The following is a 56,658-nucleotide window of genomic DNA, read 5'->3' on the forward strand; positions in this document are numbered from 1 at the left end:
GCATCGTCAGTGAAGAATCGCTGGTCAAAGCTGTTTTGAACCGCGTACCGAAAGGCACTGAAGAGAAAAATAAACAGGCATTGCAGGTTGGTATGAGGATTGCTGAAACAATTCTTTAATTTTGTACAAACAATAAAAACTACAGTTAAAAATGGAGCTGCAGATATTACTTTATGCCGCTTAGCAGTGTAAAACAATGATAATAATATTGGAGTAAATTTGTTTGATATTAATCTGTCTTAAGGTATAATATTATGAGTGTGCTTCCTGCCCTGTTTACGGTGTTAAAGTAAACTTTGATCAAAAGAACGTTAATGAATTATTCCGATAATCATCTGAATAAAATAAAAAAGCTTCACTGAAAAGTGAAGCTTTTTTATTTTGCAAATGTTCCAGGGTATAAAAACTGTTTTTTTATGTTTTATAAATAATTTGTTGAAAAAATGTTTGTTAGGGTGTATATTAGAGCAATGTTATTAAGAAAGGGGCCTTGCAATGATTATCAGACCAGCTACAATTATGCGGAATGATTATAATTTGATTTCTGAATATGCGCATCAAAGCGGCGAAATTGTATATTTAACGAAGTATGGTAAAGGTGATTTGGTTGTGATGAGCATCAAAACTTTTGAACAGCGTGAAGAAAAGTTTAAGTTCTATCATACTGTTATGCAGGCAGATTTAGACAGACAAAAAAGTGCCGAAGAGCTTTTTGACGGAGACGACGCTATCGCCAGATTGAAGGCGAAATTTATTGACTGATTATGCAATACGTACAGGATTGAAGATATTACCGCAGGCATGGCACGATCTTTTGGAAATTGGGTTTGTCTACAGCAGACAGGGTAAGAGACTTGAAGCAAGTGCTGTGACATGTAGTATTGTTAGTAAACTAAAGGAACTACAGGATTTTGCAATGCTGGGGAACAAAACACCCTTGAGCAGTTTGAATGAGAAAAAATATTTGATGCTGATGATAGATAAGTATGCCTGTATTTACCGCAAGGTTGAAAATACTGTATATATTTATCATATTACAGAATTACAGCGTGATTATCCTAAATTAATGAAATGACGGCAGGCAGCTTTTGCTTACAGCGAAAGCTGTTTTATTATTTTCCGGCAAGGGTATTTTACAGTAGTTTCACATATTTTCGAGTCTAGTGAGAACACTACCCTTGTGGTATAATATTTAAATATGAACAGGATAATTTGAGCGTTAAGGAAAGTGGTGAAGAAATGGCTGATAAATTTTTAGTTATTGATGGCAGCAGTTTGATACACAGGGCATTTTTTGCTTTGCCACCATTGATGACCAAGCAGGGAGTTCATACTGGCGCAGTATATGGCTTTTGTAATATGCTGGTGAAGCTTTTGGGTGATGTAAAACCTAAATGGCTGGCAGTTGCATTTGATAAATCACGTAAAACTTTCCGAACGGAAATGTTTGCAGATTATAAGGGGCAGCGTAAACCTACGCCCAGTGAACTGAGCGAACAATTTCCACTGGCCCGGCGTTTGCTGGAAGCTATGAACATCACTGTTCTTGAAACTGATGGTTACGAGGCTGATGATATTATCGGTACTTTTGCCGTACATGCGCCGCAGAACGCAGAAATTATTATCGTAACCGGCGACAAAGATGAATTGCAGCTTTTGGATGACAGGGTAAAGGTTTATTTTACCAAGCGAGGGATTTCTGATATCAAGGCGTATGATGTTGCAGCATTTGCCGCTGATTATGAAGGGTTGTCGCCAAAACAGCTGATTGATTTAAAAGGACTGATGGGTGACAGTTCAGATAATATTCCTGGTGTTCCCGGTGTAGGCCCTAAAACTGCTTTGAAGTTGATTTGTGAATATGGAACAGTAGAGAAGGTTTTAGAAAATATTGCGCAAATCAGCGGAAAAAGTTTAAAAGAGAAATTAGAAAATAATAAGGATGCTGCGCTGCTTTCAAAAAAGCTGGCAACCATTTTTACAGAAGTTCCAGTCGATCTTGATCTTGATAAATATGAACTGAAAGCTATGTCGGATGAGGCAAGGCCTTTAATGCAGGAATTGGAGTTCCGAAATTTGCATGAGAGATTCCAGACTATTTTGGGCGGCAGTGACGGTACCTTTGATCTTTTTGGAGAAAGTATCGGTCAGGAAAACGCCAATATAGAAATTGCGCTTTTAGAAACAGCAGAACAGGGCAAAGAATTCTTTGCGTTATTGCAGCAAAAGCAGGAAAAGGTTGCATTTACTGCTGTTTGCGGCGGCGAGTTACCTAAAATCCATTTTACTGCAGTGGAAATTTTTAATGATGGAAAAATTTATAAATTGCAGGAAGGCAGCGGGGCCTGGAATTTTTTTTATGAATGGCTGTCTGATTACAAACAATTGAAAGTTACATGCGACAGCAAAGAGATTTATAAGGCTTGTATGTGCCTGAATAAAAAAGCCGACGGTATAGTTGATGATATAGGTATAGCTGCTTATTTGATTGAACCAGGTCGCAGCTCCTATAGTTTGAAGGCAGTTGCAGAACGTTATCTGGCTGCAAATAACGGTGGGAATGCCGCTGATTTGCAGGCGTTACTTCCGCTTATTGAACAAAAACTGCGGGATTATGAATTGTATAAACTATATACGGAAATGGAACTGCCGCTGGCCTATTTGCTGGCAAAAATGGAATTAGCTGGAATTAAGCCGGATGTGAAGCTGCTAGAGAGTATTACAAAAGAAATGGCAGTACAGATAACTGCTTTAGAGATTTTGGCAGAAGAACAGGCCGGTGAAAAATTTAACCTGAAATCTCCTAAACAATTAGGTGTACTGCTGTTCGAAAAGTTGGGGCTTCCTATTATAAAAAAGACAAAGACCGGTTATTCGACAGATGTTTCTGTTTTGGAACAACTGGAAGGTTCGCATCCTCTGATTACGACGATCCTGGAACATCGCAAGCTGACAAAACTGCATTCAACATATCTGGAAGGGCTGCGCCCACTGATCAATCCTGCGACAGGGAGAATTCATACGCATTTTCAACAGACGGTAACGGCAACAGGAAGGTTATCAAGTACTGACCCGAATTTGCAGAATATTCCTGTACGAACTGAGATCGGTAAAAGAATCCGTGAAATATTTATACCGGGGACTGGTTATGACTGGTTGATGTCTTGCGATTATTCTCAGGTAGAACTGCGTGTACTTGCACATATGGCACAGGATAAGCTGCTTTTGGAATCTTTCCTGAATGGTCAGGATGTACACGCACGTACAGCGGCAGAGGTGTTTGGGGTGCCGTTGGAACAGGTCGATTCAATGATGCGTACCCGTGCGAAAGCAGTTAATTTTGGCATTGTTTATGGTATAAGTGATTTTGGACTGGCTAAACAGCTGGATATCAGCCGCGGTGAAGCAGCCGAGTATATAAAAAATTATTTTGCCCGCTATACAGGGGTAAAGAAATATATGGATGATACGGTCAATCATGCTCGGGAACAGGGTTATGTAGCTACAATGTTTGGACGTCGCCGTTATCTGCCTGATATCAGGCACAGTAATTTTAACTTACGCAGTTTTGCTGAGCGCACTGCCATCAATACGCCAATTCAGGGGACTGCGGCGGATATAATCAAAATAGCGATGCTTAAAGTTGAACAGGCGCTTTCTGATGCTAAAGTCAAGAGCCGCATTTTGCTGCAGGTACATGATGAATTAGTATTAGAAGTTATGGAAACGGAAAAAGAGCTGGTGGCACAGCTTGTAAAAAAAGCAATGGAAAGCGCTGCTTCTCTTAGTGTGCCGCTAACTGCCGATGTTGCCTGGGGGAAAAACTGGGCACAGACCAAATAGGAGGGATATCCATGCCGGAGTTGCCAGAAGTGGAGCAGGTCAGAAAGACTTTGCTGCCGCATATTAAGGGAAAAACTATTACTAAAGTTGAAGTATATTTGGATAGGCTGGTCAAACATCCATCGTCTGAGCAATTTATCAAAAATCTGACCGGTCGTACGATTGAAGACGTTTGCCGTCGCGGAAAGTATCTGGTGCTGAAAACAGGTGTCAATCAAAAACTTATCGTGCATTTACGTATGACCGGGTCTTTGGTGGCACAGGCTAGTGATTTAGAAGCACCGCCTTATGCCAAGATAAAATTTGAATTGACTGACGGTGTTACTATGTGGTTCTGTGATATAAGAACTTTTGGAACACTGTATTTAGTTACGGATGATGATTGTTACATTGCAGGTTATGAAACCTTGGGGCCTGAACCGCTGACAGTAGGGTTTAATCCTGAATATCTGGCTCCGATAGCTGCTAAAAGCCGCAAGCCCATCAAAACGTTGATTCTTGATCAAACGGTTATTGCCGGACTGGGAAATATTTATGCTGATGAGTGCTTGGCTTTAGCTGGAATTTTGCCTACACGTATAGCTAATACTTTGACGCGTGCGGAAATAGAAGCTGTGCATGAAGCGGCGAACAAAGTGATTGCACAGGGAATTGCCAATCGAGGAACCACTTTTCGTGATTATAAGGATGGCGAAGGTAATAAAGGTGACAATCAAAATCATCTGCTTGTTTATGGACGTGGCGGCGAACCGTGTAAAACCTGCGGTGAGCCTTTAGCCACGACAAAGGTTGGCGGCAGAGGCACTACTTACTGTGCCAAATGCCAGCACTGAGTGAAGTTATGAAAATTATTGGGTTAACAGGTGGTATTGCTTCTGGAAAAAGTACTGTCGCTTCGATTTTACAGAAACTGGGAGCTCATATTTTTGATGCGGATATTGCAAGCCGGCAGGCAGTTGCGCGTGGATCACAGGGGCTGCAACAGGTTATAGATGTTTTTGGCAGAGATTACCTGACAATTGACGGTGAGTTGGACCGGCAGAAGATTGCACAGCTGGTTTTTGAAAATAAAGCAGCGTTGGGGCAGTTGGAAAGCATAGTTCATACTTATGTGCGCTGTGAAGCAAAAAAATTTTTAGAACAGTGCAGGCGGCAGAATTTCTCAGCAGCGGTGCTTGACGTGCCGCTGTTGATCGAATGCGGCTGGTATAAAGAAGTTGATTTAGTGTGGCTGGTTGCAGTTGACGAACAGACTCAGATTGAGCGTGCTATGGCACGCAGCGGAATGTCGCAGCAGGAAGTAGAGGTTCGTATTGCGGCACAAATGACTTTGGCTGCAAAGTGTCAGTATGCGGATTTGATCATTGATAACAGTGGCAGCCTGAAACAAACTGAGCTGACAGTAAAAAAAGAATGGGAAAAAGTATTACAGATGGAGGATTGAGTTTGGCCAGACGTCGAAAAAAGAAAAACAACAGCCGCAAAATTTGGTTTGTACTGATTTTGCTGTGTGCAGTTTCGTTGTTGGGCTGGAAAATTTGGACGTCTGACGAAGTACAAATGCGGTTTGTTTATATGTGGCCTTATCAAGGCGAGATTTTGGAATACAGCGGGAAAAACAAGATTGATCCTTTTTTAGTGGCGGCAGTCATAAAAAATGAAAGTAATTTTGATCGTAAGGCTGTATCTAAGGTTGGAGCAATCGGACTAATGCAGATTATGCCGGATACCGGGGCATGGATCGCCGAACAGATGGGAATCAAAAATTTTGACCCACAGGATTTATATCGTACAGACGCTAATATCCGTTTAGGATGTTGGTATCTTGGAGAACTGGAATATGAATTTCAGCGGAACTGGGTCTTGATGATGATTGCTTATAATGCCGGTCGTGGCAATACAAAAGCGTGGATGCAGGAAAATAATTGGGGTTACGATTTTAATAGAATCGAGGATATTCCATACAGTGATACACGTGAATATGTGAGGAAAGTTTTGTATGATCGGGATGAGTATTACAAATTATATAAAAACAGGTTAAAAAAGTATTGACGGAGTTGTAATAGTGTGCTATTATATCACTGTTGCTGATTTAGGCAATTGTAATGCGGTAGTGGCGGAACGGCAGACGCGCTAGCCTCAGGAGCTAGTGGGGGCAACCCCGTGGAGGTTCAAATCCTCTCTACCGCACCATTTTTGTCTATAACGGTAATTTTTAACCACAATGCGGTTGTGGCGGAACGGCAGACGCACCATCTTGAGGGGGTGGCGGGGAGACCCGTGTGGGTTCAAATCCCACCAACCGCACCAAATGAGAAGATAAACGCTTCACGAATTTTCGTGAAGCGTTTTTTATTTGTCAGAGCTTCAGAATTTTTTTGTTTTATTTATTGCTTATAATCATATTCGTAGTATGATATGAATATGATTAAGAATGGAGTGAGATAAAATGATTTTTGGTGTATTGCCACAGAAAAAGAATCAGTATGCATTGCGTATTTTAGGAAATTGCGGTGAATTTACTTCTGAGGAGCTTTTGCGGCTGTCAGAATTAACAGCAAAGTTTGGCAATGGTAAGATTACAGCCACCAGTAGAGGAACTTTTGAATTGAATGGTGTCAGTGAGAGTGAGTTGGAGCCTGCGATTGAGGCAGTACAGGCAGCAAAACTTCGGTTAGGTGGAACAGGTGCGACAGTTCGGGCTATTGTGGCATGCAAAGGTACTGACTGCCGTAAAGGTATGTTTGATGTGCATGCTTTTGCCTGCAGACTAGATAAAGAATTTTATGGTATTGATGTACCTAAAAAATTTAAAATCGGTGTCTTTGGCTGTCTTAATAGCCTTGGTAAGGCTATGGCACAGGATATTGGGGTTATGCCCTCTTTTACAGAACCAGGAAAATTTGAAATATATATTGGTGGATTGTTAGGGAACAGACCTGTCCAGGGAAAGCATATCCCAGTACCTCTAAAGGAAGAGATGGTGGCAGATGCGATAAGATATGTTTTGGATATATATAAGACAAACGGTATTTATCCGCAGCGCCTGCGTACGGTATTAGATGACAAAAAAGAGCTGTGGCAGGAAATTAATTATTATTTTAAAAGCCTGGCAAAATAACAGTTGAATAAAAAGTATGGAAGCTGCTATTTTTAAAATCTTTAAAAATTATCTTTGACGATTAAGTAAGATTATATAACGTCATGTTTTTTCATAAAGTCCTATAATTAGATTCGTAAGCAGTAATGCAAAAAATATTTAAGGAAGTGGACTTTATGAAATTCAAAAATCTTGTATTAACATTAGGTGTATTAATGATGCTGGCCTTTACTTCTATGGCTGCTGCCGCGCCTAGTCAGGTAAACCGCAGTATGACAGCTATTAATGCAGCAAAAGCAGAAATACCTGCTGTATGCGAACTGGTTGGTTATAATGTGGACGGTGATACCAGTATCATAACTTTTAAAGACCCTAATACTTTGGAACGTTATGTTGTAGATGTTAATACAGCTACGGCCAAGGTGCAGGAAATCGAAGTAAAAGGTGCTACATTTGTTATGGGCAGTACTATGGTTACTAAAACTCCGGATGATATAGAAAAAATTGTTTTGAAAAATTATCCTAATGCCTATGAAATCGTTATTACTCAAGGGCAGGATGGAAATAATATTTACTATATTGCCGACTTTTTGACTGATAAATTTGATGGAGAATTAAAGTTAGATCCTGTTACCGGTGCTATTTGTGAACGTGAACTGGAATACTTCTAAGCGAAAAATAAAAGGAGTACATCAATTGATGTACTCCTTTTATTTTTTTAGAAAAGTTTTAAAATATCATTGTTGTTAAAAGCGCTGATCGGTTTTAAAGGACGCGGAGAACCGTCAGGCTGCTGCAGCTGTTTGTCCATCCAGATAATATCCAGCCACTGGTCAAATTTATAGCCGGCTTTAGGATGCGGACCAAGATTTCTGAAGCCAAAGGCAGCATGAAAATCGATACTGCGTTGGTTATTAGCAGTAATGCATGCATAAACATTATAAAAACCCTGTTTTTGAAGCAGGTCCAAAAGGCAGCTGTAAAGTTTTTTGCCAATACCGCTGTTTTGGGCTTCTGGAGCCAGATATATTGAAAGATCAGCGTCGTAAAGATAGGCGATGCGTTCCTGATAAGGAGAGCCGTAGGCAAAACCTAAGATTTTGCTGTTTCGTTCATAAACTAGATAAGGGTATTTACTGCTGATGTTTGAAATACGTTCAGTAAATTCTGACAGGGATGGCGGTTCATATTCAAAAGAAATAGTTGTATCCAGAATATAAGGCGTGTAAATATTTAAAATTCCGGTGCTGTCTTTTAATTCAACAAAACGGATCTTTTCCTGCATTTTCAAGCCTCCCTGGTCTATTGACGTTCGTTCAAAATGCGTTTAAAGATTGCAAACATGACTTCTGCTACGTCATCATTAAATTTGATTGCTATGGATTCACCGTCTTTTTTTGTAAAATAAATGATATTTACTGAAAGATTGGCATTATCCAAATCGTTGAGTTCTACAACCTTTGCCATTTTGTTGCTTAAATAAATGATGCGCTGGTTCGTAAAGAAAAGATAGCCGATATCGACAACAGCGGTTACTTCTTCAGTAAAATGGGGATGTTCGATTTTTTCGCCTTTAAAAGAAATTGTTTCGTCTATTTCCAAGCGGCGGGTCAATTCAAAATAGTTATCTTCTTTCTCTATTGTTTTATGTTCGCAGAAACCTGCCTGCTGAGCTGCGGCATGACATATTTCTCCTTCGTTCAGCGGAAAGTCGACTTTGATATCTCCTAAAGGAGCATTTTCGGCTGACCATAAATAACGGTATTTATCTAAAGCATTTTGAATATTGGGTTTGAATTCATAAGGTATATCGAGTTTTGTACAAATTTCCCTCAAAGCGGTTTCTTCATCAGGACTGAACCGCTGCTGCTCAGCTATTTCGTCAAATTTTTTATTCAAGTAGTCGTGAAATACCTGAACTCGTATATCATAGCCATCTTCGTAATCATAACCAAAAACATTATTGATTTCGCTGATTGTTAGAGGTTCTTCTCCACTGATTATTTTTCGACAGCGAGAGAAGTAAGCTACTTTTTTAGCTCCGTTATCAGCTAAACGCTGTAATTTTTCTGGAAGTTCTAAAACTTGAGCGAGATGTTTTGTTTCTTCGAAAACGGGGTCATCTTTGCTTACTGCGCTAATATATACATGGTCGGCTACCTTACGGTACATACTGCTGCGGTATTCGATATTGCTGCTGTCAAATTTTGCTCCCCAGTTTTTGATAAAATTGCTGACGATCTCTTCGGTTAATTCAGTAGCAGCAGTACTTTCTGCCAAAAAATTATTTATTTCAACTAAGGCGTTATGACCGGGCTTACTGCCAAAGAGCCTGCTCATCATTCCCTGGGTCTCTAATTCCTGCTTTTCAAATCCGTTCACTGGTGTGCTCCTTTTCTTAGCTAAATTAAATGATATTGTAAATAATATTATAGATATTATACAAGAAAAACTGTAAAAAGTCATTTGCCCAATTTGTTAAGAAAAAATTATAGGCAGTAGTTATTTTGTTGCTGCGGCGGTTGAAAAACAGTTTTATGAGTTTTTTTTATATAAATGCTATGATATAATCAAATTAATAATAGTTGGTTTGGAGATGAGTCTATGTCCTTGTTGGATGAGAGAGGCACAGGGGCTATCAGCTGGCAGCGTAATTTAGCCGTATTATGGTGTGGCGTGTTTTTTGCATGCGCCAGTTATACGATGGTAGTTCCGTTTTTACCTGTTTATTTACTACAAGAGCTGCATGTTGAAAGTAGTGAAGTAAATTTTTGGAGCGGTCTTGTCTATTCGGTAACTTTTTTAGGCGCTTCGATTATGGCCCCGTATTGGGGGGCAAGAGCTGACAGGGTTGGTCAGCGGCGTATGGCGATACGTGCAGGATTTGGTCTCGCATTTACCTACTGGCTGGCAGGAATTTCGCAATCGCCGGAACAGCTTTTAGGTGTGCGTATTTTGACTGGTTTAATCAGCGGATTTGTACCTGCATCTATGTCGCTGGTGTCTTCGACACTGCCTGAAAGCCGCATGGGCTGGGGAATGGGCCTGATGCAGACTGCGGTTGCCAGCGGCAGTATTTTAGGACCGATGATGGGCGGTTATTTTAGTTCTTGGTTTGGTATGAGACTATCTTTTTTTGTTGCCAGCTGTTGTTTAGGATTGGCGACAGTAATGGTTGTGCTTTTTGTTCGAGATGTGCCGCACAGCCAGGAAGAACAGAAAACAAAAATCAATTTGTGGCAGGATCTGCAGGAGTCTTTGCATAATAAAGGGCTGCTGTATGTAATGACGATGTTCTTTCTGATCCAGGTCTGTACGATGATCATTCAGCCTTTGGTAACTATGTATGTTTCGCATTTGATGGGTAGAATGGATGAATCGGTCGTTAAAGCTGCCGGTATTATTTTTTCGCTGGCAGGTATAGCCGGTATCATTGCAGCTCCGTTTTGGGGCAAACGTGGTCAACAGCTAGGTTACACTAAGGTGCTCTGTTTTGTTTTATTTTGTGCCGGCGCTATCAATCTGTGTCAGATTTTTGTGCAGGATATCTGGCAGTTTGCAGGGATCCAGTTCGTATACGGTTTATTCCTGGCAGGAGCTGTACCTAATGTTAACGCCCGCCTGGTAGAGGTCACAGATCCGTCAATGCGCGGTAAGGCTTTTGGTCTGGTTACTTCAGCACAGCAGTTCGGCGGTGTTATAGGTCCTCTGCTGGGAGGTTTTTTGGGCGGCTATATGCTTACACGTCATATTCTGGTCATTACGGGAATTATTTTACTGCTGGCAGGCAGTTATACGTATTTTACGAAAGTGAAAAAGACTGCGGAAGTTTAAGGAACGGTTTAAAAACTTACATTATGAAACTTTAGTGAATTACAAGGCCTGTGCTCTTGACTAAAATTTAATTTGAGTGAATAATTAAGATAGTAACGGATACTGATTATCACATGAAAGTGAGTGATTTATATGTTAAAAGAATTTGAAGGGCAAATGCCTAAAATCGACAAAAAAGCACATGCTTTTGAAAGTGCCGATCTGATTGGTAAAGTAGAAATGAAAGAATACAGCAGTGCATGGTTCAATGTTACTATTCGCGGCGATGTTAATCGTATAGAAGTAGGACGCTACAGCAATATCCAGGATAACTGCTGCCTGCATGTTGCCGATGATTATGCCTGCATTGTTGGTGATTTTGTTACTGTCGGTCATGGTGCTATCCTGCACGCCTGTACTGTGGAAGATCATTGCCTGATAGGGATGCATGCTACCGTACTTGATGGCAGCGTTATAGGACATGGCTCCATTGTAGCAGCTGGCGCAGTGGTGACAAAGGGAACTAAAGTACCGCCGTTTTCACTGGTTGCCGGCATTCCCGCCAAAGTGATCAAAACTCTTGACGAAAGTAATCTGGATAATATTCATGCACAGGCTGTTAAATATAAAGATTTGTGGAGCAAACGCCACAATATCATGCCGGATATTGACGGCGAAACTTATCATGGTGAAAAAATAGTATAGAATATAAGTAAAAGGAGCTGCTGCTGCAGCTCCTTTTTAATTTGCTGTACGGCAGGAATAAACATTTCAGGCGGCGAATATATACGCTAGCTGAATTCGTGAAAGGAGTTTTAAAAATGAAAGATACGATAAAAGAATATTTGGCAGGTCAGTATGACGCTTATGTAAAAGATTTGGAGACGCTGACTAATATCGATTCAGGGAATGGAGATTTGCAGGGAACGGAAGCTGCTAATAAGTTTGTCGCGGAAAAAATGCAGGAGCTCGGAGCTGTTACTGAATTCCGTTATAATGACAGGGCGTGCCATCTGATTTCTCGCCTGAAGGGAAGCGGAAAATTGAGTATTCTGCTTGTTGCACATGTTGACACGGTATTCAACCGCGGTGAAGCGGCTAAACGTCCTTTTAAGGTTGATGAGAATGGATTTGCCTGGGGGCCTGGCGTCGGTGATGACAAGGCTACTGTAGTGGAAGTTATTTACGGGTTAAAAGCTTTGCTGAAAGCAGGATTTTCTGATTTTAAAGAAATTATTTATTATACCAACGGCGAAGAAGAAGGCGGCTCCCCGACTGCCGAAGCGATTGTGGCAGAGCTTTCTCAGCAGGCAGATTTTGCCGTTATTATGGACGTAGCCCGTCCTAACTGGGGCATCGTTACACAGCGTAAGGGTAATGCAAAGTATAAGGTTCAGGTAACAGGGATTGGCGGACATCATGGCAATGCTTCACAGCATTGCGCCAATGCTATTCATCAGCTTGCTTATACAATTACAGAGCTGCATAAATTAGCAAGCCCTATGCCTGGAGATCCGGCAGATTTTACAGCAAAAGCGTTAGCTGATCGCGGCATTGTTGATTCTGGACAGTTTATTCCTCAGAATACTGTCAATGTCGGCGTTATTGGATCGACCAATGACAAGATCAGTGTCATTCCCGGCGATGCTTATTGTGAAGTCAATGTTCGTTGTTTTTCTGTAGCGGAGCAGGAACGGTTGGACAGAGAGATCAAGGCTTTAGCAGATAAAGCAGTTGTTGCCGGAACTAAAGTTGAAATTACGGGCGGTATTGTTACAGGACCGATGGAGAAAACGCCGCAGGTCCAGAAGATGGTTGATGTTTACAGCAGGATCGTCAGGGATGAATTTGGTGGTAATGTTACTGAATGGGTCGCCGGTGGATTGACTGACGGTAACAGAACTGCAAAATATATTCCTACTCTAGATGCATTGGGAGTAGAAAACTACGATGAGCATACTGATCATGAATCCGTTGATTTAAAAACAGCTGTTCCCAGAACTACAGCTTTCGCTCTGACTTTAGCAGAGCTAACAAAAATATTTTAATTTTTTTGTTGCAGGCAGTCGCAGACTGCCTGCAGTTATGTTAAACTAATAAAGATATGATAAATCTGTAAGGTAAGGGATGAAAGCATGGGAAAAAAAGACAATAAATATTCTAACGCAGCGACATCATTGAGTGAAGGTGGTATTTTTGGGTTAGGACGTCCTATTGATTTTACTGATGGGATAACAAGAATAGCACTTATCTGTACTATTTTAACGTCGGTAGCGGCAACTTTTTGGAAAACTATGGGCGGTGCCGATACAGAAACTGCCATGTATTTTGGGCTCAATACGGCTGCTGCGTTTTTCTTTTCCTGGCTGATTGCCCAGGAGCTTGATCCGGATCGCAAGCTGGGTGGTATTATTGGCGGAGGGCTGAGTATTGTCGCTGCTTTGACTCTGGGAGAAGGTAATGTTCTTGTTCTGCTGTGGCTGCTGTTTATCCTGCGGATGCTAAACCGTACTTCCGGTTCGCGGCACAAGATCGGGGATAATGTTTTCTTGATTTTTATTGCCTATTGGCTTGGGAAAGATGGATATTGGCTTTATCCAGTACTTACGGGCACGGCGTATATTATTGAAAGCCAGATCAGGGGCGGATATTACAGGAGCCTGTATTTAGGCGGTTTGGCGTTTGCTGTTACAGCAATGGCCGACACTTCTATGAAAGCGCACAGTCTTTCGATGATTTATGTCTATCTGATGGCGCTTTGTTTTATTTTGTTTTTACCTGAAATAAGAATGGCGGCAGTAACAGAAGCCAAAGGTGATATTGACGGAAAACGTATCAGTCCGCAGAGACTACAGGTGGCACAAGGCGCTTTTCTGATGATAGGGTTTTCAGTGCCGTGGGTACATGGCGACGCACAGGCTGCTGCGCTGACACCAGCCTGGATGGCCGGAATAGGTGTAGGCGTTTTTCTGCTTGTTGATGCTATTCAAAAAGCTATGTTTGAAAAAAATAAACAATAAATTCAGGAGGTTTTTTAAATGAGTGAAAACAGAAAAATCAGATTTACAACTAATAAAGGAGAATTTATCGTCGAAATGTTCGAAGATAAAGCGCCCAAAACGACTAAAAATTTTATTGAATTGACAGAAAAAGGCTTTTATAATGGCGTAGTATTTCATCGTGTTATCGACGGCTTTATGATTCAGGGCGGTGACCCTACCGGTACTGGTATGGGTGGACCAGGGTATAAAATTGATGACGAATTTGGTGAGGGGCTGCAGCATGATGACGAAGGTGTTCTTTCAATGGCTAATGCCGGGCCCAACACTGGCGGCAGTCAGTTTTTTATCACTTTAGCACCTACACCATGGCTTAACGGGCATCATGCTATTTTCGGCAAAGTTGTTGAAGGGATGGATATTGTACGGTTGATTGGTGTAGTACCTACGGATTTTCGCGATCGCCCTAAAGATCCTGTAATTATGGAAACTGTAGAGGTTATAAAATAATTTGCCTGCGTATGTTTACATATTACGCTGTCGTGATGAATCACTTTATACCGGCTGGACAAATGATTTGGAAAAGCGGCTTGAAGCGCATAACAGCGGTAAAGGAGCAAAATATACCCGTGGGCGCTGTCCTGTAACTTTGGTCTATAGTGAAACGCTGTCAACTAAGGAAGAAGCGCTGCATCGCGAATGTGAAATCAAAAAAATGACTAAAACTGCTAAATTAGCCTTAATTAAGCAAAATATGAAGGAATAGAAGCAAAAATATTAAAAAAATTACAAAAAATAGCAAAAGAGAGTTGCTTTATTGTAAATAATAGGCTATAATGGGCTGGTGAGTGAGATGTTCTAGCTCCTCATTAAAGTAATTTTTAGGAGGCCCAGAAAATGACTGGCAAAGTAAAATGGTTTAACGCAGAAAAAGGTTATGGTTTCATCGAACGCGAAGATGGTGGCGACGTATTCGTACATTTCTCCGCTATTCAATCCGAAGGTTTCAAAACTCTTGAAGAAGGTCAAGCAGTTGAATTTGACGTTGTTCAAGGCAACCGCGGTGAACAAGCTGCCAACGTTGTTCGTCTGTAATTGATATAGATTAAAATTTTTTTTAATATATAGCAGCATATGAACAGAAAAGTAAGGCGCTACCTTTAAGGTAGCGCCTTTTTTCCTTTTTATAAAATTTTGAGTTTAATGACAGGCGTAAAATTTTAATTACGCAGCAGTTGTGTTGTAGTGTTATGAACTTTATTGCTATAATGAGAGTTAACAAGAAACGTGAAATTATTTTTAGGAAAGGAAGTGTAAAGCATTGGAAAATATACTGCAGGGACTTAATGCGTCTCAGCTTGAAGCTGTTACTTCTACGGAAGGATTTATACGTGTTATAGCTGGAGCAGGGTCAGGTAAAACAAGGGCTCTGGCTCGGCGTTTTGCCTATCTGGTCAATGAAATCGGAATTTTGCCGGGGAATATTCTATGTGTAACTTTTACTAATAAATCGGCGAATGAAATGCGTCAGCGAATCCATAACCTGACTGGTGATAATGATACTGGTTATATCAGTACTTTCCATAGTTTCTGCGTATCTGTTTTACAGGAGGACAGCCATGCTCTGCAATATCCAAAAAGCTTTCTTGTTTTAGACAATTCTGATATCGATTCTATGCTGAAAATTATTTACGAGGAACGTGGATTGACGCTTAGAAATATGACTTTCAGTAAAGCACGGGATATGATTGAAATCAGAAAACTAATTAAAGAACCGAAATATTATCTGGATATGCTCAATATGTCATTAGATACATTGAGACAGAAATATCTTACTGCAACAGAGCCGTCTGATATAATTTTTTATGGTTATTTATATCAGGAGAAAAAATGCTTCGGACTAGATTATAATGATTTAATTAAATTTACCTTATATATTTTCGAACAAAATGAAGCTGTTAAAATAAAATGGCAGCAACGTTTGGAATATATCATGATTGATGAATTTCAGGATATTGATGAACTGCAGTACAAATTGATGTCAGTATTGTGTGGTTACCATAAAAATCTGTTTATCGTCGGGGATCCAGACCAGACGATTTATACCTGGCGCGGTGCTAATGTGCGCTATTTACTGGATTTTGATAAGATTTTTCCAAGTGTAAAAACTATAATGATGATGCAGAATTATCGCTCTACACCGCAGATAGTTTCGGTCGTTAATGATTTGATTGATAAAAATAAGTTTAGGATCAAGAAAAATCTTATGCCAACTATTGCAGACGGAAGGAAGGTTATATGCCATCATGCAGATACTTCTGAGCGTGAAGCGATGTGGATAGCAGAGCAGATCCAGGCATTGCATGGCGAGGGGACTTCTTACAGGGAAATCACTGTTTTATATCGTGCGCATTATATTACCAGAATCGTAGAGGAAGTTTTTTTACGTGAAAAAATACCTTACGCTATTTACAGCGGGGTGCAGTTTTTCAACAGAATGGAAATAAAGGACGCTTTGGCATATTTACGGTTGATTGCATATAAAGATGATCTGGCGTTTTTGAGAGTAGTTAATGTTCCTAAAAGAAATCTTGGGGAGCGGCGCATAAAATTTTTGCAGGAATATGCAGTCAAGCACCAATGCTCTCTGTATATTGCTTTAGAGACAAATTTGGATAATGAAATTTTTAAAGGGACAAAAGCCGCACAGTTTGTAGCATTGATCGAAAATTTTGCCGCTAATTATGCAGAAAGACAAATTTCGGAATTGCTGGCTGCAATTTTAAATGAGAGTGGTTATGAAAAAATGCTGCGGACAGAAGGAAGTCAGGAACGTCTGGATAATCTGGCGGAACTTAAACAGTCGGTTTATGAATATGAAACTTCCTGCGGGGAAGAAAGTACATTGGAACATTACTTGTCACATGTTGCTTTGTTTACTAACAACGATGCGGCTGATAATAGTGATAAAGTAAAATTAATGACGGTACATTCGGCCAAAGGTCTGGAATTTCCCTATGTATTTTTATGTGCGATGAATGAGGGTGTTTTCCCGTCTAAGAAAACAGATACTATACAAAAGATGGAGGAAGAGCGCAGACTCGCTTTTGTTGCAATGACCCGGGCACAGAAAGGGCTGTATCTTTCTGAAGCTGAAGGTAGAAATTTTGATGGCTCTCCGCGCTATCCGTCGCGTTTTCTGCTGGATATAGAGCCGGCATTGCTTGATTATACACAAAAGCCGCAGGAAGGTTTGATAATAGAAACAAAAGATTATCTTGTTATCAACGAGCGTTATCTTGCTGATGAAGAAAATCAGTTGTCACTGGCTGTTGGGCAGCGTGTAAAGCATAATATTTTCGGTTCTGGTACTGTTGTTGATGTAGATTTGATCAAGGCTGCGCATCTTGTGAAATTTGATAATATTGATACGCCGCGCAGTATTTCTTTCAGGGCGAAATTAGAAAAGGACTAGATACTTTAGGTAAGATAATCAAAAGAAGTCGTATTAAACGCATTTCAATTGAGAAATGCGTTTTTCTTTTTGTGTTTTTCGCAGCATTCATTTATAATTATTGTAAATGATGTTAATTAATTTTAGGAGCGGAGGTGCAGTATGCGCTCAATAATAAAGGTTTTAACTTGCGTTCTGCTGGCGCTGGTTGTGTTTGTGCCGGTTAGAACAAGCTGGGCGCATGAGTATACGCCTGCGGAAAAGAAAATGATTGATGCGGCGTATCGTGATGCACATTGGACTACAGTTGCAGCAGCAGCCTGTATAGGAGCATATTCCCCGGAAAATGCTCCGGAATTTGGTTATTTGCGCGATTATGGCTGGAAGATAGTACCGCATAAAGTAAAAAAAGGAAAATTGGAAGCCAATTTTATTGTGGCAAAAAATAAAACCCGACGCGGCAGGGATGTTTATATAGTTGCTTTTCGCGGCAGTGCCAGCAAGAGTGACTGGACTGTCAACCTGAACACCGATAAGGTGCCGTACGGCGGCCGCAGCCTTGAGGAATTTATTGAATATGCAGGACATTCTGAAAAGGATAAAACTGTACCAATGGTACATAAAGGCTTTAATGATTACGTCAATACTGTTTTAGAAACAATGGTCGATACTAATGATGACGGTATTGATGAGGTTTTGTTTAATGAGATTTTGGCTAATACAGATACACGTGTATTGCTTACCGGGCATAGCCTGGGGGGAGCTGTCGCTACATTGCTGGCAGAACGCCTTGTAAGTATGGGGATAGATAAAGATCGTGTGCCGGTTATAACTTTTGGCGCGCCTGCCATAGGCAACGCTGCTTTTGCCGAAGTCTACGGTGATAAGATAGATCTGCGCAGAATAACTAATAATGCTGATCCTGTGCCGGGCAGCCTGCAGACATTTTTTGGAGGCTACAAGCAGTTTGGAAAGCATCATAAATACAATCTTTCCCGTAAGCTGAGTGATTTTCAGCATGATATGGGAATGTATTTTGATTACAGCATGCGAGAATATTATGCAGCTTTGGACAAAGCAGAGGCTGCCGGTGTACGTGAAAAACTACCCATGCAAAAACTTGAAGGAACGGAACCGTTAGTAGCTGTTTGGATCGGCAGCAGTCTTGAGGTAGATAAAAGGGACTATGTGCCTGATATTAAAAGGTTTATTATGAACGAGTATCAAATGATGCTGCCGCGGTATGTGATCGTAGATACGGAAACAAAACTTTATGACGACAGTGTCTATGCAATGGAAAAATTTTATCAGAAAGCGCGGGAGCTGGGCGCAGATTATATTTTGATCGCTGAGATTGATGGACGGGTGCTCAATGACAGGGAAAAATGGTATATCAATATGAATCAAAGCGTATTCACAGTTGATGGCAGACTGATAACGATGAATAGTTTTGCACGTTTTGTTTCACCGGTTTCCGGGAATATTCAGGCAACAACTTTTGTTTTAGAGCAAAGCCGTGAGGAGCTAAAAAAGCATCTGACATTTGTCAGGTTAGATCAGCACGCTTCGCCTCGCCGGCTATGATCAAAATTTTATAAATAGGTGTGAGAAAAGTATGAAACAAGAAAAGCTGGAAAGTTTAGCCCAGGAATTAGTGGCTTGCAGAGAATGCCCTCTGCGGGAAGCAGCACAGGCTCCTGTAGGCTGGTTTGGTAATTATGACAGTCCGATTGTTTTTGTGGGCGAAGGACCTGGCGGCGTGGAGGATGACTACGGCTGCCCTTTGATTGGTCCGTCTGGACAGTTGTTGGATAAGGCTTTGTGGGCTGCCAAGATGACGCGTGACCGTATTTTAACGACCAATGTTATCAAATGTCGTCCTAAGGGTAACCGCACGCCGAATATTGCAGAAGCAGATTTCTGTGCACAGCGTTGGCTTGACAAGGAGTTGGCGATATTACAGCCTAAAGTTGTGGTTGCTTTGGGCAGTGTTGCTTTACATTATCTTGGCAATCAGGATATGCGCATCACCAGAGACCGTGGTAAATGGTTTAAAACAAAACATGGTTTTGATTGTATAGCGACTTTTCATCCTGCGTATTTACTGCGCATCAGTAATATTAAAGCGCTTAATGCAGCAAAATGGGACGTTTTTCATGATTTGGAGGCAGCAAGGGATAAAGCGTTGGCGGCAGTGCCTGATTATAATTTGATGTCTGAAGAGAAAACCGACCTTTTTAAATTGTTTCAACGACGTAAATAAATTTTCAGAAGCTGCGGAATAAAAAGGAAAAAATATATAAAAATTCCAAGTTAGGTATTGCTAACTTGGAATTTTTGTGTTATACTCAAAATCAAGTTAGACGGGGCTAACCAGACGGTGTGATTTCGACCCTTCTTTCTTTTATCACTTATGAATAATAACCGGAGCCTTGCCGGTAGCTACGTTTGGTTAGCTAAACTAACTTTTTCCAAAGGAGTTATCATGCAGTTTGAATTACATGGCTTTAAAAGTTTTGATGAATTGCTGGCTTTCCATTGCGCACCGGCGTTGACTGGAATCAAACCGGCCAATCTTGTCAGCTGCCCTACTGCATCTATGCCTGTAGTCGCGCCGCTTTTGGCTGATTATACGGAACAGTTTGCCGATAAGGGGATTGCTTTTGAAGTTTTATGTCATTGTGCGGCACGAACTTTGGTTTTGGTTTACCAGCCGCAGCAGCTTGAAGATTTGCTGCAGAAGCAAGCGATAAGCTGTTATTTACAAGAACTTGGTTATAAGTCTGGTTCGGTGCATTCATTGCTCCGACAGTTAGGGGCAAAGATATCCTGCAGCCAGGATTTTCCGCATGAAATTGGTATATTTTTAGGTTATCCGTTAGCGGATATCCAAGGCTTTATTAAAAATAAAGGCAAGAATTGCAAATGCAGCGGTTATTGGAAAGTATATGATGATGTCGAGCATGCCAAGCGTTTGTTTGACGCATATAATAAATGCCGGGACAGGTTGTTGAAGGCTGTAGCTGAAGGCGTACCTTTACATCTGGCAGCGGCTTCTTTTTAAGGAGGTTTTATTATGGAAAAGATTCCTGTTATTTATTGGTCTGGTACCGGTAATACGAAACTGATGGCTGAGGCTGTGGCCGAAGGTATTGGAACTGCTGCAGACCTCAAAAGCGTTAGCGATATCACTCCTGAACAGGCGGCTGAATATTCAGCATTGGCACTGGGATGCAGTGCTATGGGTGCTGAAGTTCTGGAAGAATATGAGTTTGAACCGTTCTTTACTGCATTAGAACCGTTTTTGCAGGGGAAAAAGGTTGTGATTTTTGGTTCTTATGGCTGGGGCGGAAGTTATATGAGTGATTGGGAACAGCGTATAAAAGCAGCTGGTGCCGAATTGATTGCCCCGGGGCTTTTGGTATTGGGTGCCCCAGATGAAGCGATGGCTGAAAGCTGCCGCGAGTTAGGTGCGGCTTTAGCTAAAGCATAACTTTACTTCTCCGTCATAACTACGGTAAGAGCAGACTGTGGTTATGTCCTTTAATATTCCATTTCTCCAAATGCAGATAACCGGGTCCTTTCGGGGATTCCGGTTATCTGCATTTTATTTTAAGTGGATGTTTAATAAACGTCATAAACGAATACAAAATTTATATAATAAAGAGCTTACTTGAAAGCGTATCACAAGTAGCTTATAATAAGGATAAAGGTAAGGAGTTGTTTAAATGGAATCATTGATGAAGATCAACGATCCGATTTTGTTAGCTCTGATAGCAACAGGTTTTACCTGGTTCATGACTGCGCTTGGTGCGGCGATGGTATTTTTCTTTAAAGAGATTAACAAAAGGGTTTTAAATATGATGCTGGGCTTTGCTGCAGGTATTATGGTTGCCGCTTCTTTTTGGTCGCTTTTGGCTCCTGCCATAGAAATGGCGGAAAAAAGCAGTTTGCCTGCCTGGCTTGTTGCTGCTATTGGTTTTTTGAGTGGTGCTGCTTTTTTGTGGCTGGCGGATAGAATACTGCCGCATGCGCATTTCTTTGCAAAAGAAGGGGAAGTAGAGGGGATTCCAACTAATTGGCGTCGTAGCATTTTACTTGTATTCTCAATTACGCTGCATAATATACCTGAAGGTTTGGCGGTTGGCGTTGCTTTTGGAGCAGCGGCGAATAGTATGAGCGAAACAGGATTGCTGGCAGCTGTAGCTGTTGCTTTGGGAATTGGTATTCAAAATTTCCCAGAAGGTGCTGCAGTTTCTATCCCACTTCGGCGCGAAGGTGTTTCGCGGATGAAAAGTTTTATGTATGGCCAGGCTTCCGGGCTGGTAGAACCGATAGCTGGTGTTATTGGTGCGGCGATGGTTACTTCCATGGAGGCTATTTTGCCTTATGCCTTAGCCTTTGCTGCCGGTGCTATGCTGTATGTCGTTGTCGAAGAGCTGATACCGGAGTCTCAAAGTGGTGGAGAACATGAAAGTGCGGACCTTTCGACGATTGGGTTTATTATTGGTTTTGCGATTATGATGATTTTAGACGTAGCTTTAGGTTAAGCGCGGCTGAAGCCGCATTTACAATTAAGTGATAAAATTTTATTAAGGAGTGAGTACAAATGGGCGAAAAGAAGTTCTACATCTGTAAACATTGTGGTAATATGATTGGTATGATCAAAAGCAGCGGCGTAAATGTCGTTTGCTGCGGCGATCCTATGACAGAACTGAAACCTAATACAGTGGAGGCTTCACAGGAAAAACATCTGCCGGTAGTTACTATTGAAGGTAATATTGTAAAAGTAAAAGTTGGCAGTGTTGAGCATCCTATGACAGAGGAACATCATATTGCCTGGATCTATCTGGAGACAGAACAGGGCGGCCAACGGAAGAAACTGGCTGTTGGTTCTAAACCGGAAGCTGAGTTTGCATTGGCTGGCGGCGACAAGGTAGTAGGTGTTTATGAATACTGCAATCTACACGGCTTATGGCTTACAAAAGTTGAATAGAAGTTTGTAATAAAAACAGGACGGATTTTGCCGTCCTGTTTTTATTTTTAAATAATATAATAGACGTAGCTTTATATAGCAGGACTTTTTATAGAGCTGATAGAATTAAGTCATATAAGTGATATTAAAGGAGGGACGAGAAATGAGTGAATTCAGTGAAAAAATGGGCATAGAAGTCGGTAATGCTTTTAAGAGTGGTTATAATTGCAGCGAAGCGATAGTTGAAGCTTTTCGCAAATATGCTGGCGTAAATATTGATGATAACGCTTTTCGCCTGGCCTCAGGATTTGGCGGCGGTATTGGCCATGCCCGTAATATTTGCGGCGCTTTAGTCGGTTGCACAATGGTTATCAGTACATTGATCGGACGGAATACTCCTGAAGAAAAACCATTGAAAGAAATTTATCCTGTTACCAAAGAATTTCACGATCGTTTTGAAAAAGAATTTGGATCAACAATGTGTAAAGATCTGATGCCGTACGAATTCAATACTCGTGACCACCTGAAAAACTGTTTGAAACTTACAAATCGTATTGGTAAATTTTTAGCAGAGTTTTTAGAAGAAAAAGGTTTGCTTACAGTATAATAAAGGATTTAGCTCAGTACCGGTTAGGGTGCTGAGCTATTTTATTAAATAAAATAGCAGGAAAACGTAACCTGGATGTATAATATAAATATATTATGCTGTTTGCCAAGCAGTATTTATTGGAAAAGGTTATGAGGGGGCGTAGCTGGTGATTGTTGGAATCGGTTGTGATCTAACAGAAATTTATAGAGTGAAAAAAGCTCTGACAATAGAAATGTTTGCGGCAAGAGTTTTTTCTCCTGCTGAACAAGAATATTGTGAAGCCCGTGGCATGCAGAAATTTGCAAGTTACGCAGCAAGATTTGCGGCTAAAGAAGCTTTGCTGAAAGCTTTGGGAACAGGCTTGAGGGGCGGCAAGCTTATAGATATTGAAGTTTATAATGACTGTATGGGAAAGCCGAGTTTGCGTTTGAGCGGTTATTTTGCTACTCTGGCTGAAGAACGCGGTGTCAAAGAAATATATCTTTCGTTGAGCCATACTAAAGAACTTGCTATGGCCCAGGTTGTATTGGAGGGATAAGGATGAAACTGGTTTTTGCTAAGGAAATGCAGAGTTTAGATCAGCAGTCTGCAGAACAGATCGGCTTGCCGACAATGGTGCTGATGGAAAATGCTGGTAAAGCTGTAGCGGAAACAGCTGCGGATTTTTTAGAAGATTGTTTTGGGAAAAATATTGTTGTTTTTACAGGTAAGGGCAATAATGGCGGTGATGGTTTTGCTGCTGCACGGTGGCTGTCCAATCAGGGAGCGCGGGTAAAGGTTTTTCTTGTATCACCGTGGCAGGAACTTACAGGAGATGCTGCTGCGCAGCTGCGTATTTGCCGGAAGTGTGGTATTGAACTATTTGCACTTAAGGAAGACAGAGGCAGCTGGGATGTAGCGGAAGTTAGTTGCCGCCAGGCTGATTTGGTGATAGATGCTGTTTTAGGAACAGGGTTTAATGGCGTTTTACATGGGGTACAGCAACGTGCCTGTGGTTTAATGAACAGTATTGCTGTGCCGGTTGTGTCCATTGATGTACCAAGCGGTGTCAGTGCTGATACAGGCAGTGCAGATAAAAATGCCGTGCAGGCAGATATTACAGTTACTATGGCACTTGCCAAACCAGGTTTGTTTTTGTATCCGGCAGCTGAATTAAGCGGAGAAATTATAGTTGCCGATATTGGTATGCCTAAAATACTTTTAGAACGTATGGATAGTAAAAAGTTTTTGTTAACTGAGAATATTGCTTGTGATTTACTGCCGCAGAGAAATGGAAACTGCCATAAGGGTGAAGCGGGAAGGGTAGTTATCACCGCTGGATCACCGGGTTTTACAGGTGCGGCTGCGTTATGCTCGGAAGCGGCTGTTAAGGCAGGTGCTGGTCTGGTAAGTTTGCTGACGCCGCTTTGCAGTCGTGAAGTATTAGCGGTGAAACTGACAGAAATTATGGTCGAAGGTTTGATCGAGCGGATGCCGGGAGCTTTAGGTGGAGGAGCCACTGGTGCAGTGCTGGACAAAGCCGGCAGAGCTGATGTTTTGGCTATAGGTCCTGGTCTTGGTACGTCTGGAAGTACGGTGGAAGTTATTCGGGAAATTTTGCAGTCGGTGGAAGTGCCGGTGATTATCGATGCCGATGCGTTGACTGCATTGCAGGGACATGTTGGTATTTTAAATACCATGAGGGCTCCGAAAGTTTTAACGCCGCATCCGGGAGAGTTGGGAAGGCTGTTGGATTTGGAAGCGGCTGAAGTTGACGCAAGACGCCTGGAATTGGCAGGCAAATATGCTGCTGAGTGGGATGCTGTCCTCGTTTTGAAAGGCGCTCCTACTGTTATAGGCTGTCCTGACGGCAATGTTTATATCAATACTACCGGCAACAGTGCTATGGCTACAGGCGGCAGCGGTGATGTGCTCACAGGAATTATTGCCGGGTTGGCTGCGCAGGGGATTTCTGTACAGGAAGCGGCGTTAGCTGGTGTATATATGCACGGGCTGGCTGGCGATTTGGCCAGTAAAGGGATTATTGGTATGGCAGCAGGAGAAATCAGCCAGTACTTGCCACAGGCCCGCAGAATTATTGAGCAGGGAGAATAAAAGATTTCACTTAAATTTTGCAGATAAAAGTTAGGGTATGTTTACAATACTTACGCTTAAATGATAAAATTAAGTATTAGAGATGAAAGAAAGGGAGATGCCGTTTGCAGAAGAAATTAGTTTTTGTTTTTGCACTTGTAAGCTGTTTGATGTTTAGTTTAACGGCTTTTGCCTCAGAAATAACAGATGTTCGTTGGGGAGTTGATAAAACCAATGTGCTGCGTTTTGTGGTGGACTGTGATAAACCGACAGGTTATAAAATAACTTTTGACGGCAATACGATGCTGATAACTATGGATGCAGATTTAAATAGCAAAGTTGGCCGTGCTCATAAGATAAAGAGCGATATTGCCAATGAAATGCGTTTAGATACGTCGGAAGGTAAAACCGTACTGAAGGTGCCTCTGCAAAAGGCCATTGGCAGTAAAGATTATAAGGGGTTTACCTTAAAAAAAGATCCTGTTACCAAAAGACCGGACAGAATCGTTATTGATGTTATGGCTAATAAACGTCAGGCATCTGAACCTGCCAAAACAACACCTGCAGGCGGTAAAACTACTACAGATAAAACACCGACGCCTGCTGTTAGTAAAACTGCCTATCGTACCAGCGGCGGGCTGAAGGATAAACGAATTACGCTGGACGCAGGACATGGAGGCAGTGATCCGGGAGCTGTTGGGGCAAAAGGAACTAAAGAAAAAGATATTACTTTAAAAATAACGCAGAAAGTTGAAGAACTGCTGAAGAAAAAAGGCGCTAAAGTTACAATGACACGTGTTAAAGATGTTGACGTTTATGGCGTAAATGCTACAGACGCGCAGGAGCTTCAGGCGCGTGTCGATGTAGCTGAAAACAGTGCTGCTGATCTCTTTATCAGTCTGCATATCAATGCTTCTGTCAATAAAAACGTAGGCGGCTTCTCGTCCTATTATTATCCGAAAACAAGTCATGATGCACGTGTAGCTACGGCCATTCAAAAACGGATGACTAATAATTTTGGTTTGGATGATTTAGGTATACGTCAGGCAAACTTCTACGTCAATAAACGCAGCAGTATGCCGTCGGCATTAATCGAAATGGCATTTATAACTAATGCCAAAGAAGAAAAACTGCTGAACAGCAACTGGTTTCAAAGTAAGCTGGCTAAGGCGATTGCTGATGGTATCGAGGACTATTTTAAATGATGTGGGAGGCCAATATGTTAAAGAAATTTGCAGTAATCTGCACTTTGATGCTCTGCGTGTTAGTTGCAGGCTGCAGTGATGATCAAACTGCTACGGTTATCCCGCAGCCTGAAACTAAACAAACGCAGAATAATAAGAATCAAGAAATTACGGTAACGGTGTATCGTGCACCTGTCAACGGAGAGGAATATCTGTTGCCGGAAAAGGTAACCCGCAAAGCCGGCGCGATGACTGCTCCGGAGATTGCGTTGGATATTTTGGTAAACAGCAGTCCGCAGGATACTGCGAAAATGGTCAGTCTGTTTCCTAAAGGGACAAAAATCAGAACAATGAAGATAGAAGATGGGACTGCTTATGTTGATTTTTCCAAGGAAATAACCAATGTACCGCAGGGATCCTATACTGAGCTGATGCTGACAACTGCTATTGTCAACACTCTGACAGAGTTTCCGGAGATAAAAAAAGTACAGATTTTAGTTGATGGTAAAAAAATTGCGTCCTTGAAAGGACATACTGATATTTTAGATCCTTTGGAACGTAATACTACTTTATTGAAAAAATAAACGGGAGCAGTATCGGCAAAAGTCGGTACTGCTTTTTTGAAATGGGAGTGCTGTTGATGGAGTATTTTTGTGGTAATATTGAAACGATGGAAGCGTTAGGAAAACTTTTGGGAAGGCTTGCTAAAAACGGGGATGTTTTTTGTCTTTGTGGGGAGTTAGGTGCCGGTAAAACTTTGTTGTGTCGTGAAATAGCTATGGCACAGGGGGTTGATGCCAGTGAAATAAACAGTCCAACGTTTTCGATTATGAATGTGTATCATGGTAAAATGGAGATCAGGCATTTTGATTTATACAGGCTGAATACTGTTGAAGAATTGGAAAATATCGGCTATGGGGAATATGTTGGCGGTGAAGGGCTGACTCTTATCGAATGGGCGGATAATTTTTTAGAGGAAATGCCTGAAGAAAGTCTTGATATCTACATAAAAATTGTTCCGGAAGGCCGTTTGATACAATTGCTCCCTAATGGTGAAAGGTATCTGGAATTATGTGAGGAAGTGGAAAAAAATGCTGACTTTAGCCATTGATACGGCAACTAAAGTCTGTGCCGTGGGTTTGTGTCGTGATGGACAAATTTTGGCAGAATATAGGATCAATATGGGCATGACTCATTCTGAGGGGCTTATGCCGCAGCTTGAGCAGCTTTTAACACGGACTAAGATCACTAAAAATGAGATCGATCTTTTAGCAGTCAGTATGGGGCCGGGGTCTTTTACCGGTTTGAGGATTGGCCTGGCATCGGCAGAAGCAATGGCTTATAGCTGGCATAAACCTATCTGCGGGGTCAATACGCTGAAAGCGCTTGCCTATAATCTGCCGATAGACGGTTATGTATTATCACCTGTTTTAGACGCACAAAAAGGCAATTTTTATCAGGCGATTTATGAATGGCAGCAGGGGACACTCATAGAGCATCAGGAGATCAAAGTTGTAGATCGCAAGAAGCTTTTGGAAAATATAGCTGTTTTGGGTATGCCTGCTTTATTATTGGGAGAATGCCAGAAAATTGACCTTGCCGATTTGCCTTCGTGGTGCCGAAAGGCTCCAGCACATTTATGTTGGCCGCAGGCTGCCTCGGTAGCGCTTTTGGCGGAAGCCGAGTATGATCCTGATAATACCGGTGATATTTTTGGTTTAGAACCTTATTACATTAGAAGATCAGAGGCTGAAGAATTATGGGAAAAACGCCAGCAGGAATAATGATAAGGACTTTGACAGCGGCAGATTTGACTGCTGTCAGCAGCATAGATGAAAAGTCTTTTTTTGATGTTTGGAGCCCAAGTATGTGGCTGGATGAGTTGAATAACAGCTTAACAACATATCTTGTTTTAGAAGATGCTGGGCGTATTCTTGGTTATGCCGGGTTTTGGCTGGTGGCAGGGGAAGCGCAGATAACCAGAGTCGCGGTTGCTGCTGAAGAACGTGAACACGGCTTGGGAACACGCTTGACAGCAGCCCTGATCAATAAGGCATGGGAACTTGGCGCTGTGGCGGTGACTTTGGAAGTGCGTGAGAGCAATATTGCAGCGCAAAAGGTTTATTTGACCTGCGGTTTTGCCAGCGAGGGGATAAGACCAAATTATTATGAAGATAATCATGAAAATGCAATAATCATGTGGTTATATAAGGAGGGTAAGCCTGATGTCTAAAGACGTGTATATTTTGGGCATTGAAAGCAGTTGTGATGAAACTGCGGCTGCCGTAGTCAAAAATGGACGTGAAGTGCTTTCGAATATTATTTCCTCACAGATTGTTATCCATCGAAAATTTGGCGGTGTTGTACCGGAGATAGCTTCGCGTAAACATATTGAAAATATTTTGCCGGTTATTGACGAAGCACTGCGTCAGGCTAATGTGAAGCTGGAAGAAATAGACGCTGTCGCAGTAACTTATGGACCAGGGCTTGTAGGGGCGCTTCTAGTTGGTGTATCGGCTGCCAAAGCGCTGGCTTGGGCTAATGACAAGCCGCTGATTGGTGTCAATCATTTGGAGGGACATGTTTTTGCCAATTTTTTGAATGATAAAGATCTGGAACCTCCTTTTATGGCTTTAGTAGTAAGCGGCGGGCATACGGCGCTGCTAAAGGTAACTGATTATAACAGCTTTGAATTACTGGGACAAACTCGTGACGATGCTGCAGGTGAAGCTTTTGATAAAATTGCACGTGTGATGGGTCTGCAATATCCAGGAGGACCGGAAATAGAAGAATTGGCGGCAGCGGGGAATCCGCAGGCGATCGATTTTCCGCGGGCACTTTTGAAGGAAGATTATCAGTTTAGTTTCAGCGGCTTAAAGTCAGCTGTAATCAATTATCTGCATAACGAACAGCAGGCAGGCCGTGAAGTAAATAAAGCCGATGTGGCCGCTTCATTTCAGGAAGCGATTGTAGATGTGCTGGTGCAGAAAAGTGTGCATGCGCTGCAGGAAACCGGTTTGAAAAAAATAGTTCTGGCCGGTGGTGTTTCGGCTAATAAACATTTACAAACAGCGTTAGCTGATGCTGTAGGCGGGATTGGAGCAAGTTTGGTACATCCAACTCCGATTTTATGCACTGATAATGCTGTAATGATAGCTTGCCGTGGTTATTTTATGTATCAGAACGGTGAATATAGTCCTCTGGATTTGAACGCTGTTCCATCGTTAAAATTAGGTTGAACAGTGTCCACTGAAGTAAAAGAACTTGTGGATTTTGTGGATAAAATGCTGAAATATAGCTAAAAAACAGTTCTTGCTGTGCATAAGTCTGTGGATAATGTGGAAAAAACTGTGGATTGATGGGGATAAACAAGGTAATAAGAAACAGGGGAATGAATGATATGCCCAAGAATTTGACTGTAGAACAAAAAAATATTTTATCCTCTATGAAAGTCGGCTCAGCTTTTGCTGCCGATGTTGCTCATGCATGCATAACGATGTATGTTTGGGATGATAACCCCAAATTTCTGTATATTTATCATCAGGAACTGCCAAGAACGCAATTTTTGGGTGAACTGCCTGATAAAACAGGTCGCGAACTGCGCGGTAATGAGGAGCCTTTAGTGCAGCGGGCACTGCAGAGAGGTGTGCCTTTGTCAGGGAAACGTGAGCTGTCGCTGGGGCTTTTCGTCGATTTGCGTGTTTATCCTATTCAAGATAGTAAAGGAAAATGTTTTGCCGTAGTTGCTTTTGATACCAATGAACCGGAAGAACTTTTCATTATGACGGCAGTGGAGTTTTTAAAAAATACCGGCCGACAGATTTTGAGCAGTAATTATTACGGCAGATTGCTGCCTGGCGACGGGTTGATGATCGTTGATAAGGACAAGGTCATTATAGCCGCGAACAGGACGGCCAGACATCTTTTTAAAGTGCAGGGCTTATCTAATTTAGTTGGACGAAGGACAAACAGTTTGCAGATCAACTGGCCTTTGGTTGGTATGGTGCTGAAGACGGGTGTCGCTGAAGGAAAGGAAATAGACATGCAAGGGCTGCTGCTTGCAATGAGGGTGATCCCTGTTACGAACAGGCCTGATACAGCGGCCGCTATTGTTATTCTACAGGATATAACAGAGCTGAAAAAGAAAGATACAGAGCTGCTTATCAAATCTGTAGTTATTCGGGAAATACATCATCGCGTTAAAAACAATTTGCAGACTATCGCCAGCCTGTTGAGACTGCAGGCACGCAGGGCTCATACAGACGAAACGAAAATGGTATTGCGTGACTGTATTAACAGGGTTACCAGTATCGCTGTTGTACATGAATTTCTTTCACAGCAGGATAGCGGTAAAATTGATGTAGCTGTGGCAGCGCAGGGAATTTATGAAGCCATTATTGCCAGTATGGCAGACCCTAATCTTAAATTGCAGACAAGCTTTAAAGCGGATAATGTTTTGCTGCCTTCCGATAAAGCAACAAGCATTGCTTTGGTTCTGAACGAGCTTTTGCAAAATTCACTGGACCATGCTTTTGCAGGCCGCAGCAGCGGCCGGCTTGATGTTGAGTTTTATAAAATCCCTGGAAGTTATTGCTTAAAAATCTGTGATGACGGTAATGGTTTGCCGCCGGGTTTTGTTTTAGATGAGCAAACCAGTTTAGGCCTGAAAATAATAAAAACTATGGTGGAAGCAGATCTTCGCGGTACTTTTACAATAGAAGCCCTGAAACAGGGGACTTGTGCTGTAGTTACCATACCGTCAGAGTTGGAGGGGTCAGAATGAAAAATACTTTGAAAGTTGTTTTAGCTGATGATGAGGCGCTTATTCGTCTTGATATCAGAGAAATGCTGACAGAGGGAGGACATGAAGTTGCAGGTGAAGCCAATAACGGTGAAGATGCAGTTGCCATGACGAGAGCTCTGCAGCCTGACCTTGTGATCATGGATGTGAAAATGCCGCAAATGGATGGGCTTACAGCTTCTAAAATCATTACCGACGAGCATCTGGCTCCAGTACTTTTGCTGACAGCCTACAGTCAACAGGAGATTGTATCGCAGGCAAAAAGTTCGGGTGTATTGGGATATTTAGTGAAGCCGGTTCGTGAAGAACAGTTATTTCCGGCAATGGAGATAGCAATTTCTCGTTTTGAAGAAATCAAAGCCCTGGGGGCGGAGCTGGGATTATTAAAAGAAAGTTTGGAAACAAGAAAACTGCTTGATCGGGCTAAAGGAATTTTAATGTCAGCACATGGATTTACGGAACAGGAAGCATATCGAAAAATGCAGCAGTACAGTATGAACAGGCGTATTTCCATTAAGGAGTTGGCTGAAGCGGTAATTGCATCAGCATTAAAAAATAAATAAATATAAAAAATTCACGCAGGAGGAATTGAGAGGCTGCGTGAATTTTTCACTTTTTTGTCAAAAAATTTTACAGGAATTGTCTTGCATTTTTTTAGGAAACGGATATAATAATAAATGTAATTAGCACTCGACAATAATGAGTGCTAACAAAAGAAAAATAAAAAATTTATATAGGCATCTGAAAGGGGACTTGAAAATGTTGAAACCATTAGCAGATCACATCGTTGTAGAACTTACAGTAAAAGAGGAAAAAACTTCCAGCGGTATTTATTTGCCGGATACGGCTTCTAAAGAGAAACCGCAAACTGGTAAGGTCGTTGCCGTAGGCGCAGGTAAAGTGCTGGATAACGGTACTCGTGTCGCTCCTGAAGTTAAAGCTGGCGATGAGGTTGTATTTGCAAAATATTCCGGAACTGAATTTAAATATGACGGTAAAGATTATTTGATCCTCAGCGAACGCGATGTGCTTGCTGTTCTCTAAGTAATGATTTTTTACTAAAAAAGTGAAATATAAAGGAGTGTATTTGAAATGGCAAAGGAAATAAAATTTAACGAAGAAGCTCGCCGTAGTTTAGAACGCGGTGTCAATGCATTAGCAGATGCAGTAAAGGTAACCCTTGGTCCTAAAGGACGTAATGTAGTGCTCGAAAAGAAATTTGGCGCGCCAACTATTACTAACGATGGCGTAACTATTGCCCGTGATATTGAACTTGAAGATCCTTTTGAAAATATGGGTGCGCAGCTTGTAAAAGAAGTTGCTACAAAAACTAACGATGTTGCCGGTGACGGTACTACCACTGCTACTGTTTTGGCACAGGCTATGGTTCGTGAGGGCATGCGCAATGTTGCTGCCGGCGCTAATCCAATGGTGCTGAAAAAAGGTATTCAAAAAGCTGTTGACGTTTTGGTAGAAGAACTGCAGGCTGTTTCTAAAAAGGTTGAGACTAAAGAAGCTAAAGCTCAGGTTGCATCTATTTCTGCAGCTGATGAAGAAATCGGCGGTCTGATTGCTGACGCTATGGAAAAGGTCGGCGACGACGGTGTTATTACTGTTGAAGAATCCAAAACTATGGAAACCTGTCTGGAGACTGTTGAAGGTATGCAATTTGACCGCGGTTATATTTCTCCTTATATGGCAACAGATCCTGATAAAATGGAAGCAGTTCTTAACAACCCGCTCGTACTCATCACAGACCGTAAAATTACTATGATTCAGGATATTATGCCTGTACTTGAAAAAGTCGTCCAAGGCGGCCGGGAATTACTTATTATCGCTGAAGATATTGAAGGCGAAGCTTTGGCAACTTTGGTTGTGAATAAACTTCGCGGTACCTTCAAGGCTGTAGCTGTTAAAGCTCCTGGTTTCGGTGATCGCCGTAAAGCTATGCTGCAGGATATTGCTATTCTTACCGGAGCAACAGTTATCAGCGAAGAAGTTGGACGTAAGCTTGACAGCGCCAGCATGGAAGATTTGGGTAGCGCCAGCCAGGTCCGCGTAACCAAGGAATTGACTACTATCGTTGATGGCGGCGGTAACAAAGAAGAAATTGCAGCACGCGTTGCTCAAATCCGTGCTCAGATCCCTGAAACTACTTCTGAATTTGACAAAGAAAAATTACAAGAGCGTTTGGCTAAACTTGCAGGCGGCGTAGCTGTTATTAAAGTTGGTGCTGCTACTGAAGTTGAGCTTAAAGATAAAAAACTGCGTATTGAAGATGCTTTGAACGCTACTCGTGCAGCAGTTGCTGAGGGTATTGTTGCAGGCGGCGGTACTGCTCTGCTGCAGGTGCAAACTGCTTTAAGCAAAATCAAAGTAACAGGCGACGAAAAAACCGGCGTAGAAATCGTTAAACGCGCTATTGAAGAACCGGTACGTCAAATAGCTTATAATGCCGGATTGGAAGGCGCAGTTATCGTTGATACGATTAAACGTTCCCGCAGAGGTTTTGGTTTTAACGCTTTGACCGAGGAATACGTTGATATGATCGAAGCTGGTATCGTTGATCCTACTAAGGTTACCCGCAGTGCTCTGCAAAATGCAGCCAGCATCGCAGCTATGGTTTTGACTACTGAATCTGTTGTTGCTGATAAGCCTGCAAAAGAAGGCGCTGCTCCTATGGGTGGTATGCCGATGGGTGGCGGAATGCCGGGTATGATGTAATAAATTTACATCTGTACATTGAAAGTCCAAGGCCCCGTACTTATTGTACGGGGCCTTTTGCATTGCAATTTCAGCGTGATTATTGTATGATATTATATTATACATTATTAGTTAAATTATTTTGAGGAGGCTTACAGCAATATGCAAACAGGTAACCATGAAATGATCTTAGTTATCGATTTCGGCGGTCAGTATAACCAATTGATCGCCAGGCGTGTAAGGGAATGCGGCGTTTACTGTGAAATAGTTCCCTATACCTACACTTTAGAACAAATCAAAGCTAAAAACCCTAAAGGGATCATCTTTACAGGCGGGCCTAATAGTGTTTATGGTGATGATACTCCTAAGATCGATCCTGGCGTATTTGAACTAGGCGTACCTGTACTTGGTATTTGCTATGGACATCAGCTGATGACTCAGACGCTAGGAGGCAGAGTTGAAAGCGCTGATGTGCGTGAGTACGGGAAAACGGCTGTAAAACTCAATAAAAATAATATTCTTTTTAAGGATATCGAAGAGCACAATATTTCCTGGATGAGCCACACTGATTATGTGTCAGAGGTCCCGGAGGGATTTGTAGTAACTGCTGATACAAGTGAATGCCCTGTAGCCGGAATGGCTAATGATTTGCGTAAATTATATGGAGTGCAGTTCCATCCTGAAGTGGAGCATACACCATTTGGACGTAAGATGATTTCTAATTTCCTGTTTGACGTCTGCGGAGTTAAAGGTGACTGGACTATGAGCAGTTTTGCACAGCGTAAAATTGCCGAGATTAAAGAGGCCGTTGGCGATAAAAAAGTTCTCTGTGCATTGTCCGGCGGGGTTGATTCTTCCGTTGCGGCAGTATTAGTACATAAAGCAGTGGGTAAGCAGCTGACCTGTGTTTTTGTAGATCACGGCCTGCTGCGTAAAGATGAAGGCGATCAGGTCGAAACGGTTTTTAAAGAACAATTTGATATGAATCTGATCCGCGTCAATGCAGCGGAGCGCTTTCTTGGCCGGTTGGCAGGTGTGTCTGATCCTGAAACGAAGCGCAAGATTATCGGTGAAGAATTTATTCGTGTTTTTGAAGAAGAATCTAATAAACTGGGCAAGGTAGATTTTCTGGTGCAGGGAACTATTTATCCTGATGTTGTCGAAAGCGGTACCAGTACTTCAGCGACAATCAAAAGCCACCATAATGTTGGCGGCTTGCCGGAGGATATGCGGTTGGCTTTGATTGAACCGCTGCGCGAACTGTTTAAAGACGAAGTTCGTGCTGTCGGAGAAGAATTGGGAATACCTTCTGCCTTAGTCTGGCGTCAGCCATTTCCTGGACCTGGTTTAGCTATCCGTGTGCTAGGGGAAGTTACTCAGGAGAAATTAGAAATAACTCGTGAAGCTGATGCTATCTTTCGAGAAGAAATTGCTAAAGCTGGTTTAGAGCGCAAAATATGGCAGTATTTTGCGTGTCTGCCCAATATCCGTTCTGTAGGCGTTATGGGGGATGGACGGACATATTCGCATACCGTTGCACTGCGTGCTGTAACCAGCAGTGATGGTATGACCTCTGATTGGGCGCATATTCCTTTCAGTGTTCTGGATATTATTTCCAGACGTATTGTCAATGAAGTGCAAGGCGTTAACCGCATTGTTTACGATATTACATCTAAACCGCCTGCAACGATTGAGTGGGAATAAAAAGATACTAAATAAAACCGCAGTCCATTTTTATGAACTGCGGTTTTTATTTGGTGTTTTAGAAATCCAAATATATATATATTTGGATAGTAGATGTTTGTATGAATACACGGGAGAGCATTTGTAGTAACAGCAGTTATTTTTCTGTTGATAGATATCTGGGAAATTATAATGATTAAGCATTTTATGGGAAGATGCTTTGTTATAATAAAAATACATAGTTATTAACTGGATAAAAAATAATACTAAATAATCATTCGATAAAGAATAGAGCCTATTAAAGAAAGAAAAATGTAAAATTATACAAAAATATAAAAACGGACAATAGTGAATAAAAATTAATAATTTTAAAGATTAATATACTTCGGCAGCTTATTTTACAAGACAAATATTTTGTTCTGTAAAATAGGCTGCTTTTTTTATTTAAAATAAGATTTAAATGGTGAATTAAATTGGCTGTTTAAGGAAATGCGGCTTGTTAAGCGGGTAGTTAACGATAGTTGCATTATCTGTAAAAGATTGATTATTATTAAATAAATACCAGATGAAATAACTAAAAGTTAAAAAATAATAATAAGAGAAAATCATTATAATGTGAATAAAATGTAACTGAAATGCAAAAATATTCCTAAAAATATTGACAAATCAGTTTTTAACAATTAATATTACATTGCTAGAATATAATTTTATAAACTTAAAGAAGGTAGATGCTTTAAAAAGAAATAAATAAATTTTAGTAAAGTGATTTTTAATATATTTAAAGTCGTTGGGGAGCGATTTTAATATATAAAAATTATAAATTTTAAAACTCAATAAAGGAGAGGGTTGCAATGAAAAATAAGAAGACTTTGCATTTGGCTATAGCTTTAGCTATAAGTTCAATGCCTTTATTCGGTGTTGCAGAGGCAGCTAGAGGTTCGATGTATGGTGGAGAATCTGTCGGTGATGATGTTACGATTGAAGCTTCTGCTAATGCGTATCCGAGTTTAGTAGGACATGCTTTTGGTATTTATACGAATGTTACCAATTCAGCAACAGTTACTTCGGCGGGAAATCGTTTGACAATTACTACTACAGGTGAAGCTGGTGACGGAATCCGTTCAAATCCGAGCGGTAATTCTGACTGGCAGAATGCTACTGGTACGATTAATATTGGTAACGATTTGACAATAACTGTCAGCGGTAACAGTGCCGATGGTTTGAACATCAACGGTTCTACAGTCCTCAACATTGGGGATAATGCTACGATCAATACTTTGTATAATGGGGAATTGAAGTATTCCAATGGTGATACTTCTGACGGAGCCCATGCTGTGCGTGCAAATTTCCATGCTACAATAAATATTGGTGATGGGTTAACGGCCGGAACACTGGGTGAAAGTTCGCATGCGGTTTATGCGGCACAGGGCAGGTCTACAACTAATCCGACAGGCGGGTCTAAAATCAATATTGGTAAAGGCGCGGTTTTGTCTACGGCAGGTGATGGTTCTCATACCGTAATGATGGCTTCCAATAATGGCAAGATCGTTATTGAAGAAGGCGCGGAGATGACTACGCTGGGTGATGGTTCTCATGGTGTTGCTGCTTATGCTGATACTTCGGCAAAAGGAAGTGTCGCAAACGGTGCTGTTGAAATTGGCGCCGGTTCTACTATTGCTACAGCTGGTGGTGGCTCCCATGGTGTATTTGCAAACATGACAGGTTCGGTTTTATCTTTAGATGATAATGTTGGTATTACAACTGAAGGCGATGCTTCACATGGCTTGCTGGCACAAAGAGGTGTTATTGAAGCAGGCGACGGTTTGAATATTTCTGTTGAAGGCAGCGGATCTCATGGTGCATATGTAAATGCTGCAACCGGCAGCATAGAATTTTTAGGCGGCGCTACTATAGATAATAATGACAATGATGGCTACGCTATTTATGCCGATAAGGGAACTATAACAGGTACGGCTGGTAATTCTACTTTTAATATTACCGGCAATATGTATGCTGATAACAGCGGTTCCATTGATTTGGACATGGATAATAATTCTGTGTTTACTGGCAGTACCGCACTTGCAAACAGCGGAACGATTAATTTGAATTTGAAAAATAACAGTTACTGGCATGTTACCAGCAGTTCTGAAGTGAGCAGTTTACATGTCAGTGGCGGCAGTATGGTTAATCTCAGTCATGAAGCTGGTATGAATACCGTTGTGACTGTTGATGATCTGAGCGGCAGCGGCGGTGTGTTCAAATTCAATACTGAACTGGACAGTGAAGCCAATGGCGATAAACTGGTAATCAATTCTTCGGAAACCGGCAGCACACATTATGTGCATGTTAATGACCTGAGTTTGATCAATGGCGAGGTTTCAGGTGAAAAGAAACTGCATTTGATCACAGATAACAGCAGTAATGCTTCTTTCGTTGGCGAATATATGGATACCGGTGGATTATGGGATGTACTGCCGACTGTTGAGCGCGGGGATACTTTAGGTGAAAGTGCGAATGAGTGGTATCTGACAAAAATTGAAAAGAAGGAAAATGGCAATACTGAAACCATCAACGATGGTTTTGCCAGTGATTACAGCTTGTGGAGAGCTACTAATGACACTTTACGTAAACGTTTAGGCGATATTCGCAGTGGTGAACATGGAACAGACGGTGTCTGGGCTCGTATGTATCATGGTAAATTGAAAGGTCAGAGCTATACTGATAAATACCATACCTATCAGTTGGGTTATGATAAGACCAGATATGACGAGAAAAATGGTCAGCGTACTAATGGTATCGTATTGGAACGCAGCGAAGGTAAATTAAGCTATACGGCAGGCAAGGGTGAAACAGGCCTGACTGCTCTCGGTTTATATACGACATGGTTTGGCAATAAAGGCCATTATACAGATATAGTGCTGCGTGCTGGACACTTGGATCACAAGATGAATACTTATGGCGAATATGCTGAACGCAGTGATTATGACAATGCTGCTTACAGTATCAGCTTTGAGTATGGCAGGCAGAAGAATTACGAAAAAGGCTGGTTCTTTACACCGCAGGCACAAATTACTTTAGGCAGAATGAACAGTGTTGATTTTACGACCGAACGCGGAACCAAGATCGATGTAGATGGTTTAACCAGTGCTATTGGCCGTATCGGTTTTGAAGTTGGACGGAAGATTAGCCCGGAAAGCAGCTATTATTTTAAACTGGGAGCGTTCCATGAATTTGACGGTGACCGTGATGTATCGATGGTTGCTGCTAACGGCGAAAATCTGCGTAAACGCTATGACAATGGCGATACCTGGTATGAATTCGGTATGGGCGCGCAGGTTCAGTTAAGTCGTAATACCCATTTCTATGGTGATATTGAACGCAGCTTTGGCGGCGACACGAAAAAGGAATGGCAGGTAAATACAGGTATTAGATGGGAATTCTAAGACTGTTTAAATGATGCAGAATATTGCATAGGGGATTTGGTGGAGGAAAGACGACCAAAGGAGAACTCGGATCATGGATAAAATTCAAGGAAAAATTAAATTTATAGCACCGTCTTTACAGGATGAACATTATAGCACAGCATATATTTTAGGTAATATTACCTGGCTGATGATGCATTCTAAACAACATGAGACGATGCCGCTGCATATGATGGCTTCGCAAATCTTTCCGGCGATCGCCAATAAGCAGTATGTACTGGGAATGTCAGAAAAAGGCAGCCCGTTGTTTTATATGGCCTGGGCCAATTTTGATGATGCTGCTGAAGCGGAGTATTTAACAAACTATAACCTGGCGTTAACACCTCATAACTGGAACGGCGGCGATCGTCCCTGGATACTGTTTTTTGCTGCACCGTTCGGTGGAGCTTATGAAGGTGAACGCTGGATAAAAGAAAATCTTTTTAAGGATTCGCCTGAAGTGCGGTTTCTTTATCATGAGGGTAAAAAACGTGGTAAACGTATTTTATGTAAACGCGGCAAAAATGTCTCTGCGATGGCAAGCTTGAAGTGGCATAATGAAAATATGCCGTTAGTAGCGGCGCCGATGCAGCTTGAAAAAGATGTGGCGTCACTGCTTGGTTAATCAAAAATAAAAATCCTCAACCAATTTTGGTTGAGGATTTTTTGTTTTTAAATTATTTTTGTAGTCCAATCTTCGATGTTCCAAACTGAAGTTACCCAATCTTCATAAAATTCAGGTTCATGCGAAACCAGAAGGATACTTCCTTTAAATGAGATCAGCGCGCGTTTAAGTTCTTCCTTTGCGTCAACGTCCAGATGGTTTGTTGGTTCGTCTAAAACAAGCCAATTGATATCACGAAGCATCAGCTTGCATAAACGGACCTTAGCTGCTTCGCCGCCGCTCAAAACAAAAACTTTGCTGGTAATATGTTCGTTAGTTAAACCACAGCCCGCTAAAGCGGCGCGGACTTCATAATTGGTAAGACCGGGATATTCGTTCCATACGTCTTCTAAAGCTGTATTTTCGTTTTTAGTGCGTTCTTCCTGCTCAAAATAACCAGGTTCTAAAAATTCACCCAGTTCTACAGAGCCTGACACTGGCGGTATCAGTCCTAAAATAGTTTTTAAAAGGGTCGTTTTGCCTAGTCCGTTTACACCGCGGAGAGCTATTTTCTGACCGCGTTCAAGATTGAAGCTTACAGGACGAGTAAGCGGTGTATCATAGCCTAAAACTAAGTTTTTAGCTTCAACTATGAAACGGCTTGGAGTCCTTGCTTCTGTAAATTTAAAGGTTGGTTTAAGTTTTTCACGTGGTTTTTCAATGATTTCCATTTTATCAAGCTTGCGCTGCCGGCTTTTAGCCATATTAGTAGTAGCGACGCGTGCTTTATTGCGGGCGACAAAATCTTCCAGTTTGGCAATTTCCTGCTGCTGACGTTCATAAGCGCTTTCACGCTGGGCTTTATAAATAGCGTACATTTCCTGAAATTTGTCATAGTTGCCGGTATAGCGGGTCAGTTCACAGTTTTCCAAATGGTAGATAACGTTGACTACCTGATTGAGGAAGGCTATGTCGTGAGAAATAAGAATGAAGGCATGCTCATAGTTTTGTAAAAACCTTGTCAGCCATTCGATATGCTCAACGTCTAAATAGTTGGTAGGTTCATCTAATAACAAAATGGAAGAGTTCTGCAAAAGCAGCTTGGTAAGCAAAACCTTACTGCGCTGACCGCCGGAAAGTTTGCTGACATCTCTGTCAAGCCCGATACTGCCTAAGCCGAGACCGTTAGCCACTTCTTCGATTTTAGTATCTAATGAATAGAAACCACTGTGTTCGAGCTCTGTCTGGATCTCGCCTACAGTATTCATCATTTTATCTATTTCTTCAGGTGCAGCTTCAGCCATCTTGTCGTAAAGTTCCAGCATCTGTTTTTCTGCTTCGTACATATCATTGAAAGCAGTGCGCAGGACCTCGCGGATAGTTTTACCGGCCTCTAGTGTACTTTGCTGGTCTAAGTAACCAACAGTAACGCGTCCGGGCCATTCTACCTTGCCTCCATCCGGCAGTAAATGGCCGGTAACGATATTAAGGAAGGTCGATTTACCTTCGCCGTTGGCACCGACGAGACCGACATGCTCGCCGCGCAGTAATTTAAAAGAAACATTTTCCAAGATCTGGCGGCCGCCAAAAGTATGGGAAACATTAGTAACATTCAAATAGCTCATACTAAACCTCTTTCATCAAAATATATGTTACAATTTTAACGTAACTAATAGTAGTTTGTCAAAGCAGAAAACAGGATTTTACATGGAAATGTCGAATAAAGCAATACTGAATTTAATAAGGAGGCTTTTATAATGATCTGCGGAAATAAGCAAGATATAGAAAAAATACTGCCATATGTATCAGAGGGTTTACAGAAAGCTTTACAATATATAAAAGAAACAAACTTTGCCGAAGTAAATAACGGTGAATATGAAATAGATGGCAGGGATGTATTTGTAAGAATTAATACCTATGCGACAGAAGATAAAATAAATAAAAAGCCCGAAGCTCATAATCAGTATATTGATGTCCAGTATTTAGGTGCAGGGGAGGAAATAATTTATTTTACCCCCAGAAGAGCTGAACATATTGTTGTGGAAGATCATGCAGATGAAAGTGATCTGCTTTTTTACGAAGAAATAGAGGAGAAGGATCACGTAGTTTTGCAGACTGGTGATTTTGCTGTATTTTTTCCGTGGGAATTACATCGGCCTGGCTGCAGTACCAAGAATGGAATGCAAGAAGTGCAAAAAATAGTTGTTAAGATTAAACATAAAAATCAGTAAAAATTTCAAAAAAAGTGTTGACAAGATTACAAAATTGCCATATAATACCACTTGTGACGTTGAGAAACGTCAGTGACCTTCCCCGATAGCTCAATCGGTAGAGCACTCGGCTGTTAACCGAGTTGTTGTAGGTTCGAGTCCTACTCGGGGAGCCAACTGGCCGGTTGGTCAAGCGGTTAAGACACCGCCCTTTCACGGCGGTATCGGGGGTTCGATTCCCCCACCGGTCACCATTCGGGCGCTTAGCTCAGCTGGGAGAGCGTCTGCCTTACAAGCAGAATGTCGGCGGTTCGATCCCGTCAGCGCCCACCAGAAATCAGGCATATCCAAGAAACTTGGATATGCTTTTTTTATTTGATTTTTAGGAATAATTGCTTTCATAATGTTTTACAAAAGTAACAAACCAGCAGGGAAGCCCTTAAAGAGGTTTTTTTGATAATTTGCATTTCTCCTGGCTTTGTAGTAAAGTCAAATTAGCAATAAAAGAGTATTTATAGTAAGGAGGCATAATTATGAAAAAAACTTTTCTTTCCAGTATTCATGAACGCCGCAGCGTTTACAGTATTACCAACACTTCTCCGATTCCCAAAAATAAAATTGTAGCACTGATAGAAATGCTGTTGGAGGATGTTCCTTCGGCCTTTAATTGTCAGAGCGCCCGTGTTGTAGTATTGTTTGAGCAGGCTCATAAAAATTTTTGGGATATTGTTATGAGAACTTTGCGTGAACGTGTACCGGCTGAAAAATTTGCGCCTACTGAAGCTAAAATCAATAGTTTTGCAGCAGGGTATGGTACTATTTTGTATTTTGATGATGAAGGCATTACAGAAACTTTTGCCAGTAATTTTCCTACTTATGCGGCAAATTTTAAAACTTGGGCAGATCAGGCTAACGGCATGCTGCAGTTTGCTATCTGGACAGCTTTAGAAGAGGAGGGGTTAGGTGCCAATCTGCAGCATTATAACCCAATTATTGATGCGGAAGTAAAAGAAGTATTCAATATCCCAGATCAGTATCGTTTGATTGCGCAAATGCCGTTTGGCGCTAAAACAGCTGAGCCTGATGAAAAAGAAGTTATATCCGGTTCGGATAGAATGCGTATCTTAGAATAAAAGATGAAAATCCCCCGATTAAACGGGGGATTTTTTTTGAAAAGACATTCTTTTGACATTTAATAATGTTATACTAATAATATAACTATTCTTGGAGGTGCAACAGATGAAGATGTCGCGGAAATTTATAACTGCTGGTGTGGCAGGAGTCATGGCTTTGGGGATAGCTGTTTCAGCATGGGCTGCAGAACCTCAGATTACTGATCAAAAAATACGTTCTGGAGGAGTAACAGTTAATATCCCTGTTGTGAAAGGCGCCGTAGGCGGTGCAGAAGTTGATGACAAAGTGAATATGGCAATTGATTTTAATATTGTGAAAAAGTTGTATGCTTATTTGCCCGGAGGAAGTAATGGACTGAGTTTACAGGAAAATTACTATCCTGAGTTTGACGGTTACGGTGGTGCGAAGGCGAGCCGTGAGTTTGTGACTGATATAGCAGGCTTTATCAATCGTCAACTGCAAAATCAGGCGCAGGCAGCTCATAAAGCCGGTTCTCATGTCAAACAGTATACGTTTGACGGCAGATATCAAGTGCGTTTTAACAGTGAAGAGTTACTTTCTTTAGAACAAACTTATATGGATTATTTGGGTGGTGCCCATCCGAATACATATTTGGATACGATCAACGTAAATTTAAAAAACGGTAAATTACTGAGTTTAGGCGATATGTTTAAAGCTGGCAGCAATTATCTGCCGCGTTTGAATGCCATTGTTGCAAAACAGGTGGCAGACGAACAGCAGTTAAAGGGATTTTTTGATAAAAAAGTAGAAGTGAACGGAACAGAAAATTTTTATATTACGGATAATGCTGATCTTGTTATAGTATATCCGCCTTATGCTGTTGCTCCGTATGCTGCCGGAACGATCGAGTTTATCATTCCTGTTAGCCAGGTTGCAGATATTTTTAATTTTAAATTAGAATAAAAGACTGATATTTTAGCCCTGCTGAAGCAGGGCTTTTTTTATTGTCTGATCAAGCGAAATACTTTTATGACATAAATGACAGGGATTTTTCAAATAATGTTAACGCGATTATGTATTATAGTGCACATATTTGAACTATTATTGAAAACATAAAAATGAATAGCTGGATATAATAAAATTGATGTAATTAATATTACAGAAGAATAAAAGTGTGGTTGGTGAAATTATGTTTAGCAAGAAATTCAAAAAAATAGGATTGAAAATAGCCTATTACAGAAAAAGAAAGGCATTGAAACAGATGGAAGTAGCGGAAAAGGCTGGTATCTCCTGTTCATATCTTTCTAAAATTGAAACAGGGAAAGTGCGTTACAGTCTGGCTGTTTTGATACAGATCGCAAAAGTACTCGAGATTGATCCAGGGGAACTGTTGACAGATGGGAGCAGTTATTAAGTTAAGAAAAAGTAAAGAGGTGTAAGAAAGTGGAAGAACCTAATTATAAAACGATAGGTATTAATATAAAAATTAAAAGGATACGTCAAGGTATCAGTCAGGCTAAATTGGCTAAGCTTTTAGGAGTATCCGCAGCTCATTTGTGTAATATAGAAAATGGTAAAGTTAAAATAAGCCTGAAAATGTTGTATAAGCTTACCGGTTTTTTTAAGTGTAGTTTAGATGATTTGCTAACCGTTTAAGATACTTAAAAACATAAATGCTCAGTAAAAGCAGTAGAATAAAAACTTTTGACTTATTGTCTATATAATATGTATATATTACTGAACCTCCATAAAAAAATGGAGGTTTTTCTTTTTTATGTAAATAAAGATATAATATTTCAAAAGATAGTATTGAATGTAAAAATAAAATAAATAATAAAAAGAAATAAAAATAATATAAAAAGTAATTTTGAAACTTAAACTTAAGACAAAAACATATCCATTATGATAATATATAACCAATGCAACAAGAATACTTTTGTTAGAAATAAATTTAAATATAATGAATTGTATAGTGTATGTAAAATATCAAAAAAATTATTGCAGATTATTCTGATAATTATAAATGCAATATTGAAGACATAATATGAAGTAATTTTTTGAATAGCATTTAAATAATGTAAAATGTTTATTGATATAAATTAATGGAAGTTGAAAAAATTAACACATAAAATAAAAAAGATATAATTTATTTATTTCTGTGCACTAAAGAACACATATGTTAACTATTTCTGAACACCTAAATATTAATAAAATGTGATAATAATATTAATAAAGTATAAAGAATAGCAAAGAAGGGATAAATAATTAACATCTTGGATTAGTATGGAAATGGAGATTTAAATGTTTTCGACAAAATTTAAACAATTAGGATTAAAAATTCAATATTACAGACAAATGAAAAATATAAGTCAGGTAGAATTAGCTGATGAGGCAGGAATCTCACGCTCGTATCTGTCGAAAATAGAAACAGGGAAAGCGCAGTGCAGCGTACCAGTTTTGCTGCAGATTGCGCAAGTCCTGAATGTTGATGCAGGTATTTTGCTGACAGATAAGGACATTTAAGTAAGATCAGAATAATTTTCTGGTATGTTTATCTGCATACCGGTTTAATTTTGAAAAGCTAGCAAACAAATGGTTTTATCCTGATGTTTAGCTTTTATAAAAATATAGTTCTAAAATTTTCTGGGATTATATTTTATACAGTTCAGGGAGGAGATGGCAGTTATGAGCGTAGAACCCAATTTTGTAAAAATCGGACAAAACATCAAGATTATGCGTATCCGTAAAGGTGTTACCCAATCAGAGCTTGCGAAAAAACTTGGTATTTCTCAAACACATATGAGTAATCTGGAACATGGGCGTGTGAGTGTTAATTTGAAAGTTTTGTTAAGACTTTCACATTATTTCAGCTGTGGCGTTGATGCACTTTTAGGCTTAACTTTGAATACTGAGGTTAAACCTCAAGAGGTAGAAGACAAATATACCGCAGAAGAATTATTGGATATTCTGAAAGTACTGAAAAAACAGGTTATTTAAAATCTAGATTGAAGTGAAGCTTTTAAGATGCAACTCAGATGCTTTGTATATTGGCTTCCACTGATTGGAAAAGTGAGTTTTGCTTTACATTTTTCAAATAACTCCTAAAGAACAAAAAAGCGCACTTTTAGTGCGCTTTTTTGTTCTTTATTTTTAATACTAATTGCATACTGTATACACAAATGCGGGTGAAATAAGAAGAATACTTGTATACAATTGCCTAAATGCTTGAAAAAAGTTCCGATTGTGTTACAATAGAAAACGTTGTTGGATATTGTTAGTTAATATTTTCGTGGAATACCAACGAAATAAAATTAATTTATTTGAGGGGTTGAGCTAGGATAATGATGGATATTTTAAACACTATCAATAGTTTTGTGTGGGGACCGCCGTTAATGGTTTTGCTTATTGGCACAGGTATTTTACTGACTGTAAGATTAGGTTTATTACAGGTCATAAAGCTGCCAACCGCATTGAAATTGATTTTTACTGCAAGAAATACAGGCAACGGCGATATCAATAGCTTTAAAGCCTTGTGTACGGCGTTGGCAGCTACTGTTGGTACAGGTAATATCGTAGGTGTTGCTACAGCGATCAAGGCAGGTGGTCCCGGAGCGTTGTTCTGGATGTGGATGGCGGCTTTTTTCGGTATGGCAACTAAATATGCCGAAGGTGTTTTAGCAGTGAAATACAGAACGGTTGATGCCAACGGCAATATTTCCGGCGGACCGATGCATTATATTGAACAGGGACTTGGTAAAAAATATAAACCTCTGGCAGTTATGTTTTCGGTATTCGGAGTGATGGTTGCCTGTTTAGGCAGCGGTACTTTTACACAGGTCAATGCTATCGTTGAGATCACTAATCTTTCCATAGGGATCCCGGTCATGTATACGGCAGCTATTCTGACTGTTTTGGTGGCAATCGTAACTATCGGCGGCTTGAAATCTATCGCGATGGTAGCAGGAAAAATAGTGCCATTTATGGCGTTAGTTTATATGCTTACTACAGCGGCAGTACTGATCGTATTTGCAGATCAGGTACCTGCAGCATTTGCTCTTATCATTGAAAGTGCTTTTAATCCTACGGCGGCAGCTGGTGGATTTTTGGGTGCTACTGTTATGCTGGCGATGCGCAGTGGTATTGCGCGCGGTATTTTTTCTAACGAAGCCGGTTTAGGCAGTGCTCCGATTGTAGCAGCGGCGGCAAAAACAAAATGGCCTGCTGAGCAGGGGCTGGTATCAATGACGGGAACTTTTATCGATACGATCATTATTTGCACAATGACAGGTTTGGTTCTGGTGGTTTCCGGAGTTTGGACAGGCGATTTGAATGGTGCGGCTATGACTCAATCTGCTTTTGCAATGGCTTTCCCTGCAATGGCAAAATATTTATTGATGATAGGTTTAGTGTTATTTGCTTTTACTACTATTTTGGGTTGGAATTATTACGGTGAACGCTGCATTGAATACCTTTTTGGCACGAAAAGTATCATGCCTTATCGTTTAGTCTTCATTGGTCTTGTGGCGTCCGGTGCTTTTTTAAAGCTGGAAACGATTTGGGTTTTGGCTGATATCGTTAACGGTTTAATGGCGATTCCGAATCTGATTGCTTTGCTGGGATTGAGTGGAGTAGTTGTGGCAGAAACAAAAGCTTATTTTACATATTGGGAAAAAGTGCGTTCCCGGAAAAAAAGAATTGATATTATTGGTGAACCTGAATATAGTGAATAAAAAATATCCCGCAGCTTAAGCTGTGGGATATTTTTTGACTTCTGGCAGAAGTCATTTTTTTGTGGTAATATGAAAGCAGAGAAAGACAAGGTAAAGGAGCTGGAGGTATGGAAAAGGCAGAGGTAATTAAAGCGTTTCATTTGATGTGGGATAATTATCCGGAGTCGGCAATGCTTATTGATAAAAAGCGTAATATTATTGCTGCCAATAAAGTCGCACCCAGTACAGGACGCATAGAGGGCAACAAGTGTGCTTTAGTTGAGCCGTTAGAACAGCACAAGGGCTGCAGGGCAGAAGAAGCGTGGAAGAATGGTGAAGCCAGTTATCGTAAAAAAGTCGGTAAATTAGGTGACGTAGTTTCTTTTTGGATCCCTGTCGATGGTTATCCTGATTATTTGGTGCATTTTTCTGTCGGTTCGATTCAAAAATATGAATATAACGTTTGAAAATAAACCCTGCTGTAATTTGCAGCAGGGTTTTATATGACCAGAATAAACGAAGTATTATATTTCGTTCTTTATGATTTATGCAAAATAAAAAAGACGCAGAACAAGTCTGCATCTGTCTTTTCCATTGGTACGCCCGAGTGGAATCGAACCACCGCACACGGCTCCGGAGGGCTTATTGCAAGCTTGAAAACCATTGATATAACTAGCTTTGTTGCTTTATGGTCGCAGTTTTGGTCGCACTCTTTGTTTTTTTCTTCTGAAAAAGGTCTATTATATGTCTGTTAAATCCTGGCATTGCATGTCCGTACATTTTAAGTGTTGTGTTTGCGTCAGCGTGTCCAAGACACCTTGATACTTCTAAGATGGGTATATCTTTGGTGAGTGCTGCTGTAGCAAATGTATGCCTGAATGTATGGATATTTTTATTTATTCCGGCCAACTCACATATCTTTACCCAAGCACGTCGGATATTTCCATAGTTAAGGGCTTTGCCGCTTTCGGTACAAAATACGAAGCCGTTTATATAAGTGATTTTACCGCTTGTCTGCATAGCTTTTAGTCTTTCTATGCATGCATCATAGACGATCGGGATGTGACGTATACCTGCTTTTGTTTTAGGATCATGGAATACTTGACCAGTACCACTGTCTTTTGCGCGTTGTATACAAATTTCTCTTTTATCAAAATCAATATCTTCCCATTTTATTGCAAGAAGTTCACCTATCCTGCAGCCAAGTACTAGGAGCAAATAAAATAATGTGTAGTATTTTTTATAGTATTTATTGGTCCGTAGTACACGGAAGATGCGGAGCAGTTCACTAAAAGAAAATACTGACATTTCTTTATATTTGATTTTCACCGGTTCAACAGCTTGCATTGGATTATATTGTACCATTCTCAGAGCCACAGCTTTCTTGTAAGCGGAGAAAAGTAACTTATGTATCTTACTTATTGAAGAGGTACTTAAAACACCGTCATAGCTATTATACAGCTTTTGTATTTCTTTGCCGCTGAGCTGGTCAATGGGTATATGTGCAATAGGAGCAAGCTTATTAGCACTTTGTTTTTGCCTTGCAAAACTGCTGCTGCGTAGGTGTGGTTTTTGATATGTTTCTAAAAATTCTATTACCCATTCACCAATGGTAATAGAAGATGCTGTGAGATTACCTTTATCACGTTCTGCACGTATTTCTTTCTTAAATTCTTTAGCTTCTTTTTCGGTGGCAAAGCGTTTACGGTGACGTTTGCCGTCGTTGTCGCAGTAGTCGTAACAATATTTTTTTCGTACTTTGTCGTACCATATTGTTCCGTCGCCGTACATTGCTTCACTTCCTTTTTTTATTATATTTTTGGGGATGTTTTTTACAAACTTATAAGGTAAGAATGTATATCAGACAGTTCGCGTTGAATATAGCGCAAGTCGTGATATATATCATCCATACCAGATTTAATAAGCCAAAGGCTATCAATTTCTTGTGATATTAAATTTATTTGATACGCTTGGAAACAAAGCATACATATGATAATTAATAACAAAATGTTAGTAAGATTAATAGTGTTAATTTTAAATTTATTATCCATAATTTAGTGCCTCTATACTTATAGTTTTTATTAAATTCATTTATGACGTTGAGCTTCAAGTTCATCAACAAAACAATAGTTATCAAAGTCATTATTTATAATATGCTCCTGCTCATGCAGAAGAGTTTTTCTGTTTGCTTCATAGGTAAGACGTGCATTCAAGACACATATTTTTTCTCCATCCGCATTTGTAACGCAATATCCACCTATTTTGCAAGGAAGGTCTGCAAGAACCACCCTTGATATCATGGTTATCACTCCTGTTACTCTTCGTATTCTTCTTTCTTTTTCATTCTTGAAATGAGTTCTGCAGCTACTTTTAAATCTTCCGGAGATACATTTTTGGCCGCATCAAATAATATACGCATACCTGGATTTTCATAAAGTTCTTGGGCCATCTTTGCTGCCTCAGGATCAATGTAATAACCCTGTTTTTCGGTAAGGCCGTTATCTTCAATGAGATTACTTTTTTTTAATCCAAAATGATCTGCTATTTTTTGAATGGCACCCATTCGCGGTTCTTTTGCACCACTTTCCCATGTAGAAACAGCCTTATCCGTAACTCCCGCGATAAGGGCCAAATCTTTTTGAGATAGTTTATATTTTTCTCTTAGTAATTTTATGTTCTCTTTTATTCCCAATGATTTCACCTCTTTTTATATAATACACTGAAAGTAGAAGAAAATCAATGATGATATGAAAAAAATCTACTTTTAGCGGTTGACAATCTACTGAAAGTAGATTAAAATATTATCAGAGGCAACACATAGGAGGCGATAAAATGGAAGATATTTCGTTAAAACAAGCCAGGTTACTTAGAGAAAAGACACAAGATTATATGGCGGAACTTCTAGGAATCCATGTTCAAACGTATCGTAAACTTGAACAAAACCCAGATAGTGTTACCATTGGTCAAGCAAAGGTTATTTCGAAAAACTTAGGCTTTCCGTATGACACTATTTTTTTTAACAATTAGCTCTACCTAAAGTAGAAGGGGCTTGATGAAATTGAAAGAAAGGAGGATCAGGAAGATGGAACTTGTGACGTGTGACGAGTATGCGAAAAGCAGAGGATTATCGTTGGTTACCATTCGAAGGTATTGCCGTGAAGGAATTGTCCCATACCTTCGGATTGGGAAGGTATATAGGTTAGATCCTCCGCTAGTTGATGAAGCTTTAGCACAAGTTATGCGTGAGAATATGGAATATCGATCTAATGGGATAAAGCGAAGTCGTAAGCGAAGGAAAAATTTTGATTTTGAAGCAGCGTTAAAGGCTTTATAGGAGATGAGAAAATGAAGAACATTTATGAAGATATTCACTTAGCATACTTAGCAGCGGTTGATATAATAGCAGGCTTACTTAATAGTATTGCAAGGTATCCGGCTATGTGGTTACTGACTGTAGTAGCAACACTGGTAGCAGTACGAATGATCTACAATATTGGTTACGCTATGGGGCAGGTGGCAGGCTTATGATTAGAGATTTTACCGTAGCAACTACTGCAATATTTGTCGGAACATACATTGCTATTATGGCTGCTGTAGTGACAGTAGGGGTGTTGAGATGATAGGCAAAAGAAAAAGAGCTACCGAAGTTGCAGCTTCGATAGCTCAGGGTGGACATGTAAATTTTACGAAGTTTAGCGTCCACCTTCATTTTAGCAAAAGAATTGGAGGATTGCAAGTATGGATAAATTTGATGATTTAGTATATTCGCTTCGGTATGAAGCAGAGGCTATTCTAGAGAATCTGAAGGAAATGGATGATCTGGATGGTGATGAAGCTAAAGTCAGTACATTGCTGAAATGGATCAAAAGTAGTGCAAATAGTATTGAAAATAAAATTGAAGATTATCAACCTAACCAGGGAATAACAACAGCTGAATTACGTAGCAAGATGATACTAAGCTATCCGGGGAGGGCATTATGATGGACGATAGATATACAGCTGTATCTAATCCACCAAAAGATGCTTTAAAAGAAATAGAATTTGGTGCATTGCGTGGTAAAAGTGATATTAATCCGCAATGGAAAATAGAAGCAATGACGGAAAAATATGGGATGTGTGGAATTGGTTGGAAATTTGAAATTGTTGATATACGTACTACTTGTATGCAGGATGACGGAAGAATATTGCTTTTTATGCAGGTGAATTTGTTCATAAAAGACGGTGAAAATTGGAGTGCTCCTATCCCTGGTTATGGTGGGGATATGATTGTAAAGAAAAATAAGAATGGGATTGAACCTAATGATGAAGCTTATAAGATGTGTTTAACAGATGCACTCGGAAATGCTTTGAAGTACGTTGGTGTTGCGGCTTCTGTATATCGCGGTTTTTATGAAACAAAACATGAAAAACGGCAAGCTGATAAACGTGAAGAAAAGAAACGTCAAGAAGAAAGCCCAATTCAAATTACGTCTACCAGTGCATCTGGTTATGTAAGATTTATAAATGGTATTCAGTGTCAAGTTAAAAGTACTCGAAATAACGAATGGTATGACGTAGAATATTTAACTCTGAAAAATTTAGAAGAAATTCTTGAAGATGAAAAATATTCTGATGCTTATGATGCTATTAGATCAATGATCAATGCTAAGGCAGCTGGGATGAAATGAAGTTCACGGTTAAAGGGTTACAGAGATTAAAAGGGATGGGATACATAAATTTAGTAGTACCTGTCCCTTTATCAGAGGAAGAAGAAATCAATAAAATCGATCCTGAAAAGCAGTATGTTGTAGAGGTCAAGCAATGGCGCAAAGGGCGTTCTAACGACGCTAATAAATACGCTTGGGTATTGTGTCAAAAAATAGCAGAAAAGCTGTCAGAAGAGAGCTTTCATAGCAAGGAAGATGTTTACAGGAAGGCGATCAGGGAATGTGGTTACGGCAGAATATGGCCAGTGCCAACTGATGCTGTAAACAGAACTATTGAAATTTGGCAAAGCAATGGTGTTGGCTGGATAGCTGAATTGCTTGGTGAATGTCAGAACATTAAAGGCTATAGCAATGTAAGGGTATATTACGGTAGCAGTGCTTATGACACGAAAGAGATGAGCCGTTTTATAGATTGTTTGGTATCTATGGCAAAAGATATTGGCGTAGAAACTAGGCCGCAGGAAGAATTAGATGAGCTGATCAAGGAGTGGGGCGTTAAAGATGATTCCAAAAATAAAGAGGATAAGACTTAAGGGTAAAGCGCTTAAAAAACTCTGCGAGGAAGTATATCGGCGTGATGATTGTTTGTGTGTAAACTGCAATAGCTTTGTTGAGCTTGGAGTTAAGCCACACCATGAGCCACTAAAGTCACAAGGCGGACAGGATAGATTGGAAGATATGGCAATGCTTTGTAATAAATGCCATTACCTGCGCCACAATGCCGCCGAGGGCGTTGTAATTGGGCAAAAGGTAAAAGCGTATTTATCTACAAAATATGACCATCAGGAGTAAAGTGCTATGAATACTGGGTTTATTGCTTTACATCGAAAATTGTTAGATAGTCCGATTTGGCAGGTTACGACAGTTGAGCAAAAGGTAATTTTAATCACTCTGCTTTTAATGGCAAATCACAGTGAAAAAAAGTGGTATTGGCAGGGAGAAGAATTTATTTGCCAACCGGGACAATTTATAACCAGCTTGCCTAATATCGTAAAAGCTTGCGGAAATGGACTAACAGTCCAAAATGTAAGGACTGCGTTAAAAAAGTTTGAAAATATGAATTTTTTAACAGACCAATCAACAAAGACTGGAAGGCTGATAACTATAGTAAACTGGCAGGTTTATCAAGGAAAAAGGGAAGTCGACAACAGACAACCTAACAGTCAGCTAACAGACGGTCAACAGACACCTAACAGACAACCTAACAGTCAGCTAACATCTAACAATAATGATAATAATATAACAATGATAAACAATGATAATAATAATAACGCGCACGCACGCGAGCAAACCAAAAATAGATTAGAGGTTAACGAAAAAGAAAAAGGTTTTGAATTATTTTGGGAATTATATCCGTCGAAAAGGAAAAAGCCTGTTGCAAGAATAGCATGGATGAATATGCGTGTACACTCTGAAGAACAGTATGCATTGATTAATGCTGCTGTTGAGCGATACAAAAAAACTAATCAGTGGCAGGAGGAGAACGGAAGGTACATACCTGATCCTGATACTTTTTTGCAGGATGAACGTTGGACGGATGAGATCAAATTACCGAAATCAGTGCAAGCTGCTGACAGGGAAGCACAAGAGAAAGACGAATGGATTGCAAAAAATAAGGAGCGCTGGGCAGCGATACCTCCAGAGAAAAGAAAATACAGACTGGCTTGTTTTATGGGGCTGGACTGGGAAGAAGTGAGGGACATGCCATATGTTGGAACTTAGAGAGATAACGGCAGCTTATGAAGTGTGGCAGGCGGCGGGATTAAAGCCAAACTGGGGAAGCGAAGATGCAAAAAAAACTATCGAAAGGCAAACCCTGGAGCGTTATAAATACACAGACATTGAGATGTGGGGCGATACTGTTGATTATATCGCTGATAATAATAAATATTGGCCAACATGGGCAGATATTAATAATACTTTATCAATCCTACGACAAAATAAAATCGGTGCAGAGAAGAAGGCTATTGAGCGTAATTCTAAAGCGGCAAATGAGTTTGTTAAAAAGTTGTTTGCTGATCTTGCTGCCGGTAAAACATTTGGCGAACTACGGCAGCCAGTGAGTGAGAAAGTCAGAGCTGCAGCAAAGAGGATTTTTCCTGACGCCGATGATAGCTTTATAAAGCGTAATTACAACGATATCAGCTTTATCGCAGACGTTGAACGAAAATGCGCTGAATGTATTAACACTGTTGATTGTCCATACAGCGGACATCAACCGTTTTTGAGGGTAGATAAAGAAAGCGGATTTACTTATGTGGTAGCTGATCGTGAACGGTGTTATAAATATCATCCGTTAGTGCCTGATGTAGTACCAAAACGGTCAGCATGTCGTCAAGGTGATTTAGCTAAAGTTTAAAGGAGCGGTAACTATGAAAAAGTATGAGTTGACAGCAGAGTTTATAGAACAATGGGGCAAGAAATTATTTAGGATTAAGGCTTTAATTAGCTTTGGAAGTGTTGAAGCTGGTGAACTTGGTGGATATGTGGAAAAAGAAGATAACTTAGCGCAAGATGGCGACGCTTGGGTGTACGGCAACGCTTGGGTGTACGGCAACGCTAGGGTGTGCGACGACGCTTGGGTGTACGGCAACGCTTGGGTGTACGGCAACGCTAGGGTGTGCGACGACGCTAGGGTGTGCGGCGACGCTTGGGTGTACGGCAACGCTAGGGTGTGCGACGACGCTAGGGTGTACGGCAACGCTAGGGTGTGCGGCAACGCTAGGGTGTACGGCGACGCTGAGGTGTACGGCAACGCTGAGGTGTGCGACGACGCTTGGGTGTACGGCAACGCTTGGGTGTACGGCAACGCTGACTATTTATTGATCGGTCGCATTGGTAGTAGATTTAGTTTTACGACATTTTTCAAAAATAAAGACAAAGGTATAACAGTGTCTTGTGGTTGTTTCTTAGGGACTATTGCCGAATTTAGAGCTAAGGTTACCGATACACATGGAAATAATAAGCACGCAAAAATGTATAACCTTGCTGCAGATATGGCAGAACTACAGATTTTAGGGGAAGAACATTTTGACAAGCTGAACACTAATAAGTCAGAACCGTTTTGAGGTGAGATTATGAATTGCGATATATGCCATAAGGATACAACGGCGGGGAGTCTCGTAACCAGAGGCCGACGTTTTAAGGTGCATATTTGCCCGAACTGCTTGATGTGGTCAGATGATACACGGGCCGTGAAGGCACGGGAGATATTTAATAATATTAAAAGATTGCAGGACAAGGAATACGTTAGCATAAGTGGCGAGCAGGAGTGAGGACAATGAATTTATTTTAGTTAAAACGGCCGCGCATACTAACTATATACAAGCATAAAGGGAAGTATACCCCTGCGGAGGTGATTAGCCCGTAGGGGGCGGCCTTTTAAATATAAGGAGTTGGAAATAGTGAAACCAATAAATATAAAAATTATGATGGCGTTAATCGAAAAAGAACCAGGCGATCAGTATGTACCGGTATTGAAACCAGTACTTATGCAGATACTGACTGAAATCAAACATTTGCGCCGGAAAAATAGTCAGCTCGGCGGTAAAAATGCCCGGTTAAGGCGAGAGAAGAAAGCTCTAGAAATTATGTTATCGGCGGTAGTAATAAATGACGACGTGGAATGAACTACCAGCACACCTTGTAAGTAAAATACGTTCGGACAGCGTAACGGCGCCGGCGAATTTACCCGGGGCTGTACCTGTGCTGAAATATGGCAATAGAGTTACCGAGGTAGACGGCATACGGTTTGACAGCGAAAAAGAAGCTGACTATTACTGGCAATTACATTGGCTTATGCGAGAAGGTACAGTAAAAGAGGTTGAACTACAGCCAAAATTTGTTTTACAGCCTGGTTATAAGAGGGAAGGTAAAAAGATAAGGCCGATTATTTACAAGGCTGATTTTAAGGTGACGGAAGCCGGCGGTCATGTTTATTACGTCGATACAAAGGGTATGAAAACACCGGTATATCTATTGAAAAAGAAGATGCTGCTATATCGTTACCCGGACATTGACTTTAGAGAAGTTTAAGGTGGTGGAGTAGTGGAGAAAATTAGAAGTCTTGTAGGTATGGTATCAAAAAAGAAGTTTTTTTCGGCCTGCAAATGTTATGAAAATAATAAATATGGTGTTGATTATGTCAAACCACAACTTTGCATAGATGAAGAAAGTCATCTCATATTTTGCGACCGATGCGGTGCAGTTATAGATCCGTTTGCAGCAATGCTCATGGTCGCAATTTTTGAAGAACGGCAAAACCGTGAATGGGGTAGATACATGGAAAGTGCTAGACGGTTTTGGAAAATAGCCCACAGCTATAAACCATACAGAGTAGCACTTAAAGAAATGGAAAAGAATATGGGTCGGGGTAATAATGCTATGTTGCCCTGCTGCCCAAAATGTGACAGAGCATTTGATCCTGCAGATATCAAAGCGTATGTTAATAAAAAATATGTATGTGACTAAGGCGGTGGAGTAGATGAAAAAAGGTGTAAAGATCGATAATAATAGACTGAAGAAATTGAAGTTATTTGCGCCGTATGAAGGAAAAAGCAAATTCTCAATCAGTTTTAATAAGAAAATTCGAGAACAATTAAAAACATGTCGAAAGGCTCGTAATAAAATAAAATGTCGGGTCATGCTGGCGAAAGC

Annotated in this window: 66 protein-coding genes and 5 tRNA genes (1 of these 71 only partly in view); 65 read left to right on the top strand and 6 right to left on the bottom strand. The window is 40.6% G+C overall.

All coding sequences use genetic code 11. The annotated features are described in order from the left end of the window. Window positions 1–495: 495 nt before the first annotated feature. The 10 genes from C8D73_RS09025 to C8D73_RS09070 all read left to right on the top strand — a co-directional run bounded on the left by C8D73_RS09025 (window position 496) and on the right by C8D73_RS09070 (window position 7,614). On the top strand, window positions 496–762 hold the full coding sequence (locus tag C8D73_RS09025; protein WP_021716989.1) for a type II toxin-antitoxin system Phd/YefM family antitoxin: 267 nt from the start codon (window positions 496–498) through the stop codon (window positions 760–762). Continuing rightward, window positions 755–1,075 carry a type II toxin-antitoxin system RelE/ParE family toxin gene (locus C8D73_RS09030; protein ID WP_049896711.1) on the top strand — a complete coding sequence of 107 codons (321 nt, stop codon included), beginning with the start codon at window positions 755–757 and terminating at the stop codon, window positions 1,073–1,075. Before C8D73_RS09025 ends, C8D73_RS09030 begins: the two co-directional genes overlap by 8 nt. Before the next feature lie 164 nt (window positions 1,076–1,239). Further along, window positions 1,240–3,843, top strand: a complete 2,604-nt coding sequence (polA, locus tag C8D73_RS09035) for a DNA polymerase I (RefSeq protein ID WP_113078068.1) — start codon at window positions 1,240–1,242, stop codon at window positions 3,841–3,843. A gap of 11 nt (window positions 3,844–3,854) precedes the next feature. Next, window positions 3,855–4,676, top strand: a complete 822-nt coding sequence (gene mutM, locus C8D73_RS09040) for a DNA-formamidopyrimidine glycosylase (protein ID WP_046430335.1) — start codon at window positions 3,855–3,857, stop codon at window positions 4,674–4,676. Window positions 4,677–4,684: 8 nt separating this feature from the next. Then, window positions 4,685–5,287 carry a dephospho-CoA kinase gene (gene coaE / locus C8D73_RS09045; protein ID WP_170123199.1) on the top strand — a complete coding sequence of 201 codons (603 nt, stop codon included), beginning with the start codon at window positions 4,685–4,687 and terminating at the stop codon, window positions 5,285–5,287. A gap of 2 nt (window positions 5,288–5,289) precedes the next feature. Next, a complete protein-coding gene (locus C8D73_RS09050; protein ID WP_227203040.1) occupies window positions 5,290–5,895 on the top strand; it encodes a lytic transglycosylase domain-containing protein in 606 nt (201 codons plus the stop codon). A 55-nt stretch (window positions 5,896–5,950) separates the two neighbouring features. Next, window positions 5,951–6,036, top strand: a tRNA-Leu gene (locus C8D73_RS09055). Between the two features lie 33 nt (window positions 6,037–6,069). Further along, window positions 6,070–6,153 (top strand) — tRNA-Leu (locus tag C8D73_RS09060). Between the two features lie 139 nt (window positions 6,154–6,292). Further along, complete coding sequence (locus C8D73_RS09065; RefSeq protein ID WP_021716995.1) at window positions 6,293–6,964, top strand: hypothetical protein; 672 nt, start codon at window positions 6,293–6,295, stop codon at window positions 6,962–6,964. A gap of 155 nt (window positions 6,965–7,119) precedes the next feature. Then, the gene (locus tag C8D73_RS09070) at window positions 7,120–7,614 is read left to right on the top strand and encodes a hypothetical protein (protein WP_021716996.1); all 495 of its coding nucleotides are present in this window, start codon (window positions 7,120–7,122) and stop codon (window positions 7,612–7,614) included. A gap of 47 nt (window positions 7,615–7,661) precedes the next feature. Here C8D73_RS09070 and C8D73_RS09075 read toward each other — a convergent pair whose 3' ends face one another. Together C8D73_RS09075 and C8D73_RS09080 are read right to left on the bottom strand one after the other, a co-directional pair. Further along, the gene (locus tag C8D73_RS09075; RefSeq protein ID WP_113077985.1) at window positions 7,662–8,228 is read right to left on the bottom strand and encodes a GNAT family N-acetyltransferase; all 567 of its coding nucleotides are present in this window, start codon (window positions 8,226–8,228) and stop codon (window positions 7,662–7,664) included. Window positions 8,229–8,245: 17 nt separating this feature from the next. Continuing rightward, on the bottom strand, window positions 8,246–9,325 hold the full coding sequence (locus C8D73_RS09080) for a hypothetical protein (RefSeq protein ID WP_113077986.1): 1,080 nt from the start codon (window positions 9,323–9,325) through the stop codon (window positions 8,246–8,248). A 222-nt stretch (window positions 9,326–9,547) separates the two neighbouring features. On the opposite strand from C8D73_RS09080, the gene C8D73_RS09085 reads away from it, so the two are divergent. The 30 genes from C8D73_RS09085 (at window position 9,548) to C8D73_RS09230 (ending at window position 39,303) form a co-directional block, all read left to right on the top strand. Continuing rightward, the gene (locus C8D73_RS09085) at window positions 9,548–10,777 is read left to right on the top strand and encodes an MFS transporter (protein WP_021716999.1); all 1,230 of its coding nucleotides are present in this window, start codon (window positions 9,548–9,550) and stop codon (window positions 10,775–10,777) included. A 132-nt stretch (window positions 10,778–10,909) separates the two neighbouring features. Continuing rightward, window positions 10,910–11,461 carry a gamma carbonic anhydrase family protein gene (locus C8D73_RS09090; RefSeq protein ID WP_021717000.1) on the top strand — a complete coding sequence of 184 codons (552 nt, stop codon included), beginning with the start codon at window positions 10,910–10,912 and terminating at the stop codon, window positions 11,459–11,461. A 116-nt stretch (window positions 11,462–11,577) separates the two neighbouring features. Next, a complete protein-coding gene (locus C8D73_RS09095) occupies window positions 11,578–12,804 on the top strand; it encodes a M20/M25/M40 family metallo-hydrolase (RefSeq protein ID WP_021717001.1) in 1,227 nt (408 codons plus the stop codon). Between the two features lie 87 nt (window positions 12,805–12,891). Beyond that, a complete protein-coding gene (locus C8D73_RS09100) occupies window positions 12,892–13,776 on the top strand; it encodes a hypothetical protein (protein ID WP_021717002.1) in 885 nt (294 codons plus the stop codon). A gap of 18 nt (window positions 13,777–13,794) precedes the next feature. Next, window positions 13,795–14,265, top strand: coding sequence for a peptidylprolyl isomerase (locus C8D73_RS09105; RefSeq protein WP_113077987.1), 471 nt, complete (start codon window positions 13,795–13,797; stop codon window positions 14,263–14,265). A 1-nt stretch (window position 14,266) separates the two neighbouring features. Then, entirely contained in the window at window positions 14,267–14,521 is a 255-nt protein-coding gene (locus tag C8D73_RS09110) for a GIY-YIG nuclease family protein (protein ID WP_113077988.1), read from the top strand. 131 nt (window positions 14,522–14,652) lie between these two features. Further along, window positions 14,653–14,850, top strand: coding sequence for a cold shock domain-containing protein (locus tag C8D73_RS09115; RefSeq protein WP_021717005.1), 198 nt, complete (start codon window positions 14,653–14,655; stop codon window positions 14,848–14,850). 226 nt (window positions 14,851–15,076) lie between these two features. Further along, window positions 15,077–17,230 carry an ATP-dependent helicase gene (locus tag C8D73_RS09120; RefSeq protein ID WP_113077989.1) on the top strand — a complete coding sequence of 718 codons (2,154 nt, stop codon included), beginning with the start codon at window positions 15,077–15,079 and terminating at the stop codon, window positions 17,228–17,230. A 141-nt stretch (window positions 17,231–17,371) separates the two neighbouring features. Beyond that, complete coding sequence (locus tag C8D73_RS09125) at window positions 17,372–18,793, top strand: lipase family protein (RefSeq protein ID WP_021717007.1); 1,422 nt, start codon at window positions 17,372–17,374, stop codon at window positions 18,791–18,793. A gap of 31 nt (window positions 18,794–18,824) precedes the next feature. Then, window positions 18,825–19,472 carry a uracil-DNA glycosylase gene (locus C8D73_RS09130; RefSeq protein WP_113077990.1) on the top strand — a complete coding sequence of 216 codons (648 nt, stop codon included), beginning with the start codon at window positions 18,825–18,827 and terminating at the stop codon, window positions 19,470–19,472. 222 nt (window positions 19,473–19,694) lie between these two features. Next, a complete protein-coding gene (locus C8D73_RS09135; RefSeq protein ID WP_021717009.1) occupies window positions 19,695–20,273 on the top strand; it encodes a DUF3793 family protein in 579 nt (192 codons plus the stop codon). A gap of 12 nt (window positions 20,274–20,285) precedes the next feature. After that, window positions 20,286–20,702: a flavodoxin gene (locus C8D73_RS09140; RefSeq protein WP_113077992.1), complete on the top strand. Its 417-nt coding sequence runs from the start codon at window positions 20,286–20,288 to the stop codon at window positions 20,700–20,702. Window positions 20,703–20,937: 235 nt separating this feature from the next. Then, window positions 20,938–21,759 carry a ZIP family metal transporter gene (locus tag C8D73_RS09145; RefSeq protein WP_227203039.1) on the top strand — a complete coding sequence of 274 codons (822 nt, stop codon included), beginning with the start codon at window positions 20,938–20,940 and terminating at the stop codon, window positions 21,757–21,759. A 59-nt stretch (window positions 21,760–21,818) separates the two neighbouring features. After that, on the top strand, window positions 21,819–22,205 hold the full coding sequence (locus C8D73_RS09150; RefSeq protein WP_021717012.1) for a desulfoferrodoxin family protein: 387 nt from the start codon (window positions 21,819–21,821) through the stop codon (window positions 22,203–22,205). Between the two features lie 142 nt (window positions 22,206–22,347). Further along, complete coding sequence (locus tag C8D73_RS09155; protein WP_021717013.1) at window positions 22,348–22,791, top strand: C-GCAxxG-C-C family protein; 444 nt, start codon at window positions 22,348–22,350, stop codon at window positions 22,789–22,791. Between the two features lie 148 nt (window positions 22,792–22,939). Beyond that, a complete protein-coding gene (acpS, locus tag C8D73_RS09160; RefSeq protein WP_113077993.1) occupies window positions 22,940–23,311 on the top strand; it encodes a holo-ACP synthase in 372 nt (123 codons plus the stop codon). 2 nt (window positions 23,312–23,313) lie between these two features. Then, window positions 23,314–24,867, top strand: coding sequence for a bifunctional ADP-dependent NAD(P)H-hydrate dehydratase/NAD(P)H-hydrate epimerase (locus tag C8D73_RS09165; protein ID WP_021717015.1), 1,554 nt, complete (start codon window positions 23,314–23,316; stop codon window positions 24,865–24,867). A 104-nt stretch (window positions 24,868–24,971) separates the two neighbouring features. Continuing rightward, on the top strand, window positions 24,972–26,051 hold the full coding sequence (locus tag C8D73_RS09170) for an N-acetylmuramoyl-L-alanine amidase family protein (RefSeq protein ID WP_231997907.1): 1,080 nt from the start codon (window positions 24,972–24,974) through the stop codon (window positions 26,049–26,051). A 14-nt stretch (window positions 26,052–26,065) separates the two neighbouring features. Then, window positions 26,066–26,614, top strand: coding sequence for a GerMN domain-containing protein (locus C8D73_RS09175; RefSeq protein WP_167457072.1), 549 nt, complete (start codon window positions 26,066–26,068; stop codon window positions 26,612–26,614). A gap of 56 nt (window positions 26,615–26,670) precedes the next feature. Continuing rightward, window positions 26,671–27,141, top strand: coding sequence for a tRNA (adenosine(37)-N6)-threonylcarbamoyltransferase complex ATPase subunit type 1 TsaE (gene tsaE, locus C8D73_RS09180; protein WP_021717018.1), 471 nt, complete (start codon window positions 26,671–26,673; stop codon window positions 27,139–27,141). Continuing rightward, the gene (gene tsaB, locus C8D73_RS09185) at window positions 27,122–27,814 is read left to right on the top strand and encodes a tRNA (adenosine(37)-N6)-threonylcarbamoyltransferase complex dimerization subunit type 1 TsaB (RefSeq protein ID WP_113077995.1); all 693 of its coding nucleotides are present in this window, start codon (window positions 27,122–27,124) and stop codon (window positions 27,812–27,814) included. Before tsaE ends, tsaB begins: the two co-directional genes overlap by 20 nt. Then, the gene (gene rimI, locus C8D73_RS09190) at window positions 27,814–28,263 is read left to right on the top strand and encodes a ribosomal protein S18-alanine N-acetyltransferase (RefSeq protein ID WP_049896720.1); all 450 of its coding nucleotides are present in this window, start codon (window positions 27,814–27,816) and stop codon (window positions 28,261–28,263) included. The genes tsaB and rimI overlap by 1 nt, the downstream gene beginning before the upstream one ends. Beyond that, the gene (tsaD, locus tag C8D73_RS09195) at window positions 28,256–29,269 is read left to right on the top strand and encodes a tRNA (adenosine(37)-N6)-threonylcarbamoyltransferase complex transferase subunit TsaD (RefSeq protein ID WP_113077996.1); all 1,014 of its coding nucleotides are present in this window, start codon (window positions 28,256–28,258) and stop codon (window positions 29,267–29,269) included. The genes rimI and tsaD overlap by 8 nt, the downstream gene beginning before the upstream one ends. Before the next feature lie 161 nt (window positions 29,270–29,430). Further along, window positions 29,431–30,813, top strand: a complete 1,383-nt coding sequence (locus tag C8D73_RS09200) for a PAS domain-containing sensor histidine kinase (protein ID WP_170123200.1) — start codon at window positions 29,431–29,433, stop codon at window positions 30,811–30,813. Continuing rightward, entirely contained in the window at window positions 30,810–31,394 is a 585-nt protein-coding gene (locus C8D73_RS09205) for an ANTAR domain-containing response regulator (RefSeq protein WP_113077998.1), read from the top strand. Before C8D73_RS09200 ends, C8D73_RS09205 begins: the two co-directional genes overlap by 4 nt. Before the next feature lie 196 nt (window positions 31,395–31,590). Continuing rightward, entirely contained in the window at window positions 31,591–31,875 is a 285-nt protein-coding gene (gene groES / locus C8D73_RS09210) for a co-chaperone GroES (RefSeq protein ID WP_113077999.1), read from the top strand. A gap of 48 nt (window positions 31,876–31,923) precedes the next feature. After that, window positions 31,924–33,555: a chaperonin GroEL gene (groL, locus tag C8D73_RS09215; RefSeq protein ID WP_021717025.1), complete on the top strand. Its 1,632-nt coding sequence runs from the start codon at window positions 31,924–31,926 to the stop codon at window positions 33,553–33,555. 141 nt (window positions 33,556–33,696) lie between these two features. Next, on the top strand, window positions 33,697–35,238 hold the full coding sequence (gene guaA, locus C8D73_RS09220; protein WP_113078000.1) for a glutamine-hydrolyzing GMP synthase: 1,542 nt from the start codon (window positions 33,697–33,699) through the stop codon (window positions 35,236–35,238). Window positions 35,239–36,068: 830 nt separating this feature from the next. Then, window positions 36,069–38,660 (top strand): autotransporter family protein, encoded by a 2,592-nt coding sequence (locus C8D73_RS09225; protein WP_113078001.1) that lies wholly within the window; start codon window positions 36,069–36,071, stop codon window positions 38,658–38,660. A gap of 73 nt (window positions 38,661–38,733) precedes the next feature. Further along, window positions 38,734–39,303, top strand: coding sequence for a toxin-activating lysine-acyltransferase (locus C8D73_RS09230; RefSeq protein ID WP_021717028.1), 570 nt, complete (start codon window positions 38,734–38,736; stop codon window positions 39,301–39,303). A 47-nt stretch (window positions 39,304–39,350) separates the two neighbouring features. Here the strand turns inward: C8D73_RS09230 and C8D73_RS09235 are convergent, their stop codons facing one another. Beyond that, window positions 39,351–40,907, bottom strand: a complete 1,557-nt coding sequence (locus C8D73_RS09235; RefSeq protein ID WP_113078002.1) for an ABC-F family ATP-binding cassette domain-containing protein — start codon at window positions 40,905–40,907, stop codon at window positions 39,351–39,353. Window positions 40,908–41,039: 132 nt separating this feature from the next. Here C8D73_RS09235 and C8D73_RS09240 point away from each other — a divergent pair, with 132 nt between their 5' ends. From C8D73_RS09240 to C8D73_RS09295, 12 genes are all read left to right on the top strand, one after another. Further along, window positions 41,040–41,513: a NanQ anomerase/TabA/YiaL family protein gene (locus C8D73_RS09240; RefSeq protein WP_113078003.1), complete on the top strand. Its 474-nt coding sequence runs from the start codon at window positions 41,040–41,042 to the stop codon at window positions 41,511–41,513. A 79-nt stretch (window positions 41,514–41,592) separates the two neighbouring features. Then, a tRNA-Asn gene (locus C8D73_RS09245) sits at window positions 41,593–41,668 on the top strand. A 3-nt stretch (window positions 41,669–41,671) separates the two neighbouring features. After that, window positions 41,672–41,746, top strand: a tRNA-Glu gene (locus C8D73_RS09250). A gap of 3 nt (window positions 41,747–41,749) precedes the next feature. Further along, window positions 41,750–41,825: transfer RNA gene (locus C8D73_RS09255), tRNA-Val, on the top strand. A gap of 200 nt (window positions 41,826–42,025) precedes the next feature. Then, the gene (locus C8D73_RS09260; RefSeq protein WP_021717031.1) at window positions 42,026–42,625 is read left to right on the top strand and encodes a nitroreductase family protein; all 600 of its coding nucleotides are present in this window, start codon (window positions 42,026–42,028) and stop codon (window positions 42,623–42,625) included. 106 nt (window positions 42,626–42,731) lie between these two features. Continuing rightward, window positions 42,732–43,550 (top strand): DUF3298 and DUF4163 domain-containing protein, encoded by an 819-nt coding sequence (locus C8D73_RS09265; protein WP_021717032.1) that lies wholly within the window; start codon window positions 42,732–42,734, stop codon window positions 43,548–43,550. A gap of 211 nt (window positions 43,551–43,761) precedes the next feature. Beyond that, the gene (locus tag C8D73_RS09270; RefSeq protein WP_206672118.1) at window positions 43,762–44,001 is read left to right on the top strand and encodes a helix-turn-helix domain-containing protein; all 240 of its coding nucleotides are present in this window, start codon (window positions 43,762–43,764) and stop codon (window positions 43,999–44,001) included. A gap of 29 nt (window positions 44,002–44,030) precedes the next feature. Further along, on the top strand, window positions 44,031–44,243 hold the full coding sequence (locus C8D73_RS09275) for a helix-turn-helix domain-containing protein (protein WP_113078004.1): 213 nt from the start codon (window positions 44,031–44,033) through the stop codon (window positions 44,241–44,243). Between the two features lie 645 nt (window positions 44,244–44,888). Then, the gene (locus C8D73_RS09280; protein ID WP_021717035.1) at window positions 44,889–45,110 is read left to right on the top strand and encodes a helix-turn-helix domain-containing protein; all 222 of its coding nucleotides are present in this window, start codon (window positions 44,889–44,891) and stop codon (window positions 45,108–45,110) included. A 162-nt stretch (window positions 45,111–45,272) separates the two neighbouring features. Then, complete coding sequence (locus C8D73_RS09285) at window positions 45,273–45,584, top strand: helix-turn-helix domain-containing protein (protein ID WP_167457070.1); 312 nt, start codon at window positions 45,273–45,275, stop codon at window positions 45,582–45,584. Window positions 45,585–45,928: 344 nt separating this feature from the next. Beyond that, window positions 45,929–47,317: an alanine/glycine:cation symporter family protein gene (locus tag C8D73_RS09290; protein WP_044491490.1), complete on the top strand. Its 1,389-nt coding sequence runs from the start codon at window positions 45,929–45,931 to the stop codon at window positions 47,315–47,317. Window positions 47,318–47,424: 107 nt separating this feature from the next. Then, window positions 47,425–47,763, top strand: a complete 339-nt coding sequence (locus tag C8D73_RS09295; RefSeq protein WP_021717038.1) for a hypothetical protein — start codon at window positions 47,425–47,427, stop codon at window positions 47,761–47,763. A gap of 205 nt (window positions 47,764–47,968) precedes the next feature. On the opposite strand, the gene C8D73_RS09300 is transcribed toward C8D73_RS09295, so the two are convergent. The 3 genes from C8D73_RS09300 to C8D73_RS09315 form a co-directional block, all read right to left on the bottom strand. Beyond that, a complete protein-coding gene (locus C8D73_RS09300) occupies window positions 47,969–49,087 on the bottom strand; it encodes a tyrosine-type recombinase/integrase (protein ID WP_113078006.1) in 1,119 nt (372 codons plus the stop codon). Window positions 49,088–49,383: 296 nt separating this feature from the next. After that, window positions 49,384–49,596, bottom strand: a complete 213-nt coding sequence (locus C8D73_RS09310; RefSeq protein WP_113078008.1) for a hypothetical protein — start codon at window positions 49,594–49,596, stop codon at window positions 49,384–49,386. A gap of 14 nt (window positions 49,597–49,610) precedes the next feature. Then, window positions 49,611–49,988 (bottom strand): helix-turn-helix transcriptional regulator, encoded by a 378-nt coding sequence (locus C8D73_RS09315; protein WP_113078009.1) that lies wholly within the window; start codon window positions 49,986–49,988, stop codon window positions 49,611–49,613. Between the two features lie 140 nt (window positions 49,989–50,128). Between C8D73_RS09315 and C8D73_RS09320 the strand changes: the two genes are divergently transcribed. The 13 genes from C8D73_RS09320 to C8D73_RS09390 form a co-directional block, all read left to right on the top strand. Next, a complete protein-coding gene (locus C8D73_RS09320; RefSeq protein ID WP_113078010.1) occupies window positions 50,129–50,323 on the top strand; it encodes a helix-turn-helix transcriptional regulator in 195 nt (64 codons plus the stop codon). A 318-nt stretch (window positions 50,324–50,641) separates the two neighbouring features. Next, window positions 50,642–50,824 carry a hypothetical protein gene (locus C8D73_RS09330; RefSeq protein ID WP_113078012.1) on the top strand — a complete coding sequence of 61 codons (183 nt, stop codon included), beginning with the start codon at window positions 50,642–50,644 and terminating at the stop codon, window positions 50,822–50,824. A 210-nt stretch (window positions 50,825–51,034) separates the two neighbouring features. After that, the gene (locus tag C8D73_RS09335) at window positions 51,035–51,277 is read left to right on the top strand and encodes a hypothetical protein (RefSeq protein ID WP_113078013.1); all 243 of its coding nucleotides are present in this window, start codon (window positions 51,035–51,037) and stop codon (window positions 51,275–51,277) included. Beyond that, on the top strand, window positions 51,274–51,963 hold the full coding sequence (locus C8D73_RS09340) for a hypothetical protein (RefSeq protein WP_146739227.1): 690 nt from the start codon (window positions 51,274–51,276) through the stop codon (window positions 51,961–51,963). Before C8D73_RS09335 ends, C8D73_RS09340 begins: the two co-directional genes overlap by 4 nt. 35 nt (window positions 51,964–51,998) lie before the next feature. Further along, window positions 51,999–52,535, top strand: a complete 537-nt coding sequence (locus C8D73_RS09345; RefSeq protein WP_146739228.1) for a hypothetical protein — start codon at window positions 51,999–52,001, stop codon at window positions 52,533–52,535. Continuing rightward, window positions 52,504–52,794, top strand: a complete 291-nt coding sequence (locus tag C8D73_RS09350) for an HNH endonuclease (protein ID WP_113078016.1) — start codon at window positions 52,504–52,506, stop codon at window positions 52,792–52,794. The genes C8D73_RS09345 and C8D73_RS09350 overlap by 32 nt, the downstream gene beginning before the upstream one ends. A gap of 6 nt (window positions 52,795–52,800) precedes the next feature. Further along, window positions 52,801–53,724: a hypothetical protein gene (locus C8D73_RS09355; RefSeq protein ID WP_113078017.1), complete on the top strand. Its 924-nt coding sequence runs from the start codon at window positions 52,801–52,803 to the stop codon at window positions 53,722–53,724. Then, window positions 53,711–54,361, top strand: a complete 651-nt coding sequence (locus C8D73_RS09360; RefSeq protein ID WP_113078018.1) for a hypothetical protein — start codon at window positions 53,711–53,713, stop codon at window positions 54,359–54,361. Before C8D73_RS09355 ends, C8D73_RS09360 begins: the two co-directional genes overlap by 14 nt. Window positions 54,362–54,374: 13 nt before the next feature. Next, window positions 54,375–55,070 carry a hypothetical protein gene (locus C8D73_RS09365; RefSeq protein ID WP_113078019.1) on the top strand — a complete coding sequence of 232 codons (696 nt, stop codon included), beginning with the start codon at window positions 54,375–54,377 and terminating at the stop codon, window positions 55,068–55,070. A gap of 336 nt (window positions 55,071–55,406) precedes the next feature. Next, window positions 55,407–55,631: a hypothetical protein gene (locus tag C8D73_RS09375; RefSeq protein ID WP_113078021.1), complete on the top strand. Its 225-nt coding sequence runs from the start codon at window positions 55,407–55,409 to the stop codon at window positions 55,629–55,631. Beyond that, on the top strand, window positions 55,615–56,037 hold the full coding sequence (locus C8D73_RS09380; RefSeq protein WP_113078022.1) for a DUF1064 domain-containing protein: 423 nt from the start codon (window positions 55,615–55,617) through the stop codon (window positions 56,035–56,037). The genes C8D73_RS09375 and C8D73_RS09380 overlap by 17 nt, the downstream gene beginning before the upstream one ends. A gap of 12 nt (window positions 56,038–56,049) precedes the next feature. Continuing rightward, on the top strand, window positions 56,050–56,472 hold the full coding sequence (locus C8D73_RS09385) for a hypothetical protein (protein WP_113078023.1): 423 nt from the start codon (window positions 56,050–56,052) through the stop codon (window positions 56,470–56,472). Between the two features lie 13 nt (window positions 56,473–56,485). Beyond that, window positions 56,486–56,658: the 5' portion of a hypothetical protein gene (locus C8D73_RS09390; RefSeq protein WP_113078024.1), read on the top strand. The gene runs 94 nt beyond the window's last position; only the first 173 of its 267 coding nucleotides appear in the window; it begins with the start codon at window positions 56,486–56,488; its stop codon lies off the right edge, out of view.

Source organism: Phascolarctobacterium faecium DSM 14760 (assembly GCF_003269275.1).
Taxonomy (GTDB): domain Bacteria; phylum Bacillota; class Negativicutes; order Acidaminococcales; family Acidaminococcaceae; genus Phascolarctobacterium; species Phascolarctobacterium faecium.

Coding starts and splice junctions, on each gene's coding strand:
- C8D73_RS09025 (WP_021716989.1), top strand. CDS start 496: ATGATTATCAGACCAGCTACAATTATGCGGAATGATTATAATTTGATT.
- polA (WP_113078068.1), top strand. CDS start 1,240: ATGGCTGATAAATTTTTAGTTATTGATGGCAGCAGTTTGATACACAGG.
- mutM (WP_046430335.1), top strand. CDS start 3,855: ATGCCGGAGTTGCCAGAAGTGGAGCAGGTCAGAAAGACTTTGCTGCCG.
- coaE (WP_170123199.1), top strand. CDS start 4,685: ATGAAAATTATTGGGTTAACAGGTGGTATTGCTTCTGGAAAAAGTACT.
- C8D73_RS09065 (WP_021716995.1), top strand. CDS start 6,293: ATGATTTTTGGTGTATTGCCACAGAAAAAGAATCAGTATGCATTGCGT.
- C8D73_RS09070 (WP_021716996.1), top strand. CDS start 7,120: ATGAAATTCAAAAATCTTGTATTAACATTAGGTGTATTAATGATGCTG.
- C8D73_RS09075 (WP_113077985.1), bottom strand. CDS start 8,228: ATGCAGGAAAAGATCCGTTTTGTTGAATTAAAAGACAGCACCGGAATT.
- C8D73_RS09085 (WP_021716999.1), top strand. CDS start 9,548: ATGTCCTTGTTGGATGAGAGAGGCACAGGGGCTATCAGCTGGCAGCGT.
- C8D73_RS09090 (WP_021717000.1), top strand. CDS start 10,910: ATGTTAAAAGAATTTGAAGGGCAAATGCCTAAAATCGACAAAAAAGCA.
- C8D73_RS09095 (WP_021717001.1), top strand. CDS start 11,578: ATGAAAGATACGATAAAAGAATATTTGGCAGGTCAGTATGACGCTTAT.
- C8D73_RS09100 (WP_021717002.1), top strand. CDS start 12,892: ATGGGAAAAAAAGACAATAAATATTCTAACGCAGCGACATCATTGAGT.
- C8D73_RS09105 (WP_113077987.1), top strand. CDS start 13,795: ATGAGTGAAAACAGAAAAATCAGATTTACAACTAATAAAGGAGAATTT.
- C8D73_RS09115 (WP_021717005.1), top strand. CDS start 14,653: ATGACTGGCAAAGTAAAATGGTTTAACGCAGAAAAAGGTTATGGTTTC.
- C8D73_RS09125 (WP_021717007.1), top strand. CDS start 17,372: ATGCGCTCAATAATAAAGGTTTTAACTTGCGTTCTGCTGGCGCTGGTT.
- C8D73_RS09130 (WP_113077990.1), top strand. CDS start 18,825: ATGAAACAAGAAAAGCTGGAAAGTTTAGCCCAGGAATTAGTGGCTTGC.
- C8D73_RS09135 (WP_021717009.1), top strand. CDS start 19,695: ATGCAGTTTGAATTACATGGCTTTAAAAGTTTTGATGAATTGCTGGCT.
- C8D73_RS09140 (WP_113077992.1), top strand. CDS start 20,286: ATGGAAAAGATTCCTGTTATTTATTGGTCTGGTACCGGTAATACGAAA.
- C8D73_RS09145 (WP_227203039.1), top strand. CDS start 20,938: ATGGAATCATTGATGAAGATCAACGATCCGATTTTGTTAGCTCTGATA.
- C8D73_RS09150 (WP_021717012.1), top strand. CDS start 21,819: ATGGGCGAAAAGAAGTTCTACATCTGTAAACATTGTGGTAATATGATT.
- C8D73_RS09155 (WP_021717013.1), top strand. CDS start 22,348: ATGAGTGAATTCAGTGAAAAAATGGGCATAGAAGTCGGTAATGCTTTT.
- C8D73_RS09165 (WP_021717015.1), top strand. CDS start 23,314: ATGAAACTGGTTTTTGCTAAGGAAATGCAGAGTTTAGATCAGCAGTCT.
- C8D73_RS09175 (WP_167457072.1), top strand. CDS start 26,066: ATGTTAAAGAAATTTGCAGTAATCTGCACTTTGATGCTCTGCGTGTTA.
- tsaE (WP_021717018.1), top strand. CDS start 26,671: ATGGAGTATTTTTGTGGTAATATTGAAACGATGGAAGCGTTAGGAAAA.
- tsaB (WP_113077995.1), top strand. CDS start 27,122: ATGCTGACTTTAGCCATTGATACGGCAACTAAAGTCTGTGCCGTGGGT.
- rimI (WP_049896720.1), top strand. CDS start 27,814: ATGATAAGGACTTTGACAGCGGCAGATTTGACTGCTGTCAGCAGCATA.
- tsaD (WP_113077996.1), top strand. CDS start 28,256: ATGTCTAAAGACGTGTATATTTTGGGCATTGAAAGCAGTTGTGATGAA.
- C8D73_RS09200 (WP_170123200.1), top strand. CDS start 29,431: ATGCCCAAGAATTTGACTGTAGAACAAAAAAATATTTTATCCTCTATG.
- C8D73_RS09205 (WP_113077998.1), top strand. CDS start 30,810: ATGAAAAATACTTTGAAAGTTGTTTTAGCTGATGATGAGGCGCTTATT.
- groES (WP_113077999.1), top strand. CDS start 31,591: ATGTTGAAACCATTAGCAGATCACATCGTTGTAGAACTTACAGTAAAA.
- groL (WP_021717025.1), top strand. CDS start 31,924: ATGGCAAAGGAAATAAAATTTAACGAAGAAGCTCGCCGTAGTTTAGAA.
- guaA (WP_113078000.1), top strand. CDS start 33,697: ATGCAAACAGGTAACCATGAAATGATCTTAGTTATCGATTTCGGCGGT.
- C8D73_RS09225 (WP_113078001.1), top strand. CDS start 36,069: ATGAAAAATAAGAAGACTTTGCATTTGGCTATAGCTTTAGCTATAAGT.
- C8D73_RS09230 (WP_021717028.1), top strand. CDS start 38,734: ATGGATAAAATTCAAGGAAAAATTAAATTTATAGCACCGTCTTTACAG.
- C8D73_RS09235 (WP_113078002.1), bottom strand. CDS start 40,907: ATGAGCTATTTGAATGTTACTAATGTTTCCCATACTTTTGGCGGCCGC.
- C8D73_RS09240 (WP_113078003.1), top strand. CDS start 41,040: ATGATCTGCGGAAATAAGCAAGATATAGAAAAAATACTGCCATATGTA.
- C8D73_RS09260 (WP_021717031.1), top strand. CDS start 42,026: ATGAAAAAAACTTTTCTTTCCAGTATTCATGAACGCCGCAGCGTTTAC.
- C8D73_RS09265 (WP_021717032.1), top strand. CDS start 42,732: ATGAAGATGTCGCGGAAATTTATAACTGCTGGTGTGGCAGGAGTCATG.
- C8D73_RS09280 (WP_021717035.1), top strand. CDS start 44,889: ATGTTTTCGACAAAATTTAAACAATTAGGATTAAAAATTCAATATTAC.
- C8D73_RS09285 (WP_167457070.1), top strand. CDS start 45,273: ATGAGCGTAGAACCCAATTTTGTAAAAATCGGACAAAACATCAAGATT.
- C8D73_RS09290 (WP_044491490.1), top strand. CDS start 45,929: ATGATGGATATTTTAAACACTATCAATAGTTTTGTGTGGGGACCGCCG.
- C8D73_RS09295 (WP_021717038.1), top strand. CDS start 47,425: ATGGAAAAGGCAGAGGTAATTAAAGCGTTTCATTTGATGTGGGATAAT.
- C8D73_RS09300 (WP_113078006.1), bottom strand. CDS start 49,087: ATGTACGGCGACGGAACAATATGGTACGACAAAGTACGAAAAAAATAT.
- C8D73_RS09310 (WP_113078008.1), bottom strand. CDS start 49,596: ATGATATCAAGGGTGGTTCTTGCAGACCTTCCTTGCAAAATAGGTGGA.
- C8D73_RS09320 (WP_113078010.1), top strand. CDS start 50,129: ATGGAAGATATTTCGTTAAAACAAGCCAGGTTACTTAGAGAAAAGACA.
- C8D73_RS09330 (WP_113078012.1), top strand. CDS start 50,642: ATGAAGAACATTTATGAAGATATTCACTTAGCATACTTAGCAGCGGTT.
- C8D73_RS09335 (WP_113078013.1), top strand. CDS start 51,035: ATGGATAAATTTGATGATTTAGTATATTCGCTTCGGTATGAAGCAGAG.
- C8D73_RS09340 (WP_146739227.1), top strand. CDS start 51,274: ATGATGGACGATAGATATACAGCTGTATCTAATCCACCAAAAGATGCT.
- C8D73_RS09345 (WP_146739228.1), top strand. CDS start 51,999: ATGGGATACATAAATTTAGTAGTACCTGTCCCTTTATCAGAGGAAGAA.
- C8D73_RS09350 (WP_113078016.1), top strand. CDS start 52,504: ATGATTCCAAAAATAAAGAGGATAAGACTTAAGGGTAAAGCGCTTAAA.
- C8D73_RS09355 (WP_113078017.1), top strand. CDS start 52,801: ATGAATACTGGGTTTATTGCTTTACATCGAAAATTGTTAGATAGTCCG.
- C8D73_RS09360 (WP_113078018.1), top strand. CDS start 53,711: ATGTTGGAACTTAGAGAGATAACGGCAGCTTATGAAGTGTGGCAGGCG.
- C8D73_RS09365 (WP_113078019.1), top strand. CDS start 54,375: ATGAAAAAGTATGAGTTGACAGCAGAGTTTATAGAACAATGGGGCAAG.
- C8D73_RS09380 (WP_113078022.1), top strand. CDS start 55,615: ATGACGACGTGGAATGAACTACCAGCACACCTTGTAAGTAAAATACGT.